Source organism: Psychrobacter sp. NG254 (genome assembly GCF_015277735.1).
Lineage (GTDB): Bacteria > Pseudomonadota > Gammaproteobacteria > Pseudomonadales > Moraxellaceae > Psychrobacter.
The window spans coordinates 173,015-230,685 of sequence record NZ_JADHDA010000002.1 but is presented as its reverse complement, the minus strand read 5'-3'; the positions used below and the strand labels follow the sequence as shown (position 1 = coordinate 230,685).

The 57,671-nt window shown below is 41.8% G+C and carries 44 protein-coding genes and 1 riboswitch (2 of these 45 running past the window's edge); of the genes, 12 read left to right on the top strand and 32 right to left on the bottom strand.

The genetic code is table 11. The features are described 5' to 3' along the window. Nucleotides 1-718, bottom strand: the 5' portion of a protein-coding gene (gene galE / locus IP510_RS03630; RefSeq protein ID WP_194363434.1) for a UDP-glucose 4-epimerase GalE. 371 nt of this gene lie to the left of the window's left edge; the window shows 718 of its 1,089 coding nt (coding positions 1-718); the start codon lies at nt 716-718; its stop codon lies beyond the left edge, outside the window. A gap of 180 nt (nt 719-898) precedes the next feature. Here galE and IP510_RS03625 point away from each other — a divergent pair, with 180 nt between their 5' ends. Genes IP510_RS03625 through IP510_RS03615 form a run of 3 tightly spaced genes read left to right on the top strand, consistent with a single transcriptional unit; the run spans nt 899 to nt 4,287 of the window. Beyond that, nucleotides 899-1,885, top strand: a complete 987-nt coding sequence (locus IP510_RS03625) for a hypothetical protein (RefSeq protein ID WP_194363433.1) — start codon at nt 899-901, stop codon at nt 1,883-1,885. Nucleotides 1,886-1,932: 47 nt separating this feature from the next. Then, nucleotides 1,933-3,192 (top strand): nucleotide sugar dehydrogenase, encoded by a 1,260-nt coding sequence (locus tag IP510_RS03620; protein ID WP_194363432.1) that lies wholly within the window; start codon nt 1,933-1,935, stop codon nt 3,190-3,192. A 3-nt stretch (nt 3,193-3,195) separates the two neighbouring features. Further along, entirely contained in the window at nt 3,196-4,287 is a 1,092-nt protein-coding gene (locus tag IP510_RS03615) for a glycosyltransferase family 2 protein (protein WP_194363431.1), read from the top strand. A gap of 5 nt (nt 4,288-4,292) precedes the next feature. Here IP510_RS03615 and IP510_RS03610 read toward each other — a convergent pair whose 3' ends face one another. The 12 genes from IP510_RS03610 to sdhC all read right to left on the bottom strand — a co-directional run bounded on the left by IP510_RS03610 (nt 4,293) and on the right by sdhC (nt 23,541). Beyond that, nucleotides 4,293-6,074 (bottom strand): glycosyltransferase family 4 protein, encoded by a 1,782-nt coding sequence (locus tag IP510_RS03610; RefSeq protein ID WP_194363430.1) that lies wholly within the window; start codon nt 6,072-6,074, stop codon nt 4,293-4,295. A 21-nt stretch (nt 6,075-6,095) separates the two neighbouring features. After that, nucleotides 6,096-7,370: a hypothetical protein gene (locus IP510_RS03605; protein WP_194363429.1), complete on the bottom strand. Its 1,275-nt coding sequence runs from the start codon at nt 7,368-7,370 to the stop codon at nt 6,096-6,098. Nucleotides 7,371-7,373: 3 nt separating this feature from the next. After that, on the bottom strand, nt 7,374-10,373 hold the full coding sequence (locus tag IP510_RS03600; protein WP_194363428.1) for a hypothetical protein: 3,000 nt from the start codon (nt 10,371-10,373) through the stop codon (nt 7,374-7,376). A gap of 110 nt (nt 10,374-10,483) precedes the next feature. Beyond that, on the bottom strand, nt 10,484-11,359 hold the full coding sequence (gene sucD, locus IP510_RS03595; protein ID WP_110922029.1) for a succinate--CoA ligase subunit alpha: 876 nt from the start codon (nt 11,357-11,359) through the stop codon (nt 10,484-10,486). Nucleotides 11,360-11,508: 149 nt separating this feature from the next. Beyond that, nucleotides 11,509-12,675, bottom strand: coding sequence for an ADP-forming succinate--CoA ligase subunit beta (gene sucC / locus IP510_RS03590; protein WP_194363427.1), 1,167 nt, complete (start codon nt 12,673-12,675; stop codon nt 11,509-11,511). Between the two features lie 141 nt (nt 12,676-12,816). Further along, nucleotides 12,817-14,271 (bottom strand): dihydrolipoyl dehydrogenase, encoded by a 1,455-nt coding sequence (gene lpdA, locus IP510_RS03585; RefSeq protein WP_194363426.1) that lies wholly within the window; start codon nt 14,269-14,271, stop codon nt 12,817-12,819. Nucleotides 14,272-14,524: 253 nt separating this feature from the next. Continuing rightward, on the bottom strand, nt 14,525-15,757 hold the full coding sequence (gene odhB / locus IP510_RS03580; RefSeq protein WP_194363425.1) for a 2-oxoglutarate dehydrogenase complex dihydrolipoyllysine-residue succinyltransferase: 1,233 nt from the start codon (nt 15,755-15,757) through the stop codon (nt 14,525-14,527). A 156-nt stretch (nt 15,758-15,913) separates the two neighbouring features. Next, nucleotides 15,914-18,793, bottom strand: coding sequence for a 2-oxoglutarate dehydrogenase E1 component (locus IP510_RS03575; protein ID WP_194363424.1), 2,880 nt, complete (start codon nt 18,791-18,793; stop codon nt 15,914-15,916). A gap of 831 nt (nt 18,794-19,624) precedes the next feature. Next, nucleotides 19,625-20,335, bottom strand: a complete 711-nt coding sequence (locus IP510_RS03570; protein WP_194196177.1) for a succinate dehydrogenase iron-sulfur subunit — start codon at nt 20,333-20,335, stop codon at nt 19,625-19,627. Between the two features lie 209 nt (nt 20,336-20,544). Continuing rightward, on the bottom strand, nt 20,545-22,395 hold the full coding sequence (gene sdhA, locus IP510_RS03565; RefSeq protein ID WP_194363423.1) for a succinate dehydrogenase flavoprotein subunit: 1,851 nt from the start codon (nt 22,393-22,395) through the stop codon (nt 20,545-20,547). A 352-nt stretch (nt 22,396-22,747) separates the two neighbouring features. Continuing rightward, nucleotides 22,748-23,134: a succinate dehydrogenase, hydrophobic membrane anchor protein gene (gene sdhD / locus IP510_RS03560; protein ID WP_320154174.1), complete on the bottom strand. Its 387-nt coding sequence runs from the start codon at nt 23,132-23,134 to the stop codon at nt 22,748-22,750. Nucleotides 23,135-23,154: 20 nt separating this feature from the next. Beyond that, nucleotides 23,155-23,541: a succinate dehydrogenase, cytochrome b556 subunit gene (gene sdhC / locus IP510_RS03555; RefSeq protein WP_082624524.1), complete on the bottom strand. Its 387-nt coding sequence runs from the start codon at nt 23,539-23,541 to the stop codon at nt 23,155-23,157. Nucleotides 23,542-24,561: 1,020 nt separating this feature from the next. Between sdhC and gltA the strand changes: the two genes are divergently transcribed. Next, nucleotides 24,562-25,842: a citrate synthase gene (gene gltA, locus IP510_RS03550; RefSeq protein WP_194363421.1), complete on the top strand. Its 1,281-nt coding sequence runs from the start codon at nt 24,562-24,564 to the stop codon at nt 25,840-25,842. Nucleotides 25,843-25,966: 124 nt separating this feature from the next. Here gltA and IP510_RS03545 read toward each other — a convergent pair whose 3' ends face one another. Then, nucleotides 25,967-26,920: a hypothetical protein gene (locus IP510_RS03545; RefSeq protein ID WP_194363420.1), complete on the bottom strand. Its 954-nt coding sequence runs from the start codon at nt 26,918-26,920 to the stop codon at nt 25,967-25,969. Between the two features lie 127 nt (nt 26,921-27,047). Next, a complete protein-coding gene (locus IP510_RS03540; RefSeq protein ID WP_194363419.1) occupies nt 27,048-27,560 on the bottom strand; it encodes a type IV secretion protein Rhs in 513 nt (170 codons plus the stop codon). Between the two features lie 456 nt (nt 27,561-28,016). On the opposite strand from IP510_RS03540, the gene IP510_RS03535 reads away from it, so the two are divergent. Both IP510_RS03535 and ribBA read left to right on the top strand, forming a co-directional pair. Further along, the gene (locus tag IP510_RS03535; RefSeq protein ID WP_194363418.1) at nt 28,017-29,306 is read left to right on the top strand and encodes a replication-associated recombination protein A; all 1,290 of its coding nucleotides are present in this window, start codon (nt 28,017-28,019) and stop codon (nt 29,304-29,306) included. A gap of 328 nt (nt 29,307-29,634) precedes the next feature. After that, the gene (gene ribBA, locus IP510_RS03530; protein WP_194363417.1) at nt 29,635-30,747 is read left to right on the top strand and encodes a bifunctional 3,4-dihydroxy-2-butanone-4-phosphate synthase/GTP cyclohydrolase II; all 1,113 of its coding nucleotides are present in this window, start codon (nt 29,635-29,637) and stop codon (nt 30,745-30,747) included. A 168-nt stretch (nt 30,748-30,915) separates the two neighbouring features. Here ribBA and IP510_RS03525 read toward each other — a convergent pair whose 3' ends face one another. The 6 genes from IP510_RS03525 to IP510_RS03500 form a co-directional block, all read right to left on the bottom strand. Continuing rightward, complete coding sequence (locus IP510_RS03525; protein WP_194363416.1) at nt 30,916-31,407, bottom strand: acyl-CoA thioesterase; 492 nt, start codon at nt 31,405-31,407, stop codon at nt 30,916-30,918. A gap of 50 nt (nt 31,408-31,457) precedes the next feature. Beyond that, nucleotides 31,458-32,483, bottom strand: a complete 1,026-nt coding sequence (locus IP510_RS03520; RefSeq protein ID WP_194363415.1) for a hypothetical protein — start codon at nt 32,481-32,483, stop codon at nt 31,458-31,460. Nucleotides 32,484-32,557: 74 nt separating this feature from the next. Next, a complete protein-coding gene (locus IP510_RS03515; protein WP_194363414.1) occupies nt 32,558-33,583 on the bottom strand; it encodes a uroporphyrinogen-III synthase in 1,026 nt (341 codons plus the stop codon). A 221-nt stretch (nt 33,584-33,804) separates the two neighbouring features. Next, the gene (gene hemC / locus IP510_RS03510) at nt 33,805-34,839 is read right to left on the bottom strand and encodes a hydroxymethylbilane synthase (protein WP_194363413.1); all 1,035 of its coding nucleotides are present in this window, start codon (nt 34,837-34,839) and stop codon (nt 33,805-33,807) included. 343 nt (nt 34,840-35,182) lie between these two features. Next, nucleotides 35,183-35,920, bottom strand: a complete 738-nt coding sequence (locus IP510_RS03505; protein WP_194363412.1) for a LytR/AlgR family response regulator transcription factor — start codon at nt 35,918-35,920, stop codon at nt 35,183-35,185. 365 nt (nt 35,921-36,285) lie between these two features. Continuing rightward, nucleotides 36,286-37,311 carry a histidine kinase gene (locus IP510_RS03500; protein WP_227669450.1) on the bottom strand — a complete coding sequence of 342 codons (1,026 nt, stop codon included), beginning with the start codon at nt 37,309-37,311 and terminating at the stop codon, nt 36,286-36,288. A gap of 239 nt (nt 37,312-37,550) precedes the next feature. On the opposite strand from IP510_RS03500, the gene argH reads away from it, so the two are divergent. Both argH and IP510_RS03490 read left to right on the top strand, forming a co-directional pair. Further along, entirely contained in the window at nt 37,551-38,924 is a 1,374-nt protein-coding gene (argH, locus tag IP510_RS03495) for an argininosuccinate lyase (RefSeq protein WP_194363737.1), read from the top strand. A 201-nt stretch (nt 38,925-39,125) separates the two neighbouring features. Continuing rightward, on the top strand, nt 39,126-39,416 hold the full coding sequence (locus IP510_RS03490) for an oxidative damage protection protein (RefSeq protein ID WP_194363410.1): 291 nt from the start codon (nt 39,126-39,128) through the stop codon (nt 39,414-39,416). A gap of 81 nt (nt 39,417-39,497) precedes the next feature. Here the strand turns inward: IP510_RS03490 and phoU are convergent, their stop codons facing one another. The 5 genes from phoU to pstS all read right to left on the bottom strand — a co-directional run bounded on the left by phoU (nt 39,498) and on the right by pstS (nt 44,704). Then, the gene (gene phoU, locus IP510_RS03485; RefSeq protein WP_194363409.1) at nt 39,498-40,280 is read right to left on the bottom strand and encodes a phosphate signaling complex protein PhoU; all 783 of its coding nucleotides are present in this window, start codon (nt 40,278-40,280) and stop codon (nt 39,498-39,500) included. A gap of 121 nt (nt 40,281-40,401) precedes the next feature. Further along, nucleotides 40,402-41,322 carry a phosphate ABC transporter ATP-binding protein PstB gene (gene pstB / locus IP510_RS03480; protein WP_194363408.1) on the bottom strand — a complete coding sequence of 307 codons (921 nt, stop codon included), beginning with the start codon at nt 41,320-41,322 and terminating at the stop codon, nt 40,402-40,404. 78 nt (nt 41,323-41,400) lie between these two features. Next, nucleotides 41,401-42,306, bottom strand: a complete 906-nt coding sequence (gene pstA, locus IP510_RS03475; protein ID WP_413786447.1) for a phosphate ABC transporter permease PstA — start codon at nt 42,304-42,306, stop codon at nt 41,401-41,403. Between the two features lie 64 nt (nt 42,307-42,370). Then, a complete protein-coding gene (gene pstC / locus IP510_RS03470) occupies nt 42,371-43,321 on the bottom strand; it encodes a phosphate ABC transporter permease subunit PstC (RefSeq protein WP_194363407.1) in 951 nt (316 codons plus the stop codon). Nucleotides 43,322-43,549: 228 nt separating this feature from the next. Next, nucleotides 43,550-44,704 carry a phosphate ABC transporter substrate-binding protein PstS gene (gene pstS / locus IP510_RS03465; protein ID WP_194363406.1) on the bottom strand — a complete coding sequence of 385 codons (1,155 nt, stop codon included), beginning with the start codon at nt 44,702-44,704 and terminating at the stop codon, nt 43,550-43,552. Nucleotides 44,705-45,007: 303 nt separating this feature from the next. After that, nucleotides 45,008-45,132, top strand: a riboswitch (TPP riboswitch). A gap of 246 nt (nt 45,133-45,378) precedes the next feature. On the opposite strand from pstS, the gene thiC reads away from it, so the two are divergent. Beyond that, nucleotides 45,379-47,328: a phosphomethylpyrimidine synthase ThiC gene (gene thiC, locus IP510_RS03460; RefSeq protein ID WP_227669449.1), complete on the top strand. Its 1,950-nt coding sequence runs from the start codon at nt 45,379-45,381 to the stop codon at nt 47,326-47,328. 179 nt (nt 47,329-47,507) lie between these two features. Here the strand turns inward: thiC and IP510_RS03455 are convergent, their stop codons facing one another. The 3 genes from IP510_RS03455 to IP510_RS03445 form a co-directional block, all read right to left on the bottom strand. Continuing rightward, nucleotides 47,508-48,836 carry a hypothetical protein gene (locus IP510_RS03455; RefSeq protein WP_194363405.1) on the bottom strand — a complete coding sequence of 443 codons (1,329 nt, stop codon included), beginning with the start codon at nt 48,834-48,836 and terminating at the stop codon, nt 47,508-47,510. 187 nt (nt 48,837-49,023) lie between these two features. Then, entirely contained in the window at nt 49,024-49,914 is an 891-nt protein-coding gene (locus tag IP510_RS03450) for a fructose bisphosphate aldolase (protein ID WP_194363404.1), read from the bottom strand. Between the two features lie 194 nt (nt 49,915-50,108). Beyond that, complete coding sequence (locus IP510_RS03445) at nt 50,109-50,957, bottom strand: DMT family transporter (RefSeq protein ID WP_194363403.1); 849 nt, start codon at nt 50,955-50,957, stop codon at nt 50,109-50,111. Between the two features lie 306 nt (nt 50,958-51,263). Between IP510_RS03445 and IP510_RS03440 the strand changes: the two genes are divergently transcribed. From IP510_RS03440 to IP510_RS03430, 3 genes are all read left to right on the top strand, one after another. Continuing rightward, on the top strand, nt 51,264-53,168 hold the full coding sequence (locus IP510_RS03440; RefSeq protein ID WP_194363402.1) for an ABC transporter ATP-binding protein: 1,905 nt from the start codon (nt 51,264-51,266) through the stop codon (nt 53,166-53,168). 80 nt (nt 53,169-53,248) lie between these two features. Beyond that, nucleotides 53,249-54,139, top strand: a complete 891-nt coding sequence (locus IP510_RS03435; protein ID WP_194363401.1) for an alpha/beta fold hydrolase — start codon at nt 53,249-53,251, stop codon at nt 54,137-54,139. 20 nt (nt 54,140-54,159) lie between these two features. Then, a complete protein-coding gene (locus tag IP510_RS03430; RefSeq protein WP_194363400.1) occupies nt 54,160-54,777 on the top strand; it encodes an alpha-ketoglutarate-dependent dioxygenase AlkB family protein in 618 nt (205 codons plus the stop codon). On the opposite strand, the gene IP510_RS03425 is transcribed toward IP510_RS03430, so the two are convergent. From IP510_RS03425 to IP510_RS03415, 3 genes are all read right to left on the bottom strand, one after another. Further along, complete coding sequence (locus tag IP510_RS03425) at nt 54,774-55,772, bottom strand: NADP-dependent oxidoreductase (protein WP_194363399.1); 999 nt, start codon at nt 55,770-55,772, stop codon at nt 54,774-54,776. The genes IP510_RS03430 and IP510_RS03425 overlap by 4 nt on opposite strands. 137 nt (nt 55,773-55,909) lie before the next feature. Continuing rightward, on the bottom strand, nt 55,910-56,665 hold the full coding sequence (locus IP510_RS03420) for an endonuclease/exonuclease/phosphatase family protein (RefSeq protein WP_194363398.1): 756 nt from the start codon (nt 56,663-56,665) through the stop codon (nt 55,910-55,912). 234 nt (nt 56,666-56,899) lie between these two features. Then, a protein-coding gene (locus IP510_RS03415) for a hypothetical protein (RefSeq protein WP_194363397.1) crosses the window boundary here: on the bottom strand, nt 56,900-57,671 show its 3' portion. It continues 341 nt past the right edge of the window; 772 of the gene's 1,113 nt are visible here — the last part of the coding sequence; its start codon lies beyond the right edge, outside the window; its stop codon occupies nt 56,900-56,902.

Here is a 57,671-nt window from a genome sequence, read left to right as displayed (position 1 = left end):
AATCAGTCACATGAATAAAGTCACGTACACCCGTACCATCTACGGTAGGATAATCATTGCCAAATATGCTGAGCTGTTTAAGTTTACCAACGGCTACTTGCGAGATATAAGGCATCAAATTATTAGGAATATCATTTGGGTCTTCACCAATTTGTCCTGACGGATGTGCCCCTACTGGATTAAAGTATCTCAGAGCAATCAGATTCCAACGGTCATCCGATTTTGCTAAATCTTCTAAGATATGTTCAACGGCTAGCTTGCTCTGACCATAGGGATTGGTGCAGGAGCGTGGTGATTCTTCATTGATAGGTAGGTTTTCAGGATCACCATAAACAGTAGCAGAGGATGAGAAAACTAAATTTTTGACATCATACTCTGACATGACTTCTAATAAGGTAATGGTGCCACTGACATTATTATTATAATACATGAGTGGTTTGGCAACAGATTCGCCAACGGCTTTTAAACCCGCGAAATGAATCACGCCAAAAAAATGGTGCGCGGTAAATACTTGTTTGAGTGATTCAGCATCTCTTATATCCCCTTCGATAAACTCAATAGGCTGATCAATAAGCGTAGATACTCGCTTGATCGCTTCAGGGCTACTATTAGATAAATTATCGTATACGACAATATCATAGCCTGCTTCATGCAATGCGATACAGGTGTGAGAGCCTATATATCCAGCACCGCCAGTGACTAGTATCTTATTTTTCATAACATTGACCCATTATTTTTCGAAGTCCACAGCTATTTTTTCTCGAACTCATTTTTGAGATAGCTATTCGTTTTTAATCGTAAATGCCACTATACTGGGAACCATAAAACATTACCAACATAAATACCTTAATAGTGTTTACTTACTCGCACTCTATCAACTTAAGCTATGCATCATATTATGAAATTTAACGCATACATTCAGCCACTTTTATCAGGCTATTATAAACATAATCGTAATTCAAAACAGCGTTTAGCGTTAGTCGTTGGTATGCTGCCATGGCAAGATTTGGTCGGTGAGTGGGTATTAGAGTCAGAGCATATACAGATACAGAGACACTTTGATAAGCGTTATTTTAATCGATGGCTCAAACCCTTTATAAAGCGTGTAAACCCTGTTATCTATATTTGGGGTTATAAAGCTCCTGATTACTTTATCGAGTATGTACGAGAGCAAAATTTAGATATTTTCTTCTTAGAAGATGGTTTTATTCGTTCAAGCCCTGATGACGATAGCAGTGCGCCACCGCTGTCTATCGTGATGGACAGTCAAGCACCCTACTTCGACACGACTCGTCCAAACGACTTGACTGACTTAATTGCTAACTGCGACTTTAAACAGAACGGCTATGATGATGAGCTGGCACAAGAGATGCTTGATTATTATGTGTCGCATAGAGTGAGCAAATACAACCATCAGCCATATGTCGACGTTGTACCTATATATGGCACCAAGAATAAAAAACGTATTTTGGTATTAGGGCAAGTACTCCATGATGATTCATTAAAATATGGTGGCGGCATTGGTATTACACTGCTTGATGTGGTCAATAGAGCCATTGAAGAAAACCCTGATGCACAAATTATTGTGAAACCACATCCAATGACACTCGATGATTCATCCATTATTATCACACTTACTAAGCTAGATTGTATGATCCTGACCCAACCTATTCATCTGGTCGACGCATTAGAGACAATTGATCATGTCTACACGATTACATCATTAGGCGGGTTTGAAGCATTATTAAGAGGAAACCAGGTCACCGTATTAGGGCGACCTTTTTATGAAGATCTTTGTACTAGTAATGCAAAATCAAACACACCTTCACTTTCTCAGATATTATATATCTGTTATTATGCCTACCATCTTATAGTTGCTACTTGAGCAAACAAACGTTGTTATATAACTAATTTATATCAAAAGGTTCTTCAATGAATTCTAAAAAAATCGCGATTATAGGCTTAGGTTACGTAGGTTTGCCATTGGCCTGTGCATTTGCAAAAAAATACGATGTTATAGGCTTTGATATAAATAAAACACGTATTGACGAATTAATTAATGGAGTTGATAAAACTAGAGAAGTAACTAGTGATTACTTAAAAAATACTTCTCGGCTTACTTTTACTTCTAGCAATGACAAATTGTCTGAAGCAAATGTCTTTGTGATCACTGTGCCAACACCGATTGATGATAATAACCTACCTGATTTAACACCTTTGATCAAAGCCTCACAAATGTTAAGTAAAATCATTAAGAGAGATGATATTATTATTTATGAGTCAACAGTATACCCAGGTGCTACAGAAGAGGTTTGTATTCCCGAATTAGAGAAATCTGGTTTAGCATTAAACGACGACTTTGGTGTAGGTTATTCTCCGGAACGTATCAATCCTGGTGATAAATTACGTACAGTAGAGAATATACTAAAAGTCACTTCAGGTTCAAACCCTTATTATACAGATATAGTAGATGAGCTATATAGCTCAGTAATAACTGCTGGTACGTTTAAAGCATCATCTATAAAAGTTGCTGAGGCGTCTAAAGTTATTGAAAATACTCAACGCGATGTCAATATTGCCTTGATAAATGAGCTAGCTCTTATCTTCAATGAGATTGGCATTGATACTCATGAAGTAATAGAAGCTGCTGCCACTAAATGGAACTTTATTAAGCTTATGCCAGGCTTGGTAGGCGGTCACTGTATTGGTGTAGATCCTTATTATCTCGCTCATAAAGCGTCATCTTTGGGTTTAAACCCTAATTTAATATTGACCTCACGTGCGATAAATAATTCTATGAGTAAGTTTGTTGCTGAACAAACTATTAAAAAGCTTATTTCATACGGTAAGAACATCAAGGATGCACGTATTCTACTTTTAGGCGTCACTTTCAAAGAAAACTGCCCAGATGTTAGAAATACTAAAGTCACAGATATTGGTGTTGAGCTTGAAAAGTACGGTGTGAAAATGACTTATTCTGACCCTTGGGTCACTGTAGAGGATTGGAATAGTCTAAAGGTTGACCATGTAAATTATGAAAATATTGAAAAAGATAGTTTTGATGCTGTTATTGTAGCTGTGAATCATTCAGAGTTCGTTGGTGAAGATGATAAAATCAATAGTTTCTGCACTGAACCTAAAGTAGTTATTGACGTTAAAGGCGCATTAGTAAATCCAGATTGGCGTCTATAATATATGGGTAAATTGTTAGAAGAGTTTGAGTATTATGTCCAAACTCAAAATTACTCTAGGGCAGACTCTCTCATAGAAGGTCTGCTAGACACTAATATTGTTAGTAGGTTAGAAAGAAAGGAAGCTCTTTCACTTCTATATAGAGTAGGCTATGTTTATCCTGATTTAACTTTGAAACTATGTAATCAACGAAATGATGTTCCAAGGCCGTTTATAGATACACTACAAATGACATTAGGGTATACACCTAGTCTTCGCTTTTACAACCACGCGGACAGTCTTATTTCTATAAAAATTGCAATAATGAGAAATAAACCTCTACTTGCAAAACTACTCTGTTATAGATTCTATCGTCAATATAATTTGCAACCAATAAATTTAGTGCAAAATAACAAACTTACTATTGGTAACAATCGCAAAAAAGTTAAAAAGAATCATAACAAACAAAAAGTTAGTATTATAGTTACCACTTATAACTCTGGGGAATTCGTAGAGAACTGTATAAACTCTTTATTAAACCAATCAATTAGCAATATTGAAATTATTGTCGTGGATGATGCCAGCACTGATGATACTGTAGAAATTCTCAAAAAATACCCATCCATCAAGGTCATTAAACTTAGTAACAATCGAGGAACATACCATGCTAGAAATATTGGTATAGAACAATCTTCTGGTGTATTTTTAACCTTTCAAGATTCGGATGATTGGTCACATCCAGAACGTGTAGAACGTCAGCTATTACAGCTAACTAAAAACCCTGATAATATAGCTAATTTTTCTAATTTTTTTAGGGTAGATGAAAATACAGGACTACCAAGCTGTCGACAAAACTACCCACTTTTAAGACTTAACATCTCTTCTATGATGATTCGTAAAGTCACGTTAGAAGAACTAGGCGGATTCAATGATAAACGTAGAATTGAATCGGATAAAGCTTTACTCAATACTATTATCTCTACGTACGGGCCATGTTCTGTTGAATATATAAAAATTCCTTTAGCCATTGGTTTGTTACGAGGAAATTCGTTAACAACTTCGGAAAACTCGGGGTTTGATCGCTATGGATACTCTAAAAATAGAACCCTAACTTAATTTAGTTACTCATATGTGGTCCATACATGTAGTTTATCTATATTAATATTTAAGCCTGTTTTAAGAGATGATATTTTAATTGACGTTATGGCAATATTTGATGGTAATATTAATTTAATACCATCACGCAAATTATCATAATCAAAATACAAAATTCTATGAAATCCTAATTTTTGGTTGTGTGAAATATAATTTACTTCTGAAGAAGGAATTACTTTAGAGCAACTTAATAAATTATGAAGAGTTAATTGAATCAGAACACCATATTTTTCTTTTTCTTTTTCTATAAGATTTTTGTGATGAAAATGTAAAAATACTATATAGCTTTTATTTGAGTTTATATCGTGATTATAGTTAGATATTTTAAATATAGTGCCTTCCTTTCGAAACTCTAAATTATTACACAATAGGAGGTTGTCACCCTTTAAGACAGGTCTATTTATTTTTAGATGATATTTCTTTTGATGATTACTATTAGGATACATAAATTTATTTTCTAGACGAGACTTCATCAAGATAAAAGCTCTTTCTAGATTAGTAGTATAGAAATCACTACATACTAAATTCTCTAAAAGACTGATAAAACTATTTCTCAAATAAAATGGAGTTGAGACAGCACCCCTGAAATGGCTTATAGAAGAATATAAGTCGGCTATCAAAGGATTGTCTTGGAACTCCACATCTCCTATATAGTTTACATATTCTTCCAATAAGTACGTACTGGAGTGATTATCCACTACAAACTGTCTAAGCTTTTCTACCTTTATTTTTCCAACTAATCCTAATTGTTGTTGGAAACCTTCATAATCTAAAGACTTTAAGTTCCTTCCAGTAAAATTCTCGTAAGCCAACTCAGATATATTTTCTTCGTTAACAAAGCCTGACATAAACTCATTACCACCAGTACCGATTACAAAAGCTAAATTCTGGTTAGCTATTGCTTCCAAAATTACACGGCCTACACCGACTACTACCGCATACTGGTTGAGTAATTCACTAGTGACATTTCTTTCACCCAAAAAAGTAACATAACTATCTAGACCACATTCCATGACTTCAGACTTAATAAAATCTGTTAAAGTACCATCTCCAACTATATCTATTCCCTTTATTCCACTTAAATAAGCATATTCGATAAATTTCAATATACCTACATACTTTTCAATTGATAGCCTACTAACAATGACCCACTTCTCAATACTTATATCAACATCTCTGTTTACCTTACAATTAAAATACTCTGTGTCAACTAAATTTGGTAACACCTGAACTTTGGAAAAAGGATATTTAATTATTACATCTTTTAAGCTATAAGACATAGTTATTAGTAGACTGAGTGAAGGTGCTATCAGATAATAAAAAATAAAATGTAATACTGGATTAAGCCTATTGCTAAACACCATTCCTTTACCATGCAAAGTACAAAATATTGGGATCTTTAGCTGCTGAGCGACAAAAGAACCTATCAGAGCTTCTATATCAGAATTATGAATATATAGCGCTTGTATATTATGCAAATGACAATAACTGACTATTCGGGCTACTGTATCTATAACGAAGTCTATAGATATATCTGAAACTTCTGAAGATAAATTATAGTCAGTAATCAAAGCATATTCAGATAATAGCTCAGTTGCCCGTTTACTTTTGTTATTAAACATATTAATCAAATGTAAACTTATTTTGCTTTTAGAAGTGAGGACTTTCATTTCTTCTAAAAGCCTAGTTTCTCTACCACCCATATCAATAGAGTTTGTGAGTATTAATACTGTATTAATATCAGACATAATTAAGCCTAACTAAATTTATCATAGCTCAAAAAAATCCTTCATCATTTGTATTGTAGAATATTTATTTAATGGAAAATGTCCACCTTTAGTAAGATGCCATTGGTCATAAGTTATGAATTTTAGATTTGTTCTTTTATTTTTTCCATATCTAGATACTAACTCCAACCATCTACTTGTAAACTCCTTAACCTGATTTTCATGTAGAGTATCATGAATATTATGCAAATATAGAAGGTTAGGAACATTCTCGTTAGCTTTCAACCTATCTATGACATTAAAGCGATAAAGATATTTCGAACTTTGAATTTGCGATAGGTTCATATTGAAACAGTGTATAGCTAGTGGTTCAATTTCCTTAGAAGCATGATAAGTAAGTAAATTTATTTGTGGTATATCAACAATGACTTTTGATTCCTCAAAAAAACTAGATATCGATAATACACTAAAGCCTCCAGCAGAGGCTCCGTAAAAATTAACAATATTAGAGATATTTCTACTCTTGATGATAGTCTTTAATATCTTTGAAAACTCAGAAACATAATCTCTCTTCTCATCACCTACAAACCAACCCCCATTTATTTTTTCATCTTTATACAATGTAGGATCATTTAAAATAATAATATTAGCATCAATATCATCCATCCACTTCCATCTAAAGAAATAAGGTAAACTTACTTTCGAACGAGTTAGAGCATCTTGTCCAAAAATTATAATCTTATCAGTTGTATCCGTAAACTTACATAGCATTTCATAATTTACATTTCCTAAATTCACTTCTAACATAAAGCTAGCGTTTGATACATCTTTAATTTTATTACTCAATTCTGAATAAATGGTAGATATCTTATCTTTTGGAAAACTAATATCAGTATTATCTTGAGTAGTTGCTTCATACAAGCGTTTAATATGCGAAGCTATTTTTCTCTCATACTCTTGATGCGTTGACGAAGGAACATGAACAAAATGCACTCTAAAATCATTTTCGTATTTTATGAACTTACTTGAAAAAATAAATAATTTAACATTTAAGGAGTTATCTAGTTTTTTGAAAAAATTCAGGAGAATTTCTACCTCTTCAAAACAATCATAACATTCTGCTAAAAATACCAATTTTTTATCAGAAGTAGTAAAGTTTTTGATCCAAACCTCGGTTAAAAACTCTATAGAAACTGGTTGATTTAAATCTAAAAAATCTAAAGCTAAGGTTTGTAAAACTTTTTTCAAAGTGAGTTTTTTGTCTACGATCCTACAAACATTATCCCAAGGAAGATTAGTAATAGTTTCTTGATTCAAAATCTATACCTCGTAATTAATTGCAATTACTTTACGCAGTGACGTTTCTAAACCTATACGGCTAGAACTGATGTGATTTCTTTTAAAGTTTAACAAACTTAATCTCGAGTACTCTTTCCATGCATTCTCATCATTGTACAACCACTGACACATTTCACCAAATATACTCGGCTCAGTAACAGGTACTCCAGTTAAACCAATCGCTTCATTCAATGATTGAAGCATAGATCTGTATACTACAGGAGTTCCTACAGATTGAGACTCTACAGGTACCATCTCATAAGTAGTAAACTGGTTAAGACAGATAGATAACCTTTTTTTAGATATCCAACGCATTAATTCTGCGCTTTCCATAAAAGGGGCAAACTCGAAATTAGGTATCTCAAATTTCCCGCTATAATGTTTAATCACGTAAAAATTAGTCTTCGGCATCCTTTTTCTAGCTTCAGAAACCCAATTTATCACTTTGCCATCGGTTATCTCTGGATTGTTTAACTTCGTCGCATCTCCGAAAAATATTCCTTCCCTATCGTTAAAACTTGGTAACTCCTCTCTCAAATTATCAACATCAATAGTTTTAGGAAAACTGACAATGTATTTTTTTATAGAGTTTAAATGCGCGTCAAACTTCATGCTTTCACTAAAGGCCATCAAGCACACTTTAGATTTGGATTTTTCCAAATTATATAAGTTTATAGTTTTAGAAATAAACTTTGAACGAACTGGGTTTGAGTTATATGACATATTTAATAATATTGGAATACCCATTCCTCTTAATATATCCATTTTCTGAAGAGACTCAGAGTAGTCTGGTCTATTTGGATCTCCAGGATAAATCATCGCCACATCAATTCTGTTATCAAAAATTTCAAAGTTAGTTGATTGACTATCTATTGTATAAACTTCGTGTCCTAATTCTTTTAAATATTTTTTAATTAGTAAATTTGACTTATGTATCCCACCTTTTTTAAAATTATCAAAACGACCAATTAGAAGTACTTTTAATGCTTGAGAGTTGTTTAGACGCCAATTTAAATTTGTTGAAATATCATTTTTATATTTTCGAACATTTTTTGCAGATTCAACTTGCTTTTGTCCATGCTTATTAATAGAGTCTTCTTGGAACTCTTCTATAGTTTCTATTTCTTTAGGTTTGTGCTCCATGACGACGAATTTAACTTTCTGTTGCTGTCCCAATCTTGCGAAGAAAATATCAGCCATATTAGGTCTTTCAAAGTCTTGCAAGCTGACTTTCATAGTTGAAGAGTGAAAACCTAATACTCCAGTGCCAAGAATATGAACATCTAAGTCAAATGGTCGGCCAGCAGAGTAAGAAAAAACTCTACGGTCTTTAGGATCATAGTAATCCTTAAAGAAGTCTGACACGACTGATCCATGCCAACCAACTACCGCTCTATAATTGTAATATTTAATCTTATTTATAATTCTCTCAACATAGTCGTTTGGATAGACCAGATCATCATCACAACTGAAGTAGTATCCTTCAAAATCATTTACCCAGAAGAATTTTCCTGCATCACCTAAATCTCCATGGTCTTGACTCGTAGCAACAATTATTTTTGGATGATTTAAAAAGTCTGGAATATGGTTCCAACCATTTAAATATACTCCTAACTGATCAACCTGATGCACTAACGAGTTAACCACTCTCTTAAGAGCTAGCTCTCTCGAAGGAAGTGCGGCCAATCCAGCAAACTTTTTTTCATGAAAAATATTTTTCACTATTTTGTTAAAACGATTAGTATTTTCTTCAACATCAAGAGATATCAATTTTCTTCTATGTTCAGGTGGTTCTGTACTCTCAATTAAGTTACGAGATAAATGTATAGGAGAATAACTTAAATTTTCATGTGTTTCTGGGTTCTTATTTATGACATCGATAAGAGTAGTATTTATTTCATTTTGCTTATTAGTAATTTTTAAAATTTCTGAACGTAACTTACCAATTTTTTCTTGGTTAAAGCTTTCTTGATGTTTATTTTTTTCTATATAGTCATCAAAAGACACTTTATCAAATCCAAGACGGTTTCTTGCAAATTGTGTATATTTCCAGGTATTAGAATTAAGTAACGCTCTTATTTTTTTATCACGCTTAGTTACTGTTTTATTAAGGTTGTATATTTCCTTTTCATAGACATTTATAATATCGTCTATAATTCTTTCAAGAATTAATAAGTCACCTCTTTCTAAATTAGGACGCAAATTATTAATTGTATTGAAGAAGTTTAACTGAACAGAGTGTCCTACTTTTATTTCGTTAACTTCCTCTTTTAAATTTTTAATACTTTTAAGTATTTCGCTGATACCAGTCTCCATTTTTTCTTCGACAATGAAGTTGTTGTTAGAGTAACTCTCTTTCGTAATCTTACTATAAAACAAGTAACCAGCGTAATCATCAATTATTTTTAATTTATCAAGATTTTCTTCATTTTTAATACAACTTTTTTTTATAATTATAAGCTGTTTATTATTTTTATTATCGTTATCTATATGATTCAATAAAGATTCAACATTCTTTAGTGTGCAGTCATTTATAAGTATAAGACCCGTACCTTCCTCTATATCTTTAAATAGAAAAGAACTTACGCTTCCACTAATGGACTCAGCCAATATTGATGTTAACGGCTTTGAAGAGTTAGTATAAGCATCGAATTTTTTTGCAACAGAATTTATGACTTTCGAATCATAAGTAACATGCTTACAATCATTAGATAATAGATTTTTCTTCGATATTTTTGAAATATATGGATCCACCTCCAATATTTTGACATCTCTTTTAAACTCTTTTTCAAAAAAAATACCATAAATACCGTAACAGCCTCCTTGAATCAACACTTTATTTGAGATAGATGAATAATGATGTTTGAGATGAGCTAATAACTTATCATTTGATATTTCACTAACTTTTATATTCGTTGGTACTTCTAAAATGTAATGATTATTTAAAATCTTAACTTTTCTCTTAGCAAGCATATCATTCATAATTTTCACTCTATACCGTTGTCAAATCAATAAAAAACACCCCATTGTAGGGGTGTCTTTTCACTTTTTCAAGATAGTTTTGGTAGCTATACAACAGACATATGTCTGTATTACCAACCAGTAACTTCTTTTAGCTTCTCGCCAAGCTTAGATGGGTCACGTGTATACGCGATACCAGCATCTTCAAACGCTTTGAATTTCTCTTCAGCAGTACCTTGACCACCAGAGATAATAGCGCCAGCATGACCCATACGCTTGCCTTCTGGAGCCGTAACACCAGCAATATAACCAACAACCGGCTTAGTCACATGGTCTTTGATATAAGCAGCAGCTTCTTCTTCAGCAGTACCACCGATCTCACCGATTAGGATGATAGCTTCAGTTTGTGGATCTGCTTCGAACAATTTCAATGCGTCAATCTGGTTCATACCAGGGATAGGATCACCACCGATACCGATACAAGTTGACTGACCAAAACCAAGCTTAGTTGTCTGGGCAACCGCTTCATAAGTCAACGTACCAGAGCGTGAGATGATACCTACTTTACCTGGCTGATGGATATGGCCTGGCATGATGCCGATTTTGCACTGACCTGGAGTGATAACGCCTGGGCAGTTAGGACCAACTAAACGCACGTCGCCAGCTTCTTCAAGATAGCGTTTGGCTTTTAGCATATCGATAGTCGGTACGCCTTCAGTGATCACAACGATCAACTTAACGCCAGCATCGATTGCCTCAACGATAGAATCTAGTACAAATGGTGCTGGTACGTAGATAACAGAAGCGTCAGCTTGAGTCGCTTCCATGGCTTCTGCCATAGTGTTAAATACTGGTAGGCCTAGATGCGTTTGACCGCCTTTACCTGGTGTTACGCCGCCGACTACTTTAGTACCGTATTCGATCGCTTGCTCAGAGTGGAACGTACCATTTTTACCAGTGAAACCTTGTACCAATACTTTGGTATCTTTATCGATTAATACACTCATTATTTATTCCTTGTATTCGGTTGTCTTGTGATAGCGACTCTTAACACCATTTTTATTCAATATTAATGGTCAATTTTTATATCCAAACCACTATCACGCGTTGACTACTATGCTTCAGTATTTATTGCTAAATACCAATCATTAAAGACTTAGGCTTTAACCGCATCGACAATTTTCTGAGCGGCATCAGCTAGGCCTTGAGCTGTAGTCAGCTTAAGACCAGACTCTTCTAGAATTTGTAAGCCTTTTTCAGCATTATTACCTTCTAGACGTACAACCACAGGTACTTGTACATCGACTTCTTTAACAGCAGCGATAATGGCTTCTGCAATCATGTCACAACGTACGATACCACCGAAGATGTTGATTAGAACACCTTCAACGCTGCTGTCTTCAAGAATGATCTTGAATGCTTCAACAACGCGATCTTTAGTTGCACCGCCGCCAACGTCCAAGAAGTTAGCAGGCTTGCCGCCATACAATTTGATAATGTCCATCGTTGCCATTGCAAGACCAGCACCGTTAACCATACAACCGATGTTACCTTCTAGGGCAACGTAGTTTAGATCAAACTCAGCAGCTTTAAGCTCACGTTCGTTTTCTTGAGTTTTGTCTTGTAGTGCTGCAATTTTAGGCAGACGATATAGTGCGTTTGAATCGATACCAATTTTGCCATCAACACAAACGATTTCGCCATTTTCACGAACAGCCAATGGGTTAATTTCCATTAGAGCAAAGTCGTTTTCAACAAATGCTTTATAAGCACCAGTCATCAATTTAACGAACTGGTTGATTTGCTTACCTTCTAGGCCAAGTTTGAACGCAACATCGCGTGCTTGGAAAGGCATTAGACCAACTAAAGGATCAACATGTACTTTAAAGATTTTTTCTGGGGTGCTGTGTGCAACTTCTTCGATATCTACACCACCTTCGGTAGATGCCATGAAAGTCACGCGACGAGTCGCACGGTCAACTACTGCGCCAAGATATAGCTCAGTTTGTACTGGATACATGTCTTCTGCAACCAATACGAAGTTAACTGGCTGACCATCAGCATCAGTCTGGAACGTTACTAGGTTAGTACCGATCAGCTCTTCAGCAACTTGCTTAGCTTCTTCACGAGTTTTAACTAGCTTAACACCACCCGCTTTACCACGGCCACCAGCATGTACTTGCGCTTTAATTACCGCAATGTCAGTTGGGGTTTTATCAAAAGCAGCAGCAGCTTCGTCGCCATTATAGGCAATGATGCCTTCTTGAATTGGCAAACCGTAGCTTTTTAATAGCTCTTTTGCTTGATACTCATGTAAATTCATTGATTGTATCCTTTATTTTTTACAATTAATAAAAAGTGAAATCAAGTGCGCGGCAACTTACGTCTAACGCACTCATGACTGTGGATATCGCCACAATAGCGATACCACAATCAGGTTGTAAATCGATAATAATAAAACTCGTTATTTCTTACGCTTTTTACGCTGGATAGCATGAATAGCACGGCCATCAGCAGATAACGCTGCTTCATGCACTGCTTCTGAAATCGTTGGATGAGCAAATGTCATTAACTGTAGATCTTCGATACTAGAGACAAACTCCATCGCGATCATACCTTGATGGACGATATCACCAGCACCAGCAGCGATAGCATGCATACCTAACAGACGATCTGTCTTAGCATCAGCAACTACTTTGACAGAGCCTTCCGCTTCGCTTTGAGCCAATGCACGGCCGTTAGCCGCTAGATTGAAAGAACCCGTTTTAACTTCGTAGCCTGCAGCTTCAGCTTCTTGCTCAGTCAGACCTACCCATGCGATTTCTGGGTGAGTATAAATGACATTGATGATAGTGTCATAGTTTACTTGAGGTTTTTCGCCATGAATACGCTCAACAGCCATCATGCCCTCTTCCATTGCTTTATGCGCAAGCATAGGACCACGGACTAAGTCACCGATAGCATACACGCCATCAAGATTGGTTTTGCACTGATCGTTAACGTCAATAAGACCACGTTCAGTCAAGGTGATACCACTGTCATCACCAAGCAATTTTTCAGAGTAAGCACGGCGGCCAACACAAACGATTAGCTTATCAAAGCTCTCTTCAGATAACTCGCCTTTGCTCTCGCTAGTAACAACTACTTGATCGCCTTTAACTTCAGCATTGGTCACTTTGGTATCGACACGGATATCAAGACCTTGCTTTTTCAGCATTTTACCGGCTTCTTTCGCGATATCTTTGTCAGCAGCAGCTAGGAAACTAGGAAGTGCTTCATACACAACCACTTCTGCACCTAAACGACGCCATACTGAACCAAGCTCAAGACCGATAACACCAGCACCGATAACGCCTAGACGCTTAGGAACTTCAGTGAAATCAAGTGCGCCAGTAGAGTCAACGATACGATCGCCGTCAGTTTTGGCCACAGGGATGTCGATAGGCACAGAACCTGCCGCTAAGATAACGTTTTTTGCAGTGATAGTGGTTTCGCTTTCATCTGCAAGCGCAGTAAATTTGATTTGCTTATCAGTACCTTTACCATCAACTAGAGTACCCCAGCCTTGCAGCCAATCAACGCCGTTGCCTTTTAATAGTGCAGCAACACCACCAGTCAATTGCTTAACGATACCTTCTTTACGAGCAATCATTTGCTCGATATCGATGGTTACATCGCTAGTGCTGATACCATGCTCAGCAAGATCGTGCTTAGTCGCTTCATAGCGATGTGAGCTATCAAGCAATGCTTTTGATGGGATACAACCAACGTTTAGACAAGTCCCGCCAAGTGCTGGCTCACCTTTATAAACACGCTTTTCGATACAAGCAACGCTCATACCCAATTGGCCTGCACGGATAGCGGCTTCGTAACCACCAGGACCGCCGCCGATGACGACTAAATCATAATTGTCTTTCATAGTACGTTCCTATTTTTAATTGTATGTGTCATTTAAACTGGTTATTTTCTCGCTGATAAATCAGCGTTATCTACACTTAATAGTTAATACACTACGTCAGTGAGAAGACTCACTCATCGATAGCAAGTCACCATTATTAAATTCATTTAAATACAGTTATCAGCGAATCAGGTAATCGCTGATTAATAAAAATCATTATCTATACCAAAGTTAAAAAGCTTGTATCAGCGGTTGCCAATACAAGCTTAAAAGCTTACAGGTCTAGGAGTAGCATGGCTGGATCTTCAACCAATTCTTTGATGGTTACTAAGAACTGTACTGCTTCTTTACCATCGATCATACGATGGTCATAAGATAACGCTAGATACATCATTGGTAAGATTTCAACTTTGCCATCGACTGCCATTGGGCGGTCGTTGATAGCATGCATACCTAAGATAGCGGTTTGTGGTGGGTTCAAAATAGGCGTTGACATCAATGAGCCAAATACACCACCGTTTGAGATAGTGAAAGTACCGCCAGTCATATCATTTAGACCAAGCTTGCCTTTTTGGGCAAGGCCACCAAGCTCACGAATACGGCTTTCTACATCAGCCATGCTCATACGATCGGTATCACGTAATACTGGTACAACCAGACCACGGTCTGAAGATACAGCAACACCGATATCATAATAACCATGATAAACGATATCATCGCCGTCTAATGACGCATTAACTGCTGGGAAGCGTTTGAGTGCTTCTGTTGCTGCTTTTACGAACAATGACATAAAGCCCAAACGTACGCCATGACGTTTTTCGAACTGGTCTTTATACTTAGCACGCATATCCATCAACGGCTTCATATTCACTTCGTTGAACGTCGTTAGCATCGCAGTATCTTGTGACGCTGACAATAGACGATTCGCTACTGTTTTACGTAGACGCGTCATTGGCACACGTTTTTCAGTACGCTCACCTGTTGATTCAGCAACTGGACGACCGCTGTCAGATTTAATGCTGCTGTCTGATTTTAGTGTTGGGTTAGTCATGTCAGTTTTGGTCACACGACCACCGCGGCCGCTGCCTTCAACTTCTTTAGGATCGACGCCAGACTCTTTTGCTGCTTTACGCACTGCTGGGCTTTGATCTTTATGATCAGCTTCGTCTTTTTTGTCTGTTACTTGTACTGGCTCGCCGCCGTCTGCTGCTTGGTTTTCTTGTGCTGGTGCAGCTGACTGCTCTGCTGCAGCTGGTGCGTCGCCTGCAGTTGCGCCCGCTTCAAACTGTGCGATTAGCTCGTCAGACAAAACAGTATCATCTACTTGCTTGACGATTTTAGTCAATACACCGTTATCAGGTGCCACAACTTCTAATACTACTTTATCAGTTTCGATTTCAGCTAGTAGGTCATCACGATTGACTTGTTGACCTTCAGTGACGTGCCATTCAACGATTGTGCCATCGGCAACCGATTCTGGAAAAACGGGGGCTTTGATGTCAGCCATCGATATACTCCTTAGATTTGGATATTCATACTTATTGTTAAGTCGTGATAGGCAGCCAGTATCAATTTAACGTGTGTCGATTAGAGCATATTAAAAAGTACTGACTGTTATCGCCTGATTCATTTATTTTCTATAATCTTTCGGTCAAACAGCCTATTACTTAGCCAACTCGTCAACACTGATACCGAGACCACCAGCAATTAGTGCTTGCTGCTGCTGAGTATGCAGTTTGGGTGAGCCCGTTGCAGGTGCAGCACTGGCAGGGCGTGCCACTGGTTCCATGACTTTCGCCTTGGTTGGATGTGGTACGACAATACGGAACATACTCGGTGCCAAATAGTACCAAGCGCCTTGATTCAATGGCTCTTCTTGCGTCCATACGATCTCTGTTAGATTGCTGTATTTCTCAATCTCTTCAACCAGACGCTTCTCAGGAAGCGGATACAGCTGCTCGATACGAACGATAGCAACATGATCAAGTCCCAATGCACGGCGTTGTTCTAACAGATCATAATAAACCTTGCCACCACATAGCACCATACGAGTCACGCTGTCTGCATTGTGATTGTCTAGCTCTGGCAATACTGTCTCAAACTTACCATTAGCCAGCTCTTCTAATTGAGACGTTGCCAGCTTATGACGTAACAAGCTCTTTGGTGACATAACAATCAATGGCTTACGAATTGGACGCACCGCTTGGCGACGTAATGCATGATATATTTGCGCTGGCGTCGTTGGCGTAATAACTTGCATATTGTCTTCAGCACACAGCTGTAAGAAACGCTCAAGACGAGCTGATGAATGCTCAGGACCTTGACCTTCAAAGCCATGTGGCAACAGCATAGTCAAACCACAAACACGCTGCCATTTGGTTTCGCCACTTGAGATAAACTGATCAATAACAACCTGAGCACCGTTGACGAAATCGCCAAACTGAGCTTCCCAAACGACCAATGCATTTGGTACTGTCGTTGCATAGCCATACTCAAATGCCAATACTGCTTCTTCTGATAGCAATGAGTTATAGGTTGCAAAGCGCGCTTGGGTTTCACTCATGTGAGCCAGTGGCACATACATGCTGCCGTCATTCACATTGTAAATTTCACTGTGACGATGTGAGAAAGTACCACGGCCAACATCTTCACCAGTGATACGTACTAGGACGTCATCGTTATCGACTAATGAGGCATAAGCCAATGTTTCAGCCGCACCCCAGTTAAGTGGCTCTTCGCCAGTCTGCATAGCTAGACGCTGCTCGACTAATTTTTGAACTTGGCGCTGTAGTTTGTAACCCTCTGGCATCTCAGCCATACGGCGTCCATAACCTTTAAGTTTTTCGATATCAACACTGGTGTCCCACTCATCAACCAATTCATGGCCGAGATATGGTGTCCAATCTACAAATAGTTGTTCGTTAGGCTCTTGAACCAAAGAGCTGACAACATAATCACCACGATCTAAAGACTCGCGATAATCATCTTCATACTGCTTTTCTCTGTCCGCAGTCAAGATGCCATCTGCGATAAGCTTCTGTGCATAAAGCGTGCGAGTCGTTGGCAATTGCTTAATCACAGCATACATCAATGGCTGAGTTGCTGAAGGCTCATCAGCTTCGTTATGGCCGTTACGACGATAACAGAACAAATCAATGATGATGTCTTTGTCAAATTGATGACGGTAGTCCAATGCCAATTGAGCCGCAAATACCACTGACTCAGGGTCATCGCCATTCACATGCAAGATAGGTGCATGTACCATCTTGGCAACGTCAGTACAATATTCGGTTGAACGAACATCTTCTTGACGGCTGGTGGTAAAACCAACTTGGTTATTGATAACGATATGTACAGTACCACCAGTGGTATAAGCACGGGTTTGTGACATCTGGAAGGTTTCTTGAACCACGCCCTGACCAGCAAAGGCCGCATCACCATGAATGACGATTGGCAATACTGAGTTACCACCTGTGTTATCCAATAGTGGCTGATCGTTGCGACGTACTTGACGGGCACGTACTGACCCTTGTAGTACTGGTGCGACAATCTCAAGATGCGATGGGTTAAACGCTAACGCTAGATGCGCTTCACCACCCGGTGTCATCACATTAGATGAAAAACCGTTGTGGTATTTTACATCGCCTGAGCCTTTTTCTGGCTGTACTTTACCATCAAACTCATCAAACAAGTCCGCAGGGTTTTTACCCAAGATGTTGACCAATAGATTTAGGCGGCCACGGTGAGCCATGCCAATAACCATCTCTTTGGTGCCATAACCGCCCGCACGTTGGATGATTTCATTGATCGCAGGAATGAAGCTTTCGCCCCCTTCCAAACCAAAACGCTTAACACCTGTGTATTTACGCGCTAGATATTTTTCTAGACCTTCAGCCGCCGTCAGACGCTCAAGAATAGACAGACGCTTTTCTTCATCAAATTTGATGTAACCTAAGTTGGTTTCTACATACTCTTCCATCCAGCGTTTTTCGGTGCTGGTGGTCACGTGCATGTATTCGATACCGATATGGCGGCAGTAGACACGTTCCATGATCTCAATGATTTCACGCAATGGCGCTTCATCTTTGCCAATGACTAAATCATTGGTAGGAAATACAGTATCAAGGTCAGCTTCTGAAAGGTTGTGATAGGCGAGTGTTAGATCTTCCACTTCTGCACGTGGATGTAAATCTAAAGGGTCTAGCTTGGCACGGCGGTGACCACGGCGACGGTATGCTGAGATAAGCTGCTGCACACCCATTTGCTTGGGATCGCCATTATCTGACTTGCTGTCTGACTCAGTGCTATCGCTGCTGCTCTTATTCGCAGTCTGATTGCGTGCTAAGAGTAAAAACTGATCTTTGATAGCATTGTGCTGAGCATCGTTTTGCGATTTATATTGCGCAAAGTACGTCTGCCACTCTTCATCAACACTACTCGGGTCAGTTAGGTACTGCTCATAAAGAGCTTCTATATAGTTGGCGTTGTCTGCGGCCAGCTCAGTATGCCCTGAGCCTGCTTTTTCTTTGGTTATACTATTCATAATAATCGTCTATTTGATAGATAAATGAATGGAATCGTGCTTATGATTGTGTCAATCGTCATATATTAGATGGTTGGACAATTTGTCTCATCTCATCTCATCTAATAGTGGTCGATAAAACACTTTTACCCTCAAGTATTGCCACTACTCTAAACCGGTGTCATTGTCTAAATAAGCAAGTGATGCTACATAGTGATGACAACGCCTATTGCAATACCTATATCAAAAATAAAATTATTTGTGAACGTACAGTTTTCTGATCTGTCTCGATTCACAACATTAATTTATATATACTTCTTTTAGTCATAACCAATTTATTAATAACCGTCTATCAATAAACTGTCGATTTATTTGGCTGGCCTATTAAACTGGCTTTTTTTGCCAAAGCGTTCCTGAAATGACGATACATCAAGTCTTACCAGACAAACATACACTGCTGTATAGAATAACATGTTTGTTTTTTATCACATAGTTTGTTTGCTCAATAATAGTTATTTACATAATGAATAACTATTATCAATCCTAGATGTATCACTATAGTATTCAAAATAAACATCAAACTTATACAAACACATTCTATCAATCATCTGCTTAAACTTGTGGCGTGATTATACCAAAATTTGCTCGCGTCCATATCTGAATTATATCGTCTGCCTATTTATATATCAGATATTCTTACATATGACCAACGCATTACTTGTACAGTTTTACTGTCGTATCACCTGCCAATTATATATCAATTGTCATATCGTATTTAAAAGTCTATTAAATAAACAAAAACACCACCCAATAAAATAGGTGGTGTTTTTGTGTTGCATCTATCTAGAGCGATTAACCAGCTTGATCAATCAACATATTACGCAGATGACCAATGGCTTTGGTTGGATTCAAGCCTTTTGGACAAACGGATACACAGTTCATGATACCGCGGCAACGGAACAAGCTAAATGGATCGTCTAGACGAGCCAAACGCGCTTGAGTGTCACCATCACGGCTATCAGCAACAAAGCGATAAGCATGCAATAGTGCTGATGGGCCTAGGAACTTATCAGGGTTCCACCAGAATGATGGGCAGCTGGTTGAACAGCAAGCACATAGGATACATTCATATAGACCATTCAGTTTTTCACGCTGTTCAGGCGACTGTAGACGCTCTGTTGGCGGTGCTGGCTGGTCGTTGATTAAGTACGGATGCACTTTTTCATATTGCTCGTAGAATTGGTTCATATCGACGACCAAATCACGAACAACTGGAAGACCAGGTAACGGACGAACGGTTACTTTTTCTGGCAAAGTATTCATGTTGATTAGACATGCTAGACCATTTTTGCCATTGATGTTCATGCCATCAGAGCCACAGATGCCTTCACGGCAAGAGCGACGGAAGGTCAGTGTTTCATCTTCCTTTTTTAGGCGTAATAACACGTCAAGCAACATACGATCTGAGTCTAACAACTCAACCGTATACGTTTGCATGCGTGGCGCTGCGTCCAGATCAGGATCGTAGCGATAGATTTCGATGGTGCGAGTACCTCGGCTCATAATGCTAAACTCCACACGTAGGTGATGGCGGGCATACAAAGATTGCAACAGGATGGCGCTCACTATTAATCCGTACTGGTAATAGATACCAAATACTGATTAATAGCGTGCTAGCGCTGGCATGTGCATGTAGCTGGCGGTCACCTTTTTAATAAATTAATAAAGGATAAAACATTAACGCTGCTGTATATCAGGCGCAACATCTAAGATTAATAGACGCGGACTTTTGGCTCGATATAATCAACCGTCAATGGAACTTTGCGAACTGGCTTATAAATAATGCGATTGCCTTCAGAATACCATAAGGTATGCTTCATCCAATCGTGGTCATTACGGCCGTTTGGTGCATAGTCATCATCTTCTGGACGATCGTAGTCAGACACACTGTGAGCGCCGCGGCTTTCATGACGCATCGCTGCTGATATCATTGTTGCTTTAGCCACTTCATACAAGTTGGCAACTTCGAAAGCTTCGATACGCGCAGTGTTAAAGACTTGTGATTTATCAGCCAAATGAATCTGGTCGATTTTGTCGCCTAGCGCTAGAATTTTCTCAACGCCTTCGTCCATCATTGCTTGGGTACGGAATACGCTAGCATGCATCTGCATCGCTGCACGAATCTCATCAGCGACATCTTGAGCATTGTAACCTTCAGTAGACTGTTGCAGCTTGTCCAAACGACGCATAGTGTAGTCAAGCACACGAGGATCAAGTGGCTTGTAGTTATGGTCAGCATGATGGAATTCATCAACGATATGCTTACCAGCAGCACGGCCAAACACCAATAGATCAAGTAGTGAGTTCGTACCTAGACGGTTGGCACCATGAACACTGACACAAGCACATTCGCCGATAGCGTAAAGACCTTTAACGACAGTGCCGTTAGCATACAAACCGTCTTCATCCGTGCCCGCTTCTAGGTCAGGCGTGATTACTTGACCATGAATCGTCGTTGGAATACCGCCCATCATATAGTGAATGGTTGGGATAACTGGAATAGGCTCTTTAGTGATGTCTACGTTGGCGAAGTTTTTGCCAATCTCGAACACTGATGGTAGACGCTTCATGATGGTTTCAACACCCAAATGCGTCATATCCATCACGATATGGTCAGCATTAGGACCACAACCACGGCCTTCTTTGATTTCTTGGTCCATAGAGCGTGATACTAGATCACGTGGTGCCAAGTCTTTTACGGTTGGCGCGTAACGCTCCATGAATGCTTCGCCATCTTTATTACGTAGGATAGCGCCTTCACCGCGGCAACCTTCGGTCAATAGTACGCCTGCACCATGAACGCCCGTTGGGTGGAACTGCCAGAATTCCATATCTTGTAATGGAATACCTGCACGGACCGCCATGCCAATACCGTCACCAGTATTGATATAAGCATTGGTAGAAGCCGCAAAGATACGACCAGCACCACCGGTCGCTAGGACAGTAATTGGTGACTGGAATACAGCAATAGTGCCGGTCTCTTGCTCAAGTGCGATGACGCCGTTGATGTTACCAGCTTCATCTTTGATCAAATCAAGCGCAATCCACTCGATAAAAAACTCAGTACCTTGCTCTAGGTTTTTCTGATACAGCGTATGTAGCAGTGCATGACCTGTACGGTCAGCAGCAGCACAAGCACGTTGAACGGCTTTTTCACCATAGTTAGAGGTATGACCACCAAACGGACGCTGATAGATCGTGCCATCTTCGTTACGGTCAAACGGCATGCCCATGTGCTCAAGCTCATAGACGACTTTTGGCGCTTCACGGCACATGTATTCGATAGCGTCTTGATCGCCTAACCAATCTGACCCTTTAACGGTGTCATAAAAGTGAAAGTGCCAGTTATCGTTACTCATGTTACCCAAGCTTGCACCGATACCGCCCTGAGCCGCTACCGTGTGCGAACGCGTTGGGAATACTTTGGTCAGGACTGCAACCTTCATACCCGCTTCAGCCAAATGTAGTGAAGCACGCATACCTGAGCCGCCACCACCAACGATGACTGCATCGTAGTTGAGGGTCTTAATATTACTAATGGTATTATCTTGTCTAGTTGCCATTACGGTTTTCCTGATGCCTGTTAATGCTTAGAATTAAATAAAAAAGCTGTATTAAGCGTCATCTCATTGCAGGACTAAATGTCATATTTATTCGGCCATTAAACGCAATTATTTAAGATGAGGACGCAAACAACCTTTGGCCACTTAATTTGCATATCTATCTTTATATTGAGCCAATTTCACTTACTTTCAAATTGACTCAGCTGTCTTTAAGTGACTGCTCAAGTCAGAAATTGCCCAATGCTATGACTATTATCGGCTATAACGGATGGCTTTGGAGTCATTCAGCAGTTAGTAACGCTACTGAGTACATCCGCTATTATTTATAGAGAGTAAAGGTATGAATTAATGGTTAAACAGCAGCGATACCGAAGCCGTTACCCCAAAAAATCATAATGCCCCAAAATAGAAAGACTAAAATAGCGATAATCATCAATGACTGTAATACCAAACGTAGACCTGCTGCGCTTGAGCCCAACTTGCCTGTTGTAATATAGTCAGTAAATACTGTCCACATGCCAACCCAAGCATGGCCAGCTAGTGCAAGTACTGCAACCAAACTGAACAAACGCATTGGTAGGCTGGTCATGAATGATGACCATTCAACGAAAGTAACATTGCCATGGGTCAAAAAGAAGCCTAGCAATACCACACTATAAACGGCTAAAACGACAGCACTAATACGCTGAATAATCCAATCACGTGAGCCTGAACCTGTCAGACCAGTCGCGCTTTTGATTCCTGAATCATTTTTTATCATTAGAACATCACCCATACAAATGACGCGACAACTAAAATCGCTGCAATCACAAAACTGACCATAGAGGCAGTGCGGCCAGATTTTAGCTCTTCATTCATGCCCATATCAGCAAATAAATGTTTGATACCCATCACAAAATGATATGCGATGGCTGCAACAAATATCCATGCCAAAAAGCGCACAAGTACATTGTCAAATACAGTTGCAAAACTCTCAGGCGATGCCAGTGAGTTCTGTAGTATCCACAGCATGACAGGAATCAATAAAAATAAAATAATGCCAGAGATACGATGCAAGATAGAGGCGATCGCGATCGGTGAGCGATTAACGCTAATCACTTGGCTTAGAGGCAGATCAATAGGTCGGTTGCTTTTCACAGCGGGCATCCTTTTGCGGTTATACTCCTGTATCTGCTATCAATGCTAGACATAAATAGTGTCAATTAAGCATCGAGCAACACACGAGACGAATAAAGTAAGGAAGAGCTAGCTGACTTCGTTTAGTTTGCGCTAAATATGAAGAAAGGATCATGTATATAAAGGTATGGATAGACGGCTCAATATCGTTTGTCGAACTGACAGGCCTATCAAACAACCTATCTATTATACAACAAAGAGAATAAACATGAGTAAGATCGACTAACCAGTCTATTTTTATAGGTCGTATGAAGAACAAGACAGCGTTACTATGTCTTCTATATCAGAGCAGACCTTATGCTGAGCACTCAAAACACTGTGCCAAACAAATAGAAAAGATTGGTTAAGAAGAAAATTCAAACCATAGAATGCGGTTTGGCCTATCGTAATACCAGACAATCGTAAATAAGCATGAATAGAATACGCTCTGAGCGACACTATAGCATGATCATTTGTTCATTCGCGCAAAGCTAGTGCTAGTTAATGGCTACAATTATAAAATGACTGAGCGATAATTACAAACTTATCCCTCTAGTAAGAATATATACATACTTGATCGATAAATTCTTGAAAAAAGACAATGCTGATTTCTAATAGCAATTATTATCAAAAACTGTCACTCGCTTGCTAGGTATACTCTGCCAGTTTTTGCTGTGATTGTTTGTGAGATTTGTCTCTGAATTATATTGAAAAACCGAAAATATTAGACTTGTAATGCTGCTGTAAACTTTCTCATGAAGAGATGTATTTTAAGTAAAATAACCTGACAGACATATTTTGATACAAAGTTTACAGCCGATAAGCACTATTAGCGCACGTCTATTGGTGGTCTAGCGAGTAAAAGTCTTTTCAAAACTTAAGTAATAACTGCTAATATAGCCTGCATATTAAATGGGTCACATTCATTTTGGCCATTTGACTATTTATGACGCGAGGGTGTGCGTCACTATTATTTTTGTTCTAACAAGTTAAAACAATGGAGATTAAATTATGGCTGACAATCAAGCCACATTGACCGTAGATGGTAAGGACTACCAACTTCCTATTACTGAAGGTACTTTGGGACCGTCAGTAATCGAAGTTGCTGCTTTCCAACAAGCTGGCTACTGGACCTATGATCCGGGTTTCATGGCAACCGCTCCTGTCGAATCAAAAATCACCTTCATTGATGGTGGTAAAGGCGAGCTATTGCATCGCGGTTACCCTATTGACGAGTTAGCAAACAATGCTGAATACCTAGAAGTCGCTTATGCGCTGATTCATGGTGATCTACCTAACGCTGAGCAAAAAGCTGTTTTCTTTGAAAAAATCCGCGAGCATACTGCTGTTCATGATCAATTGCGTAAGTTCTTTGAAGGCTTCCGCCGTGACGCTCATCCAATGGCTATTATGGTTGGTGTCGTTGGTGCCTTATCAGCGTTCTATCATGAAGACCTAGACGTGAGCAATGAAGAACATCGCGAAATCACAGCTATTCGCCTGATTGCTAAGATGCCTACGCTTGCTGCGATGAGTTATAAATACTCTCAGGGCGAACCATTCATGTATCCGCGTAATGACTTTAACTACGCAGAGAACTTCTTATACATGATGTTTGCAACGCCTGCTGATGTAGACTATGAGAAAAACGATGTTATCACTCGCGCAATGGACAAAATCTTTACATTGCACGCTGACCATGAGCAAAATGCTTCTACCTCAACGGTACGTTTAGCAGGCTCTACGGGTGCTAACCCTTATGCGTGTATCGCTGCTGGTATCGCTGCGTTATGGGGTCCATCACATGGCGGCGCCAACGAAGCCGTTCTTGAGATGCTCGATGAAATCGGTACGGTTGAAAACGTGCCTGAATTCATGGAAAAAGTGAAGAGCCGTGAAGTGAAGCTAATGGGCTTTGGTCACCGTGTCTACAAAAACTTTGATCCACGCGCTCAAGTAATGAAAGAGACTTGTGATGAAGTACTAGAAGCACTCGGCATCAATGATCCTAAGCTTGAGTTGGCGATGGCATTAGAGAAAATCGCTTTAGAAGACCCGTTTTTCATCGAGCGTAACCTATATCCAAACGTTGATTTTTACTCTGGTATCATCTTAAAAGCCATCGGTATCCCAACGTCAATGTTTACCGTAATCTTTGCATTGGCTCGTACTTCTGGTTGGATCAGCCATTGGTTAGAGATGCACAGTGCACCATTCAAAATCGGTCGCCCACGTCAGTTATATACTGGTGAAACGCGCCGTGATTTTGTAAAGGTCGAAGATCGCAAGTAAGCTAAATAGTATTTGAGCAATAAAAATCCCGCCATCGTGCGGGATTTTTATTGCTTTATTTTTAGATAAACGTATTAACTTTAACAGATACAATTGATAGTTCAATCGTGCTCAATATCGTGAGTTATTGAAACTCTTTCAAAGTCTGCTCGTACTTGGCAATCTGTTCATCATATCCTTCGATGGTGTCATTAAATTTGGTCATCAAGGTCTCAAATTCTTTTTGTTGATCAAGCTTCATCTGCTGCATATCGATGACTTGCTGAGCTTCTATTTGCTCCCATACCTGATGCTGAATGATCAAACGTGCCAGTGCTGGGCTTTTTGCACTGACCCGTCCAGCAATCTCTGCGTGTTCAAATAACTGCGGCACCAAAGTTGCTATATCGATTAGCGTGTCAGAATCTTCTGCACTGAGTGGTGTGGTCACAGGCTGATACAGTGCATCCATCGCTTGTTGATAACGTTCTATTATTTGATCTTCAGTTAACATAACAGGTTTACGGGGCTCAAGACTGATACGCTTTAATACAGTCAAATCACGTTCACCCACCTCAGTACTTGTATTGATATCGGCATCTACGTCCGTTTCGCCATCTACAGCAGTAGGTACTGGGCCAGTCGCAGTGGCACCCTGTCCAGTATTGGTTTTCGGATTATCCGCTCCACTAGCATCTACTGTAGAAGCTGCTTGAGATGAAGGCTCACCTGTTGTTGTCTCATTGACGTTGTTACTGGTGCCCGTATTATTATCTAAAAGCAAGGCTTCGCTGTCTGAGGCATCAGCAGCTTCCAACGATTCATACTCTGCCTGCAAACGACGTTGCAATCCCAATGCTTGGGTAACATATATCGGCTGAAACTGTTTTATACGTGCTTTGGCCGAATCACTTTGCGGCATCGTTTGACTGTCTTCTTCACTTGTTTTTTCACTGGTCTGGCTGTTGTCTGTCGCAGGCTGTGTCTCTGATTGCTGTTGGCAACCCGTCAAAAACAATGTGCCTGCCAGCGCACTGGCCAGTAAGGTTGACTTGTAATAGGTGTCACTATTTGGTGTCACTAACAAAAGTCTAAACATGAGCGTACACATCCTTTGATAAAGCAAAGCAATTAGGGGTTAAATGGTAACCGTCTTTCATTATTAACGTGTTTCTGAGCACATGATTGCATTAGCTGTGACAGAGACGATCAATTACTGACTGTCCTTATAGTTGACGACGGCGGATATTTTCAGTTATCAAAAATGGAATGCAATCTTCTAAATCTTGGCAGTTTTGGCCTCGCTGATGACGCAAGAAATAATCTTGAACCATGCGAGCCTGCTGCTCGATACCATACTTAAAAAACGACTTTCCAGTCTCTAGTACATAATTGTAGCGCCTATCCATCAGCGCCCCACGCACGACTTTCAGGCCTTGTTGCAACTGCCACACATGCGTGAGCTCATGTATGAGCCAACTTTGCTTACTTAGTGAAGCCTCGCTAAAATCTGCAATCCAATCGGCTGGATTAAAATAAATATTGCCATTTGGGCTTACAGCATAGTTTTTTAGTACCCACCAAGCAGTCTTTAGTTGCACTCCATCCAGTCTGATACTGTCACCAAAGACCGATTGCGCCAGTACAATTTCGCCAGCTGTCAAAAGACGTGATTGTTGTTTATACGCAGCACGGCATAGGTAACGATTGAAAAAGCCTTTACGAGTCGGTTCAGTCATCTTCAATGTCATCCCTTATATTTAACAGGCTATTTCTAATAGCCATACTTAACGAACAGTACTTAATGAATAGTTCTTGTCATTACATTAGAACTATTAATAGTAGAGCCGTTAATATAGGTGAATGATAAAAAATAAAGCATCAAGGACATAAGCTATACGCTTAGTTAGCTTTCATTAACATATTTTTGCGTTAGCCTAGGGCATGTATGTATTACCTATAAATACCTACAACAAATACTACCTTATAAACTAGCCTATTTTCGCTATTAATGTCTAATAGTCATTGCTATTATAAAATTGCTGCGAGAATCATGCCAGAAAATGAGGATTCCAAATCAATGACAGTAACTTGAGTAGCATAGTACATTGCTATATAGATTTTGCTATCAAAGCCCTTCAATGACTACCGTTGTAGCCAACAGATAGATTTTTAATTTTCCAATAGAGAGTCTTATGCCACCTAACTTCCATGCTGACACCCCACTTGCTCAGCGCATGCGCCCCACTACGTTGGCTGATATCATAGGTCAAGAGCATCTTTTGGCAGCTGGCGCACCTTTGCGACGTTTGGTCGAACAAGGACATTTGCCATCAATTATTTTGCATGGGGAAGCAGGTATCGGTAAAACGACTATTGCCATGCTGCTAGCAGATGCCGTTGGTCGACCCTTTCATGCGCTCTCCGCGTTGAATACCGGGGTTAAACAGTTACGCGAAGTATTAGACAATAAAGACTCATTAGCATTTGAATCACCTGTGGTGTTCATCGACGAGATTCATCGTTTTAATAAAGCGCAGCAAGACGCACTATTGGGCGCGGTAGAGTCTGGCGATATCACTTTGATTGGTGCTACAACTGAAAACCCCTCATTTAGTGTCAACAATGCCCTGCTATCACGTTGCCAAGTGTATCGCCTAGAGCCGTTAACACCAGAGCAAATCAGCGCAGTATTGCAGCGAGCACTGTTGGAAGACAACGTGCTAAAAGAACTGACTGTCGATTTGCAAGCAAAAGACACTATCAGCCAACTGGCACATGGTGATGCTAGAAAGGCGCTGAACTTATTAGAGCTTGCTTTTCAAACAGCTGATACTAAGCAATCACCGATTATCGTCGATGATGCATTGGTCGGTCGGGTAGCACAGACTGCACTGGTACGCTACGATAAAAACGGTGAGCAGCATTACGATATCGTCTCAGCAATGATAAAGTCTGTACGTGGCTCTGACCCTGATGCTGCACTATATTGGATGGCACGGATGCTGGTGGGCGGTGAGCCTGCTGACTTTATCGCGCGGCGCTTGGTCATCTTAGCCAGCGAAGATATCGGCAATGCCAATCCTAATGCCTTACTTCTTGCTGATGCCGCGTTGCGCAGTGTGCAGTCCATTGGTATGCCTGAGGCACGTCTAATTTTAGGGCAAGTGGTGGTTTATCTGGCGACCAGTGCCAAAAGTAATAGCACCTATAAAGCGATCAATGCTGCGATGGCATTGGCAGAAAAGGATGCCTCTCCTGTACCGCTACATCTGCGCAATGGCGTGACCAAACTGATGCGACATCAAGGTTATGGTCAGGACTATGTCTATCCTCACGAGTATCCCAACCATTATTATCCTCAGTCTTATTTACCAGACAACTTAATCGGCACACGCTTTTATGAGTTTGCAGACAATCAGCGCGAACAACACAGTAAGCAATTTATGGATTGGCTGAAAACCCAAGCAGCAAGTAATGACTAACCATGCATGACACGGCTCGGTTCATTATCTAATGTCCGCTTTAATGCATAAATAGTAGCAGTCATTGATAATACTTATGACGATTTTTGACATACTGAACGATATAGTGGGAAGATGGCACAGCACGTTGCGCTGAAAAGCGTTAAAATAACCTCATAATGATATTTACAAGCCATTAAGTGCGTCACTTTTTATTGAACGACATTACTGATAGCGCGCTTTGCTTGACCGTAACAGCGCTTTGTATCATCTGCTGCTACAATAGGCAGATAATGCTCTATATTCCAAATCACACCTATCTATAAATAATAAGACATTGAGATTTACTATGAGTTTAAATACGATCCCTGAGATTATCGAAGACATTCGTGCTGGTAAAATGGTTGTCTTGATGGATGATGAAGACCGCGAAAATGAAGGTGATATCATCATGGCAGCGACCCATGTGCGTCCTGAAGATATTAACTTTATGATTACCCATGCGCGCGGCTTAGTCTGTCTGACCATCTCACAAGCGCGTGCGCATCAGCTGTCTTTACCGCTGATGTCTGAACGCAACGAAGCTAAATTCAGCACTAACTTTACTGTATCAATTGAAGCAGCTGAAGGCGTTACCACTGGTATTTCTGCTGCAGACCGTGCACGTACGATTCAAGCAGCGGTATCTGCTACTGCTAAAGCTGAAGATATTGTACAGCCTGGCCATATCTTCCCTATCATTGCGCAAGATGGTGGCGTATTGCATCGCGCTGGCCACACAGAAGCAGGTTGTGACTTATCACGCTTAGCCGGTCTTGAGCCAGCATCTGTACTGGTCGAAATCATCAATGCTGATGGTACGATGGCACGTCGTGATGATCTAGAAATATTTGCCAAAGAGCATGATCTAAAAATAGGTACGATCGCTGATCTTATCAACTATCGTATTGCAAATGAGCAAACAGTAGAAGAAGTAGAATCACATCCTTTTGAGACTGAACATGGTACGTTCACCTTGCATCGCTTCCGTGAATTTGGTGCTGATGAGACCCATTTAGCATTAGTCAAAGGCGATGTCAGCGAAGGGATCAGCACAGTACGTGTTCATGGCTTCCATCCATTACGTGATTTGTTTGCGGCTAAAAATGACATGACTGGCCGTAGTGGCTGGAGCGTACAAGCGGCCTTAAAAGAAATTAGCGCCTCAGATCGCGGTGTATTGGTTTGGATTGGTAGTAACCAACCTGTTGATTTAGGGGATGCATTAGATAAAGCCGCAGACAATGAATCGCAATCAACGCTTACTCAACAGCCGTATCGTAGCGTTGGTGTTGGCGCACAGATATTACGTCACTTAGGTGTCCGTGATATGCGCCTATTGTCATCACCAATGAAGTTTTATGCGTTATCAGGTTTTGAATTAAACGTGGTCGATTTCGTTCAAGCACCGCAACAAGACTAATATTTGTTTGTGTTATTGAGTCGAAAAATTAAAACTAAAAAAGGCACGCTAGCGTAATATTAGCGTGCCTTTTTGATTTTAACTGCTGGGGTCATCATTATTCAGAGGTTAACGATTCATCCAGACAGGCCCTAATATAGACAGTGATTGGTATAGATAGACCTTACGCTAAAGCTTAGGTACGTGACCAAACTCTGCCTCTAATGCCAACAGTTTTTCGCGCTCCTCGGTCGTCCACGGCAATTTATTTACCCCATCACTGTCAAGACGCACCACAACTGCTGATGCTGTGGCGACAACTATATTCTGCGCGGTACTGTAGTAGCTATACTCCATTGCCATACTGGTATTACCCAAACGCTGACAGCGAACCCCTAATAGTAAGGTGTCAGGATACGTCACTGGGCGTAAATACTGGCAACTCGACTGCGCCAATACGGTCACCATACTGCCATCAAACATGTCTAGCGCATGTAAATAACCAATGCGTGCTGACTCTGAGTAACGATAATAAACCACGTTATTTAAGTGATTAAAGGCATCCATTTCACCCCAATGAATAGGCTGGTGATGAATCACTGCATAATGTGCCAGTGCTTCAGGACGAGGATAATACTCTGGTGCAGACACCAAACCTGATTGCTTATCAAAACTGCTCATAACTTACCTTATTGCTTGTATTGTCTGTGTCTCAATTTTTGAGAATTCGCCTAATTTTGGGGTTTTTCCAAAATTTGCGTGGTCAATAACGGAGTGGGTTTGGGTGCATTAGCGATCAGTTGATCGAGCCAAGTGATCACTTCTGACACATCGCTAGGTGATGTCATCGTCTCTACGTTATTCTGTCCACTGACTGGTTTTTTATTGGATTGTACGATGCCGATCGCATTTTCTTGTGAGCGCTTTTTATTATTACTGGCAGGGACTTTAGGTACCAAGGTTTTAAGCTGTTTGCGGGCTTGGGTCAAATACCCAATCAGCTGATCTTGCTTACGCATATTGCTCGATTGACTGGCTAAATTCAATGTCATGATGACTTCATGAATCGTCAGCTGTCTGCGTGTCAGCGTCGAGTCATTGCTAATAGACGTCTTGTTTGCGACACGATTGGTCTCGTCCTCAGTCACTGTATCTACTAGCTCACGTCGCTGGATATCGGCGCCCTCATAGCTGCCAAGGCGCTCGTGACTGTGCAAAAAATCTTGGATGTTTTGAATCGCAAGATTTTGTATTTGCCAAGGGCTCGGTTGCGAGCTTTGTGCCTGCAAGCGTTCAATATCCTTCATAAGGCTTTGTTTAATCACAATGGTCAACGCTGGCGCAATCTCATTGCTCTTTTGTGCAAGCTGCCAATGCAGACCTCGTAACAGCTCTATGGCTGCGCCATCATCGCTGTCCGCCAACAATCTATCAGCCGCTTTTATCTGGAGTCGCAATAGATCGAGCTGATTTTGTGCTTGGCTACTGGCTTTGATGCTAGGTGTTGGCAAAGTCTGTTGGCTCACGGCAAACAAACGATCGTCCATCTCATTTAAACGACTGACTACTTGTTCGTTGCTTTGCAAGCGTTCATTGACACTATGTTGAAAGCGCTGCTGACTGATATACAGCCATAATAATGCAGCGATAAGCAATAGGATAACGAACCACTGCATGCGCAATAACAGAATATTTGCTTGACGGCGCTGTTGAACCGTAGAAGGATCTTTAGGTAAAGATTCAGAATTCATTGACATAGGGCAGTACCGTTATGGATAGGTATAAACGTGTTTAGAGCAAATAATAAATTTGAGATACTATATTTGACATATCATGTTTCAGAAGTAATGGCACAAAGAATCGTATCTGGTGCCAAATCTTCTACGCGCCAGTGATTTAAGTGCTGAGCGGCGACTATATTGGCCAAACGCTCACCCAGTACTACATAAGAGAAATCTGATAATGTGAGCTGGGTACTATGCTGCGTATCAGTTACTGTATAAATGCCATTTTCTGTATAACTGTCCATTGCTAGAGACGTAGCTGGTGCAGGTTCGATAGCCTGTGTTTGTGCTTCTTTGACAGTAGTTGTCCAGTGTTCAAAGGCTACTCCACTGCTCACGATTACGATTGGCTTTGGTCGCTGTGGTGCTGCGACACCTGATGCGGCATCATCTGCCAAAAACTGCTGTTGCCACTGCTGATATCGGGTTGCCGCATCGCTAGGCATGGTGCGTTCATACCATGCAATACTATCGATATGAACCCCTCGCGCCTCTAAGGTATCGACCAATAGTCGTCGCCCACCCAACCCGCGCCATATCAGTAGTTTATCCCCTGCGTGCAAATCCTCAATTTCGGGCATCGCCAGCATACCTTCATTATTGGCCACTGTAGGCTGCAATATCTGGTAGCTTGCCATGTCTATATCTGATATGTCTGACTGGCTGAGTACTACAGCAGTTGCTGTGCCAACCGCAATGAGAGGGCTTGGCGGCTGCAACATCTGACAGTTTATCTCTACTCGCTCATCATTATTAGCCTGAGCGTGATGTTTAAGTGACTGCCAAGCCGCCAATCCGGCAGCGGCAGCCGTCGGACTAATAATGACCAACGCTTTGTACTCACCGGCCAGCCATTGTCGCATCATTGCCATGTCACTATCAGTCGTAGGACGGGACTGTAGCGCCAGCATTGGTATCTCAACCACTGTCATTCCGGCTGCTTGTAGATACTCAGTCAATGCTGCTGCACGCACCGTCGGTCGTGTGTTGATGACAATTTTTGGCACTGATGAAGGCGTGTCAGTGGATGCGTCACTATGAATCGAGGTCGTATGAGTTGACATTGATGACATAAAAGTACCACAGTGCAATGATGAATAACTGACGATTAATAACACTAAATAGGCTCAATCGCAGACTATAGTCAATCCTTTATAAAAGAGTTACGGCGTTAACCTCGCTTGAGGTATCACATATACATCTGTACTCGGTTGCCTTGTACCTCTTTTAAACTGAATCAACTATAACCTATTCTATGGCTGGTCTATTAATTGAGCATCCTATAACCAATGCATTATTCAGGATGATAAATCGCTGATAAAATAGCGCCAGCACCCTCAGCAAGTAGCATTTCTGCAACATCAATACCCAGCTGATTGGCCTGTATTTCCTGCTCATCTTGATTGCCAACTAAGGTGACTCTTTTATCTGATTTTAGCAGTTGACTGCCATCCGCTTGCCCGACTCGGCCACGCAGCCACAAAACATTGCCTTGGTCATTATTGCCACTTTCACCATTATCATCGTTGTTAGCGCTCGTCTCTTCTGCCATTTGTAAAACAGCATAAGCGGCAATCGGTACTTGACAGCCACCCTCTAAATGACGGTTCAGCGCACGTTCAGCGATGAGGCGAATACGGGCCTTGGCATCATTCAGCGGAGCAAGTAGTCTTAATACCTCGTCATCGCCCTCACGGCACTCAATGGCTAAGGCACCTTGACCAACAGCAGGTAAGCAGGCATCGATATCGAGCTCACCACGAATTCGTTCATCAAGCTCAATGCGTTGCAGCCCACTGGTCGCCAAAATAATGGCGTCATATTCACCAGCATCGAGCTTGCCCAACCGTGTACCCACATTGCCGCGTAGGGTCTTGATTTGTAGGTCAGGTCGATAGGCTTTGATCTGACATTGACGACGCAAACTTGAGGTGCCAACGACGGCTCCCTGTGGCAGCTCATCGATACTATTATAAGTGTTTGAGACAAAGGCATCTGTTGGGGAAGCGCGTTTACAGTAGACGCCTAACATCAAACCTTCAGGCAGCTCCATCGGTACGTCTTTTAACGAATGGACTGCAATATCTGCTTGGTTCTCATACAAGGCTTGCTCGAGCTCTTTCACGAACAATCCTTTGCCACCGATTTTGGCTAAAGGTGTATCCAAAATCTTGTCACCTTTAGTGACAATTTTTAGCAGGTTAATGGTCAAATCAGGATATAACGCCAATAAACGATCGCGAATATGCTCAGCTTGCCATAGCGCCAAAGGACTCTGACGTGTCGCGATATTTAGAGTAGTCAAAGCAGATGATTTTGGATTGCTCATAAAAGGCCTCAATAAGTTCAATACGATCGTCAGTGCTAATCATATCCATGGTCATCATGTCATTACCAAGCGATACTATAAGGCAGTATCAAGCAATAGGTATGTTTGTCATAAATAGCAGGTGATATGGATCAGTGATAGTCAATACTGACGCAAAAAAATCCCCCTATTTAAGCATAAATAAGGGTTCGATGATATGGGATGATTATGTCGCTCTTACCACAGCAGTATAAACGCACAACAATACGATCGGCCGTGTCACACTCATCTAGTCTACTATGCATCGTATGAGTACGGTATGGCTATTGGCTTCCTCGCTGTTCTTATTTTGCGAATGGTTCAGCTACATGCTTTGAATTTTATCACGCAATGCGGGCAAGTGACGACGGCTAACGGCTAATGTCTCATCAATGCCTTTAAAACGTATCTGATACTGTCCTGCATCTAGCGTCTCTAAAAAATCCAAAAAACTCAAATTGATAATGGCATTGCGGTGCACTCGAAACAGGCGATCATCGAACTCTAGTTCAAGTTCTTTTAGTGTCTCATCAATCAATACAATGCCATCTTTATGACGCACTTTGACGTACTTTTGATCTGCTGCAAAATAATAAATGTCTTTTAGCTTAATCAATTCCACACCTCGATGAGTGCGAGCAGCAATATGTTCACGTATTGGCCTAGCAGTAGGATCTTCGAGTTTACGGATCTCATTTAACTGTGCAGCATTCAAGTTTTTGGCTTTATTCAGTGCTTCTAGTAACTCGTCTTTATTTGCAGGTTTTAATAAATAGCCAATGGCATTGGCTTTTAATGCGGCTATTGCATAATGATCATAAGCTGTGACAAATATGATTGCTGGTGGATGGTCCAGCTTTGCAAGCTCTTGAGCACAGCGTACCCCATCCATCTCAGGCATGCGAATATCTAATAATATGATATCTGGTTGCTGAGTCTTGACGGCGACAATGGCTTCTGACCCTGTGGTCGCCTGAGCAACCACGTCATGTCCTGACTCTTGTACGATTCTGACCAAACGCTCTCGCGCTAGTGGCTCATCATCACAAACTACGATACGCATGTAAACTCCTATCCAAGGACGTACTTAATTTTTTGCTAAATAATATGATCATAATATTCATACTCATTATCAGTCACTTAGTATAAAAAATCTCAATTATTTTCTATCAATTTTTTAATAGTATTCTGACAAAATACGTCAGTTTTGTAGCGGTCAATATACGCGTGATATCGGTACGTTTACCACGGTGCAATTGTGTTGTATCGTATGTTGACCCTACTTTTTGTTAATCGATATTTAACAAATAATAAGCAGTGCTGTTCTTCGAACATTTAAGACTTTAATATATTTAAGATTCTGCAATAAGCATGCCATATAAATATTTACAGCCAGAACGCTCAAGGAAATCATTTAAAGATATAACGTTATAGACCGACGTCTTGGAGGGGATAATCAATAACCGTCACGATTTGAGTGCTGGCCACTGTGCTATGAATATCGGCACTTTGGCCAAAATAGGCACGCAGACGATCTGCTTGAATATAAAAATTCATGTGCTGACGCAAATCGTGATTGATGATGAGTGTTTTTTTGGGAAGGGCGACATTGATTGTGATCGTGACTCGGTGCTGATGCCAAGTGACTTGAATGTCGATATAAATCGTTTCAGTGGTCATCTCCACCACGTTGAGCAGTATTTTTTCTAGTACGCTTTGTAGCGTCAGTGCTGTGATAACCATATCATACATCACATCCTCATCAGGTAGTTGCCAACTAACTTTGAGCTTATCGGCTAGCCGGCTCGACTCGATGGCCAAATAGTGCTCACACAAATTGATCTCTTCTTCAAAGCTGATTTCACGCGCGCCACTAAAACTGGCACGAAACAATGCAGAGACGTGTTGTAATAAGGCCGCCGCTCTTGCCGGATTAGATTCGATCAAAGAGATCAGGGTATTAATGGTATTGAAAAAGAAATGCGGGGCAGTACGCGTTTTGATCAAGTCGTTCTGAGCGGTTAGCTTATATTCAAATGACAATTTTAGTGCATTGAGCTCACGATGACTGCGCAAAAAATACAATAAAAACACCAGCGTGAAACCACCTGTGAGTACCGTATTAAATAATAAGTTTAGCGCAAACAATTGAAAGTTGTATTCTATCCAGCCTGCATTGATCATGATCAACTCTACTAATGTATTAGCAATAATAGAGGCTGTCATGAGTAGTAAGACAATACGTATACTGACGCTAGGAATACTGCCTTGCTTAAAGATAGGCCGCAAATAATCAACCAAGTATAACGATGGCATAATGATTAGGGTATTTTGTACCCAGCTACGCGTGAATTGCATGATAAATGCAGACCACGTGGCCAGACCATGACGCTCAATCACTGTTAAACATATAGACCAGAAAAAGATATACGTCAGCCACTGCCAAGGTCTCATAACCTCCATGAGTTTGGGAATAAAAAACTCTAAGCGCGTGGCTAGTAAGGCCACCTCATCATTTGCTATACTCGAGTTCTTATTCTGCTGACTTGTCTTGTACCGATATGAACGCCAATTCTTCAAAACCTAGTAATCCTGAATCAAGTAAAAGTTCATCTGTCTCTGATTTTAGCACAGATGGTTCTACAACAAACGCTCCAACACAAAACAGCGCTGCAAGTGGTCAAGGTCAGCAAATGTGGGGTGGGCGCTTTAGTGAAGCTACCGATAGCTTTGTTGCTGCTTTCACAGCTTCTGTGGGCTTTGACCAACGCTTTGCGCGTCACGATATCCAAGGCTCGATTGCTCATGCAACGATGCTCAAAGAATGCGATATTTTGACCGCTGACGAAGTGGCCACTATCATTGATGGTCTTCATCAAGTGCTGCGTGAAATTGAGGCTGGAGAATTCAACTGGTCAATCGCCCTCGAAGACGTCCATATGAATGTCGAATCACGCCTCACTGACATAATCGGTGCGGTTGGTAAAAAACTACATACTGGCCGTAGCCGTAATGATCAAGTGGCCACTGATATTCGCTTGTGGCTGCGTGAAGAGACAGACAATATCATCGCGCTACTAGTGCGTCTGCAAAGCGGTTTGCTTGATTTGGCTGAGCAACATACTGATACCATCATGCCAGGCTTTACGCATTTGCAAACGGCACAGCCCGTCAGTTTTGGTCATCATGTGATGGCATGGTTTGAGATGTTGTATCGTGATACCGAACGTTTGGTCGACGCGCGTCGCCGCATCAATCAGATGCCGCTTGGTAGCGCAGCACTCGCTGGCACGACGTTCCCAATTGACCGTACCATTACCGCTGAGTTGCTTGGCTTTGAAGGTATTTGCCAAAACTCACTCGATGCTGTCTCAGACCGTGATTTTGCCATTGAGTTCACCTCTGCCGCATCTATCCTTATGATGCATATGTCACGCATGAGCGAAGAGATTATCCTGTGGATGTCCGCGCAGTTTAACTTTGTACAGATTCCAGATCGCTTCTGTACTGGCTCATCTATCATGCCGCAAAAGAAAAACCCTGATGTGCCAGAACTGGTCCGCGGTAAGGCAGCCCGTGTCTTTGGTCAACTAATGACCCTGCTTAGTCTGATGAAAAGCCAGCCCCTCGCCTATAACAAAGACAACCAAGAAGACAAAGAACCTCTCTTTGATTGTGTTGATACCCTTACCGGCTGTTTATTGGCATTTGGTGACATGCTACCAAACATCACACCAAATAAAGAAAACATGCGCGCCGCCACCATGAAAGGCTATGCAACAGCGACCGACCTTGCAGATTATTTGGTACGCCAAGGAGTGGCGTTCCGTGATGCCCATGAAGTGGTGGGTAATGCCGTTGCTTTGGGTATCAAAGAAGGCGTTGATTTGAGCGATTTGTCATTGGCACAGTTACAGCAGTTTAGCGATGCTATCGGTGAAGATGTCTTCGATTATCTCACGCTAGAAGGCTCATTGGCCGCTCGTGACCACTTGGGTGGCACTGCGCCGAATCAAGTGAAACAAGCTGTTAGCCGTGGCCGTAACCGCTTAGAAGTATTTGCTTAACAGCTACTTTACGATTAAGTAGTGTATTAACCCAAAACTGCAAACACCCGCATCAGTAGCGGGTGTTTTTTATTGATGACGCTATGCTAGCACTTGCAAACAATACACCAGATACCCTTTGCTAAATGGTCTAAGACCGTTATCATAGAATCATATGACCATTTGGTTTCACCACTTACTATCACGAATAAGGAATGCCTGATGACTGAGACTTTTAATCCTCAAGCCAACACTGTATTTTGCCGTAAGTACAAACAAGACCTACCAAAGATGCCGCATCCACCTTTTCCTAATAAAAAAGGTCAAGAGCTCCAAGAAACCGTCTCTGAAAAAGCGTGGAAAGAATGGCTTGAGCATCAAACGATGCTTATCAATGAAAACCACTTGAGCATGCTAGATCCAGCAGCTAAAAAGTTTCTGACAGAGCAACGTGATAAGTTCTTAGATAATGAAGACTATGAGCGTGCACAAGGCTGGACGCCAGAAAGCTAATCAATCTAGACTTTGTCATCACCAATAAAAAACGCGCTATATTCAGCGCGTTTTTTATTGATCATAAGATAGTAGCTGTTATTAATCGTCGTCATTGTTTAATAAGTCAAAGTCTGCAACTGAGATGTTACTGACTTGGCGGGCAGCCAAGCGATCATTGGCTTCTTGCACGGCTTTTTCGACCATTGCATAATCTGAATGGCGTACATCTTGGCCACTAATATAGTTAATCACCAGCTCTGCTACGTTTTGAGCATGGTCACCGATACGCTCAAGCGAGCGAAGTATCCACATGATATTGATGACTTTTGAGACTTGTCTTGAGTCTTCCATAATATAAGTCATCAAAGCACGAATAGCAGATTGATATTCGTTATTGACCACGCTGTCGTTGCGCATGACTTCAAATGCTTGCTCAGCATTCGATTGGCTAAAGGCTTCTAATGCGTTGTTGAGCATCAATCTTACCTGATTGCTCAAGTGTTGCACCTCGGCATAGCCGTATGCCGATTTGCCTTGTGCCGCGAGCTTGCTTGCCATTTTCGCGATTTTCACCGCCTCATCACCGACACGCTCTAAATCTACCACCCCTTTACTGATCGACATGACCAATCGCAAATCACTGGCGGCTGGCTGACGCTTTGCCACCAATAATAAAATATGTTCATCAAGCTCAACTTCCATCCGATTGATATCAAAATCCATATCAATGACTTCTTGTGCCAATGTCTCGTCTTTGTCAATGAGCGCACGAATGGCTTTGGCTACTTGGTTGGCAGCACTATCACCCATGTACAAAAATAAACGGATGGCTTCATCAAGATCTTGGTCAAAACTTTTGGAGATATGCTTGTCACTTTGCATGAGAGGTATTCCCTAAAATCCATATTTTGGTAGCACAGTTACTTGCTGAATCGTACGAGCTGGCTTGTGAATGAAGTCTGCTTAGACGGATGAACCATGCCGTATTTATTGGCTCATAATATTAGCCATAGCGACCTGTAATATAGTCTTCTGTCGCCTTTTGCACAGGCTTAGTAAATACCTGATCGGTCTCACCCATCTCAATCATATCGCCTAAATACATATAAACCGTATAATCAGACACACGCGCGGCTTGCTGCATGTTGTGAGTGACAATAGCAATGGTGTAGTCGTTTTTGAGATCTTCAATCAAATCTTCAATCGCGCCAGTCGAGATAGGATCAAGCGCTGACGTCGGCTCATCAAGCAGTAAAACTTCAGGCTTGGTCGCGACACTTCGAGCGATACATAGACGCTGCTGCTGACCACCTGATAGCGACAGTCCTGATGCTTTGAGCTTGTCTTTCACCTCTGGCCACAATGCTGATTTTTTTAGCGCCCACTCTACGCGGTTGTCCAGCTCAGCTTTGCTGAGTTTTTCATACAGTCGTACCCCAAAAGCAACATTGTCATAAATAGACATGGGGAACGGTGTTGGCTTCTGAAAAACCATGCCGACTTGGGCGCGCAGCAAGTTTACATCGATGTCTTTACCTAGGATATTATTACCATCAAGGTTGATGATGCCTTCTGCTCGCATCCCTGGATATAAATCATACATACGGTTAAATGTACGTAACAGCGTAGACTTACCGCAACCTGACGGACCAATAAAGGCGGTGACTTTTTTATCAGGGATATCGATATTGATGTTTTTTAATGCTTGGAAATCACCGTAATAGAAGTTTAGGTCTCGCACTTCCATTTTTGCAGGAGGCATATTTTTGGGCAAATCATGCAGCGTTTGTTTGGTCAGGCTGGCAGTATCTGGTTGCTGCATTTGCGTGCTCGTAGACATGGATCGATTCAATAAATTGCCAGTTGTCGTATTGAATGTATCAACCGTGCTTTTGGTGCGTGTTTTGCTTGCGACGTCATTCATAATATTATCCAACCTAGCTTAATTGATTTCGTATAAGTGTGAGTAAATGCTTGGTGTTATGTCATCTAGCTTCAGGCTTTATTTGACCTGACCTCGATTGCCTATAAATCTTGCCAAAACATTTAATACCAAGACAGATGCTGTAATCAGAAGCGCCGCGGCCCACGCCAATGTGTGCCAATTATCATAAGGACTCATCGCAAACTGATAGATGGTATTGGGTAAGTTGGCAATTGGCTGACCCATATCGGTACTGAAGTACTGGTTGTTAAGCGCCGTAAATAGTAACGGTGCTGTCTCACCAGTGATTCGGGCAAAGGCCAATAACACCCCTGTCGTCAGACCCGCTTTGGCAGCCTTGATCGTCACTTGCGTTACCAATTTCCACTTAGGTGTGCCAAGTGCATAAGCGGCTTCACGCAAGCTGTTAGGCACCAAATTCAGCATGTTTTCAGTCGTACGTACAACAACAGGGATGACAATCAATGCCAATGCCAACGCGCCTGCCCAACCAGAAAAACTCTGACCTTTTACCATTAAAGCATATATGAATAGACCAATGACAATTGATGGTGCTGATAACAAGATATCATTTAAAAAACGGGTGACCTTGCCAAGCATACTGCCTTTAGAAAACTCAGATAAATAGATACCTGTCATTAGACCAATGGGCGCACCGATGAACAATCCTGAAAACGCTAGCATGACTGAACCAACAATCGCATTGCGTAGACCGCCTGGGCTCATCGGTGGCGGTGTGTCAGCCGTAAATATCGGCAGCTGCACTATGCCCTGAAAGCCTTCAACAAATAAAGTCACCAAAATCCATGACAACCAAAACAACCCAAAGATCATCGCCGACATGGCAAAGCCTAAACCCAACTTGTTAGTCCAGCGGCGCTTGTTGTATAGGCTTTGGTTATAACGTCCAGCGCTACGTGGCTTATTAGGCATTGGAGCATTGATCACATTGTTAGCAGGCATAATATTTAGTTCCCATATCTTTTATCAATATCTATCAAGGTCTAATGACTCCGTTTGGATCTGATCAATTGCCTGCTTTGTGGTCCATGCGCATGAGCATTAATTTGGCTAAAGACAGCACGATGAAGGTGATAACAAACAAGATTAAGCCTAAATGTAATAAAGATGCCAGATGTAGCTCGCTCGACGCTTCAGCAAACTCGTTGGCTAAGGCTGAGGTAATCGTCACGCCTGAGGTAAACAGGCTTGGGCTGATGTTAAAGGCATTACCAATCAAGAAGGTCACTGCCATGGTCTCACCCAATGCACGGCCAAGCCCCAAGATAACGCCGCCAACGACACCGGCTTTGGTATAAGGCAAGATAATCTTGAACATCACTTCCCACGTCGTCGCGCCCATACCGTAGGCTGACTCTTTGAGCAGATCTGGCACGACAGAGAAAACGTCACGCATGGTGGCGGCGATAAATGGGATAATCATAATGGCAAGTACAAGAGATGCGGTAAACATCCCTAGCCCCATGGGTGCACCTTCAAACAGTTTACCGATGATAGGCAATGGACCAATGTGCTCGATGAACCATGGCTGAATGTGATCGCCAAAGAATGGCGCAAAGACAAACAATCCCCACATACCATAAATGATAGAAGGGATACCAGCCAATAGCTCGATGGCGATACCAAGTGGTTTTTTGAGGAACTTAGGACACATCTCGGTCAAAAATATGGCAATCCCAAAACTGACAGGAACGGCGATCGCAATGGCGATAAATGACGTCACCAAGGTGCCATAAATAGGTGCAAGTGCACCGTACTCATTGGCGACCGTGTCCCAATTGTTACTGGTATAAAATCCAAGGCCAAAAGTTTGAATACTTGGCCAAGCACCAATAATGAGAGACACCAAAATGCCCCCTAAAGATAGGAGCACCAGTATGGCAAACGCTTTAGTAGAATTGACAAATAAAGCGTCGTAACGTTTTTGTTTAGCCAGTTGGGACCTTAAGTCTGTCATAAGTGTCTCAGCATTGAATGGGTGAATTCAAAAAACCAGTATTTTCGTTTAGTCTTATGACAGCAAACTCAACCCATATAATCATTGATGGTGGTTCTCAATATACCCATCAGTACTATCAATATTATGGTCAAATTTGCTGTGATAAAACCTCTCAAACCACTACCGGAGAATAGTGATTTAAGAGGAGATTTATAAAGTTATAAAACAATGACTAGCGTAGGAATATTACTGTGCAGGCTTATAAACAGGCTGACCATCGCTACCTTTGACGTCGTTCCATTTCGCTTTGAATAAAGCCACTGCTGTATCAGAGAATGGTACATAGTCTAGTGACATGGCGCTGTCATCACCTTGGGTGTAGGCCCAATCAAAGAAGTTCAATACACCAGCTACTTGCTGAGGATTCTCTGGTTGCTTATGTACCAAGATAAAGGTCGCAGCAGCGATAGGCCATGCTTGCGCAGTCTCAGAGTTAGTGATGACTTTATAAAAGCCTTCTTGTTGCGACCAGTCAATGTCACCTGCAGCAGCAAAGGTCTCAGCAGATGGCTGAACGATGTTGCCAGCGGCATTTTTCAGTGCCGTATGTGACATTTTGTTTTGCTTAGCGTAGGCATATTCCACATAACCAATAGAGTTTTTCATACGGTTTACGTAGCTTGAAACCCCTTCGTTACCTTTACCACCTGCACCAGTTGCAGACGTTGGCCATTTGACTGTTTTATCAACACCAACTGTGTCTTTCCAGTCTGGTGAGACTTTGGCTAGATAGTCAGTAAAGTTAAAAGTGGTGCCAGAACCATCTGAGCGGAATACTGTGGTAATAGCAGCATCAGGTAGCGTTAAATCTGGATTCATAGCAGTGATAGCAGGATCGTTCCACTTGCTAATTTTACCTAAATAAATATTGGCTAAAGTTTCACCATCTAACTTCAATGCACCAGGCTCAATGCCATCGATATTGACGATTGGCACAACACCACCGATAACTGTCGGGAACTGGATAAGGCCAGATTCTTCTAGCTCTTCAGGTGTCAATGGCGCATCAGAGGCACCAAAATCGACCGTTTTTGATTGAATTTGCTTGATACCACCAGATGAACCAATCGACTGATAGTTGACTTGGCCGCCGGTAGCAGCATTGTAGTCATAAGACCATTTGGCATAGATAGGTTGCGGAAATGATGCACCTGCACCCGTGATATTCATGGCGATATTTTCAGCAGATTTAAAACCTGAAGTAGTAGAAGGTGTCGTTTCAGTTGTCGTGACAGCGCTACTGCTCGTGTCAGCAGGGGTCTCTGCCGTCTCTGTTGATTTATTACACGCCGTGAGCATCAATGTGCAACTAACAGCCACTGCCAATAACGAATAACGCATGTAGAGCTCCTAAAGTTTAACAACGGTATGAAAAAGCATCGTTTGTGATATGCATGCTATCTTGCCAAATCTTTATGACAGTTTCATGACAGTTGTCACAATCTTTCATTCGCTTTACATAATATTTAGGTAGCACTGAGATATTTTCAATAAACATAAATAATATCAATACCTTATACTTAACGCGCTGATACAGCCGTACTCATATGAACAATCAGATGTCACCTTAAGTTGTCATATACTTAGTCAAATACTATTGGCCGTTGGTGCAGAATTTTGTTAGTATGAGTAAGATTCACAACACTGACAGACTCGGGGTGCGGTGTGTTATTGACTGACTGATCGTTGGTTCTAATACATTCGCTGAGAGATCACCCGCCGAACCTGATGCGGTTAGTACCGACGCAGGGAAGTCTTAAGCACTTTGTTATTTATGACAATGGACGCGTAGAAATACCTTTTTATCATCACTACTGTCTTAATATGCGTAATGCATGACCAGATAGCGACGATCGATATAAAGCTGCGTCTGATATTTGATGACCGATACCTGCGATGATGTTTTTAGTTGTAGGCTTGTACTCACAATATGAACTTGTCTAGATGATGGATGCTACCTCCGCAGATACTGGCGGTGTTGATTTTATTCAAAAACCAACACGCTAGGACAGCATATGACTATTTCAAGCACCACCTCGAATACCCATGCCGCTCAAACCCATATCCCAGCCAGTGCCTCACTCAATGCCACTGACAGCAAAGCGGATAAAAAGGCAAACGCCCTAAAAACACCTGCTCACCGTGATCAAACAGACGTGCGCTTTGAAGAGGATGCGCGCGACTTACACCGTATTTTGCCTGCGTCCCGTAAAGTGTATATCGAAGGCTCACGCCCTGATATTCAAGTACCTATGCGCGAGATCACGCTTGACCCTACCCCTGTGCAAGGCGTTTCTGAAAACGAATGGGAACAGAACCCACCCTTTTATGTTTATGACACCTCTGGCGTTTATACCGATCCCAATGTCGAGATTGATTTGACCAAAGGCTTGCCAAAGCTGCGTGAAGGCTGGATAAACGAGCGCGGTGATACCGAACAATTAAGTGGATTGTCTAGTGCTTATGGTCTGGCGCGCGCTCGTGACATTAGTACTGCTAACCTTAGATTTGCTCACATTGATAAACCGCGCCGCGCCAAAGATGTTGATGGCAAAGCTGGAAACGTCACGCAAATGTACTACGCACGTCGCGGTATTATCACTCCTGAGATGGAATATATCGCCATTCGTGAAACGCAAAAGCAGCATGAGCTGACCGATATGCGTCAGCACGACGGTGAGAACTTTGGTGCCAACACGCCGACGGTTATTACCCCTGAGTTTGTGCGTAGTGAAGTGGCGGCTGGACGTGCCATTATTCCAAATAACATTAACCATCCAGAATCTGAGCCGATGATTATTGGGCGTAATTTCTTAGTTAAAATCAACGCCAATATCGGTAACTCAGCGCTCGGCTCTTCTATTGATGAAGAAGTGTCTAAAATGACATGGGCCACGCGTTGGGGCGCTGACAACATCATGGATTTATCGACTGGTAATCATATTCACGAAACCCGCGAATGGCTGATTCGTAACTCGCCCGTGCCGATTGGTACTGTCCCTATTTATCAAGCACTAGAAAAAGTCGATGGCGTGGCTGAAGACCTAACGTGGGAGATATTCCGCGATACGCTCATTGAACAAGCCGAGCAAGGGGTGGATTACTTCACCATTCACGCAGGTGTGCTGTTGGATTATGTGCCGATGACTGCCGGACGCCTAACAGGTATTGTGTCGCGTGGCGGCTCTATCATGGCGCAGTGGTGCATGGTGCATCAACAAGAAAGCTTTTTGTACACGCACTTTGAAGATATCTGTGAGATTATGAAAGCCTACGATGTCGCCTTTAGCTTAGGTGATGGCCTGCGCCCTGGGTGTTTACAAGATGCCAATGACGAAGCGCAGTTTAGCGAACTCAAAACCTTGGGCGAGCTGACCAAAATGGCATGGAAGCACGATGTGCAAGTCATGGTTGAAGGGCCTGGGCATGTCGCCATGAACCGTATTAAAGAAAATATGGATTTGCAGCTTGAGCTATGTGCTGATGCACCATTTTATACATTAGGGCCTTTGACGACTGACATCGCACCCGGCTACGACCATATCACCAGTGCCATAGGGGCTGCGATGATTGGTTGGTTTGGTACAGCGATGCTGTGCTATGTGACGCCAAAAGAACACTTGGGTCTGCCCAATAAAAAAGACGTCAAAGACGGCATCATCACTTATAAGATCGCTGCTCACGCAGCCGACTTGGCCAAAGGTCATCCTGGGGCACAGGCGCGTGACAATGCGTTATCAAAAGCCCGTTTTGAATTCCGCTGGGACGATCAATTTAATCTGGCGCTTGACCCTGACACGGCACGTGAGTTCCATGATGAGACCCTCCCAAAAGACGCGCACAAAGTTGCCCATTTTTGCTCGATGTGTGGTCCTAAATTTTGCTCAATGAAGATCACTCAAAACGTACGGGATTATGCGGCGGGGCTGAATAAAGATGCCGCTAACCAAAAAGCTGCATCATAAATAGACGACTTAACGGATATGAATCATTTGATTGAACTGCTAAATATAATAGCGAAGGACGTCAGTGACATAAAGAGCTGTAGGCAAACTATATAGCAGCGCGTCAAAAAAGCTCGAACCTGATAATCAGGTTCGAGCTTTTTTTAAAATAACTCTCAATATCTTTAAAAATTGAATACTCAATTCAGTGGATATTTTTTCTCGATTTTTCGAATTTCCTCAATACCTGTAGATTCTAGCTTGGAGACAATATAAAACTCTTTGTCACTGCCAAAATTATCCAAGGCATTGTTAAGCCCTTTTATGTACTCATGAAACTCTGAGTAAGAATAAACTTCCTCATTGTAGCGAGTATCAGGTTTATCTATATAGAGGTATACCGAACCTTCGCACTGTGTTACTTCACCTTTGATATTTGTCTCAGCCTCATAGGAGCTTGACGTCAATATTTTGTTGCTGTTATAACTCATACAGACTTTCTGTCCACCCCTGTTCATCGTTTCAAATTTATAACTATCCAATTTTTGATTTAAGTTGGTCTTCAGTTCTGAAAAATCTGTCTCGTTTGCTGAAGTATCTAAATTACCCAAAACAACATCTACTTCTGTCAGAGAATTCAGCATAACTTTGTCGTTAGTGCCTCCCATTGCACTGAGCAAACCAATATGATGAATACCTTTGCGAGATAGCTCATCAATAATTTGCTGTACTGAGTTAGTAGTACCAAGGACGTCGTCACTATAGGCCACGCCAATCCATGCCATTGTCTTCCCCCACGCTATTTCTTGAGTGAGATAGGGTTCAATAGTTACACCCAGAGCTTTTAGAGCTTTGCTTTTATCCTCAGGTAAGTTAGCTGCCAGTACTGCCGTATCCTCTTTACACAAAGGATTGTTGTTTAAATGATTGATAAAATTTGATAAATCCTGAGACTGCATTGATAGCTCTTGCTCACCAAGCGTTAACGCTCGAGAACATGTATAGCGAAGAAATTCAGCTTCACGTTTACCTTTATAGAGTTTGTAGCTATTGCTACTGGTATCTACAAGATTTCCAGATAACATGTTAAAAATATCAGGTAGACTTGGGTTTTTATCTTGTAGCAAATCTTCAAAAGATGCCATGGTAGCAAGATTGCCTTTGTTGACCGTTACATAGCTATCGCTCTCAGGATAAAAAACCCTAGTGGTTTCAACACTGTCAGCGTTATATAGGTTTCCAAGATGTGTTCCAGAAATTGGCAAAACCTTATACATTTTCCCAGTTTCGTTATCGAACCTAGCAGGTGCGCGAATGTACTGATCGACGTCCTCGTCATCTTCAGCTGCCATTTCGTTAGAAAAAGTGACATCTGGAACCTGTGGTTCAACCTTATCTGGTTTAGTAGTTGGTATGACTGGTGTCTCTGGCGTAACACTACTATTTTTATTACCGCCATCACTACCACCACCGCAGCCATAAAGTGCCAACATAGAAGCCAAAGCCAAACTTAGATAGCGTTTATTCATCAATACATATCCATTTAGGTTAACGGTCAATCAACATAGAAGTGAACTTAATTTCGCTAATGATAGATTGAAACTGATACTAAATCAATACAAATAAACTAAAAAATCCCAACAGATATTTTGTCTGTTGGGATTTTGGTGAGCACCAAATTATAGCTTTTAAACTCTATTTGTTAAAATGCAATTGTTAAACCTTCGACGCCTGATAAATCTCTTCGATAGAGGTGCTGATAGTGTCAGCAAACTCGCTATCGCTTTGCTGTTTACTCAATCCTTCGGTAAAGGCACGCGAGAAGCTGGCAATCATACCGGGGTTTTTCTTGAGCTTAGCGCATGCGTCACTACGGCTATAACCACCCGATAGCGCCACTACTTTTAATACATTGGGATGCTCAATCAATTCTTGATAAAACCCTGCTTCCTCTGGCAATGTCAGCTTGAGCATCACTTGTACGCCGTCACCCAAACGCTCAAGATTGCGCAAAATATTGGTCTTCAATATAACTTCGCATTCGTGCTTACTGCTACTATTGATATCCACTTCTGGCTCAACGATTGGCATTAGACCTTTCGAGATGATTTGTTTTGCCACATCGAACTGCTGCTGTACGACTAGCTCGATACCATCTACATTTGGCTCGTAGATGACTGAGCGCATCTTAGTACCAAATACGGGATAATTTTTTGCTTTGTCTAATAATAGGTCTAAGTTCGGCATTGGCTTCATAACTTGCACGCCACTCATTTGCTCAGCCAATCCTTTATCCACCTTCAAAAACGGCACGATATTTTTATCTTCCCACAGATAATTGGCGGTTGGCTTACCGTTGATTTCACGCTCCATGGTGTCTTCGAACAAAATCGCGCCAAGGACACGCTCATTATCAAAAGCCTTGCACGTTATGATACGAGCACGCATGTCATGCACCATATCAAACATGGCCTCGTCATTATCGTAATCATCACTACCCACGCCATAAGTTTCTAGCGCCTTGGGTGTACTGCCCCCACTTTGATCGAGCGCCGCGATAAAGCCTGAACTGTTTTTTATGCGCTGTAATTGCTTGTCATATTCCATTGAGAGTGCATCCTGTTTTTATTAATTAAAGTTAAACGTTATAGATTGAGTTTTTGTTAGCTTATACAGATCATGCCATTTTTAGATAACCTTACCATAGGATGCTTTGTCTGCCTATATGGGATACGTGAGCATGGCCTAGATATTTCGATGTGTTAATTTATTAGATATCCATTAACGATATCCTAAATCTATCACGCCAAAAATAGTACCGCCACACAACAAACAGCCAGCCCTAACCCCAGCATATTGATACGATTAAGCGTCTCTTTGAACACCCCAACCCCTATCAAGGTTGCCACGGCGATGACCCCAACATTCATACCCGTAAAGACGATACTAGGCGATTCGTGCAACACTTGGTGAGCGCGTACATAAGCATAGATATTTCCCATATTTAGCGTACCCAGTAGTACCCCGGCTGCTAGCGCATTGCCTTGCCAGCGCACCCGCGTCACGAGTAAATAAATAAAGAGCAGCAAACCGGCCAGACCAAAACTGAGGAACAATGTCAGTGGGAACGCCGTGCCATGTTTGGCGACCTGCTTGAACAAGATGTCAATGATTCCGTAGCCTGCCCACACACCAAAGAGCCACAATGGCGTCTGTTTTGCTTGGGCAGTAATATTATGCTGCTGCGGACGATAGATCAATGCGCCCAATGCCAAAAATCCCAGTACCAACCCAAACACACGCGTGCCCGTCAGCATCTCACCAAAAAACAAAAAAGCGGCCACAATCGGAATAATGAGAGACAAACGCTGCGCGGCATCAGTTGCGACCATACCCACTGACTCAATAGCACGTCCAAGAATAATGAACACCGTTGGCAGCAGGATGCCAAGTGCAATGACAATGCCCCAAGCACTTTCAAGCGCATTGATACTACTCAGATCAGGCTTTAACAAAAACCAAGTGAGTAAAAAGGCGACTGGGTAACCGGCAACGATGGTCTGGCGGATGTCTATGTTTTTCTGTCGTAATATTTTTAGAAGTACTGAAACGGCGACACTACAGAGCACCGCAATGGTTAAATACATCATACTTTTTTGCCTTATTACGCTTTGATATTTTATGCCAATTGATGTGAATACCAAATCTGCTATCACAGCTAAATTGAATAAAATTTGAAATGTAGCAATATATTCATCATAGAGCCAGACATTTATCAGCGCTCAAAAGATAAAGTACCAGATAATGTCTGCTGCGTTCAAATTACAATTAGCCTGCAGGTCTACTGGGTAATTTTGCTAAAATAGCGGATAACCCCAATCACAAAAGTAAAGATTTGAGATAGCGAGTTTACTCGTTCATCTTGACGTACTGCTATTGATGTTTTATTACTGCCTATGAATGCTCTATTTCGCTTTTTCGAAAACCGTTTGCCCGCGTTTCCTGACACCCCTATGCCATTGCCGTCACCTCGTGATGGTATGCTCAAGTTTTTGTGGGCATGTACCACTGGACTGCGCGGCTGGCTGCTGATTTTCATGATTTTGTCCGCTGGTATCGGTATTTATGAGGCCATGCTATTTGCTTGGATTGGCAATATCGTTGACTGGCTGGGCGTATATACGCCGCAGAATCTATGGCTAGAAAAAGGCGATATGCTGCTCCTGATGCTCGCGGTCATGATAGTCAGTCCGATATGGATTGCCTTATCGTCTTTTATCCATTTTCAGACCTTGCAAGGCGTGTTCCCCATGCAGATGCGCTGGCGTTTTCATCAGCGGATGCTGGGTCAGTCCATGCAGTTTTATCAAGATGAGTTTTCGGGTCGAGTCTCAGCCAAAGTCATGCAGACGGCTCTAGCCGTACGTGATACCGTCATGACCGTTACTGACATGTTTATGTATGTCTCTGTATACTTTATCACCTCAGGCGTGATTTTATTCAATTTAGACAGCCTGTTACTCATCCCTTTTATGATTTGGCTGGTCTTGGTTGCGATTACTATTTGGTACTTTATCCCTAAACTTAAGGAGACGGCCATTGTCCAAGCAGATGCGCGCGCCTTGATGACGGGGCGCATCACTGATGCATATGCCAATATCATGACTGTTAAGCTGTTTAGCCATTCGCGTCGTGAGCTCGGTTATGCCAAAAATGCCATGGGACAATTCCTAGGCACTGTCCATGCACAAATGCGCTGGGTCAGCTATTTGGAAGTGTCCACACATATGATTAGTGTGATTTTGGTCAGTAGTACTGCCGGTATTGGGCTGTATTTATGGCAACAAGGCGCCGTCGGTGTCGGCGCGATTGCCGCTGCGACTGCCATGGCATTACGCTTAAATGGTTTGACACGTTGGATCATGTGGCAGACCGCCAGTTTGTTTGAAAGCATTGGTACAGTACAAGACGGCATGCGTACCTTATCAGCACCGCAAACGATTGTGGACAAACCTAATGCGCCGGCACTTGCAGTTACGGACGGTCGCATCGTATTTGACCATGTTGATTTTAGCTATGAAGGTGATGAGGACGAGAGTATAGAAGGCGCATCTCTTGACGCTACTAAGCATTCGCCAACCGCATATACCAAGTTATTAGACGATTTTCACCTCGACATCAAACCCGGTGAAAAGATTGGTTTGGTTGGGCGCTCAGGTGCTGGTAAATCAACGCTCGTTAATTTATTGCTGCGCTTCTTTGATGTCGATAGCGGTAAAATCCTGATTGATGGTCAAGCCATCGATGAAGTCACGCAAGAGTCGTTACGCAGGCAAATCGGTATGGTGACTCAAGATACGTCATTGCTACATCGTACTGTGCGTGAAAACATTGCCTATGGTCGTCCTGATGCGACGGATGCAGAAATTATGACAGCGGCTAAGCAAGCACAAGCATGGGATTTCATCAAAGATTTATATGATGACAAAGGCAACGTCGGCCTTGATACCCAAGTGGGTGAACGCGGCGTCAAACTATCTGGCGGTCAACGTCAGCGCATTGCCATCTCACGTGTTATGCTAAAAAATGCGCCCATTCTATTGCTAGATGAGGCGACTAGTGCGCTAGATTCTGAGATCGAATATGCCATTACCGAGAGCTTGAACGATATCATGACGGGCAAAACCGTCATCGCTATTGCACATCGCCTCTCTACTATTGCCGCACTGGATAGACTGGTTGTCATGCATCAAGGACGTATCATCGAGCAAGGCAGCCATGATGAGCTGTTGGCATTAAATGGCGTCTATGCCCGACTGTGGCAGCGTCAAAGTGGTGGTTTCTTAGGCGAAGACAATTAAGGCCTATTAGAAAAAATCACACGCAAACAAATCATCAATAATAGATCATAAAAGATAAGTCACAAGGAAGTGTTTATTTTATGGAAGCATTCACAAATAGTATCAGTCTTAATGCCAAGCAAGCACGCTACTATAACCTTAGCCAGTTTAATCAACCGTTAGATTCAAGCTCTACTCCACGCGCGACGGCGCACTTCTATGGTGGTAACAGCTTTACGGTTGGTACTTATACGCCATTGTTAAGTGCATTGACAAATAATTTTGAGGTCTGCTCCCTCGCCCTGCGTGGTTATTGGTACGATAAGCCGCAAAGCCGTCGCCTAACGCGCGAACAAGATGCCGACGTGCTGATTGAATTTTTGGAAAAAACCCAAGACAACCCTGTTGTTGGCATTGGTCATTCACAAGGCGCAACGGCTACCGCCATAGCAGCAGCCAAACGTCCAGAGCTATTTTCGCAGCTGTATCTCATAGAGCCTGTGACCTTTACTAAAAACCAAGCCACCTTATATAACTTATTACCGCGTAAGCTTTTGCTAAACCGTGAGCCTTTTAAAAGCACGTTAATCAAGCAAACTACTTGGCCAAGCGTCCATAATTATTATGAGAGCCTACGGGCGCAGCGTGCCTATAAACGTATCAGCGATGAGCATTTGCAAGTGTTTGCCGAGCAAAGCTTGAGCAAAAATAAAGATGGTCGCTATACGTTGATATTCGCGCCCGAGCAAGAGCTCGCCAACTATTTTGGTGCCCCTCATATTGATAGTGCGCTCAAGCAACTTAAATGTCCTTATACGCTGATTACAGGCAAGCCTACTTTGTTTATCAATGACAAAGTGCGCAATCAATGGCGCAAATTTGTCCCAGATAGCAGTCTTATTTCGCTGTCAGATTACGGTCATCTTTTGCCAATGGAGGCGCCTGAACTGTGCGCTAAGATCATCAATGAACATTATCAAAGCAGCCAATAAGGATGTAGGAGCACTAACCTATGACTGATCTCTTTGCCCCTGCGCCCACCGATAATTTACTACCCTATGATGGTAATGTGAACGATTTAGGAGTAATTATCGATGACGCCAACACCCTTTATAACACCTTACTCACCGACCTCCCTTGGCAATCGGACATCGTAACGTTATTTGGACAGACTCACGTGACGACTCGACAAATCGTCTGGATGGGAGATACAGAGGCAGACTATCAATACTCAGGGCATGTACGGCAAACAGTGCCATGGTCAAGCGCGGTGTTTCACGTGAAACAGTATATTGAGCAAGCTTTAGCAAAAATTGGTGTTATTGCTCATTTTAATACTTGCTTGCTTAACTATTACCCTTCTGGCTCTGACGGTATGGGCTATCACGCGGATGATGAGAAAGAGCTGGGTGCTCAGCCAGTTATCGCCTCGCTATCTCTTGGTGCCACGCGCAAATTTGTTTTTAAACATAAAAAAACCCAAGATAAAGTCGAGCTTTATCTTGAGTCTGGTCAGCTGGTTGTGATGCATGGTGATACACAAACCTTTTGGAAACACACCATTACGAAGACTAAAAAGGTCCCAGAAGGGCGTATTAGCCTGACATTTCGGCAGATGGTCTTGAGCTAGTCAGCCTTCAAAACTATCTTGCCAAAGGCATCGCCTTTTTGCAGCTCATGGTGAGCGACAACGACTTCAGAGAGTGGATAGATTTTTTGAATCTTTAGCGTCAGCGCACCATCTGCGACAAGCTTTAGAACTCGTGCCATGTCGTCACCATTACGCTCCGACTTATAACCCGCCACATTTAAGTTCTTTTGACTGCCCGCTTCTTTGAGCTTATCTACCCAAATGGTGGGTAATACATAGACATGCCCTTCAGGCTTGATCACGCTAAGCGCTCGTATACCTGCATCACCGCCGACCAAATCTAACAGTACATCCGCTTGCAGCTCAGGAAAATCCTCATCCTTAGTATAATCAATCCAATCTGCTAGCTTAGATACGTCTATTAATTCATCGAGCTTGGTATATTTTTCTGGTGAGCAAATTACCGTTACTTTGATATTATCTTGCGCCACTTTATTCATGAGCAGTTGAATCAATAAATGACCGACGCCGCCTGCTGGCGCATTGATTACCACATGCTCGCCTGCTTTTATATCCGCAAAATCCACAAACTGTAACGCCGTCTGGCCGATACAAGGCAACGCCCCTGCTTGCTCTAATGTGACGTTTTCTGGCACTTTTGCGAGTAGCTTGGCATCTACTGCCGCATATTGTGCATAGCCGCAACCACTAAAGCTCAAAGCGGCCACTCTATCGCCAATAGCAAACTCGTCGCTATTACTGCTGACTACTTCGCCTGCTACATCAAAACCTAAAATAGCTGACTCATTATTATCGAACTTTTCTGTTTGGATGGCAGCCGCCCCCCAACCCTTACCTTGCCGTGTTTTATAATCGACAGGGTTGATGCCAGCATAGGCAATTTTTATCAATACTTGGTCTTCCACCAATTCTGGCATCGCTACACCATCTTGATATTGCATCACTTCAGGCTCACCAAACTCGCGTATAAGTACCGCATGCTGAGTGTGTGGTATTTGATGACTAGTAGACATCGTTATATATCCTTATATGTTATCGGGCGATTTATGCTATGCCCATTTTTTGATTGATATTTTATAAAAGCTTTATTTTATAGCAGCTTAATTTTATAGAACTTTTCTCATTATTTTTTTAGTACTTTATCGCTGTTTTATGGCAAAGCCAATTCTGCGCTAATCGGCAAATGATCCGACAGCGATGACCAAGGCTTACCAGTATGTACCCACGCGTCCTTAACAACCAGATTGCGCACATAAATGCGATCTAGACTGAGTACGGGTAACTTGGCTGGGAATGTCGGTAACAGCTTACCATGACAGTGTTTGAACGCTTCTGTCATACCCAAATCATGAGCCAGTTTATCGCAAGACATTTTCTTCCAATCATTAAAATCACCTGCCAAAATCAATGGTTGATCATCAGAAATCTCATGACATATATAGTTAGTAATGGCCTCATACTGCTTAATACGATCACGCTCAAACAGATTTAAATGCGCACATAATATAACGACTGGCCTATCCCAACCGATAGGCTGCACTTCACAATGCAACACGCCGCGCTGCTCTAGCTTATTGACGGTTATATTGACATTGTGTTTTGGATCTAACGGGAATCGGCTTAATACGGCATTACCATGATGGCCGTTCTCGTACTCTGAGTTTTTACCATAGCTGTTTTCTAGATCTAAAAACTCGCCAAACCATTCGTGCTGCGATTGATCTGGGTATTCATTATATTGTATGTTGCGCTTGAGGTTTTGTCCTTGCACTTCTTGCAAGCACAGTATATCTGCACCCGCAGCTTCTAGTGCTTTGGCAATACCTTGCATTTTTACTTGGCGGTTCAGTGGTGACATGCCTTTGTGAATATTGTAGCTGGTCAGCACAAAAGAGGTGGTGGTCATATTTTTAATCATACGCTCGATATTTACGGAGTAAAGGTTGCTGGCTCAACTGTCATCGCATTTATTATCATAATGTCAGTTGTGCTAATCATGATAGATAACAAAAAGCATTGGCTCACACTGAACCAATGCTCTCATACTACACCTATGTGTTATTGATGGCTAATTTACGGAAGACTGTCACTCATCGTTGCCACCACTATATTAGTCACCACCATAGCAATAGTATAAAAACTAATAGCGTGTTACCAAGGCAATCGGTTGATCTTCACCCATAATATCTTGCGGCATAAATACAGCGTCGCCACCATTATGGATGACGTGCTCGATAATTTCACCAATGGCATCATCGGTTACACCTTCTACAGTGACGTCATCTGCAAGACTTAATGTTTGTGCTTTCTCATCAATTATGGCAGATTGTATATAGCCACGGCGTACATAAAGGGTCTCGCCAGCACCTTGGAACGCGCTGCGATATACTTCTTGTAGATCTGTCTGCAACATATTGGCACCGCGGGCTTTGTCAATCTCACCCAAAGCAGCATGATGTAATGACGTACGATATCCTTCTACAGATTCTTGTACACTATCGACGATATGCTGTGCACTACCATCCTCTAGATTGGTGGCGTTTGATACCGTGGCGATGATGTTGTCTGGACGATCACAGACTTCTTTATAGTAACCGATATTCTTTGCATCACCCACAATCACAAGTGGCATTTTATGCTCGCCCCACAGCTCTTGTACGCTTTTATCGACTTGGTTAAAGTATTCTTTTAGATGGCTGCTCTCATTATTTGATGAGCGATCTGAACCGCCGTCACCTGTTGTATATAATCCATTGTTCTCAACAGGGAACTGAATATTTTCCATGTTGTTTTGTGCATCGTCATCTTTATCAAACTCTCTGATGACACGATCATTTGATGCTTCAATCAAGCGAGCCTTATCACGGGTCAGCACGACTGTATAGTAATGAACGGCACTTGCCATATCACGA

Coding starts and splice junctions, on each gene's coding strand:
- pstS (WP_194363406.1), bottom strand. CDS start 44,704: ATGCGTTATTCGTTATTGGCAGTGGCTGTTAGTTGCACATTGATGCTC.
- IP510_RS03600 (WP_194363428.1), bottom strand. CDS start 10,373: ATGAATGATATGCTTGCTAAGAGAAAAGTTAAGATTTTAAATAATCAT.
- ribBA (WP_194363417.1), top strand. CDS start 29,635: ATGAGTTTAAATACGATCCCTGAGATTATCGAAGACATTCGTGCTGGT.
- IP510_RS03515 (WP_194363414.1), bottom strand. CDS start 33,583: ATGTCATCAATGTCAACTCATACGACCTCGATTCATAGTGACGCATCC.
- IP510_RS03425 (WP_194363399.1), bottom strand. CDS start 55,772: ATGTCTACTAGTCATCAAATACCACACACTCAGCATGCGGTACTTATA.
- odhB (WP_194363425.1), bottom strand. CDS start 15,757: ATGGCTGACATCAAAGCCCCCGTTTTTCCAGAATCGGTTGCCGATGGC.
- gltA (WP_194363421.1), top strand. CDS start 24,562: ATGGCTGACAATCAAGCCACATTGACCGTAGATGGTAAGGACTACCAA.
- thiC (WP_227669449.1), top strand. CDS start 45,379: ATGACTATTTCAAGCACCACCTCGAATACCCATGCCGCTCAAACCCAT.
- sdhC (WP_082624524.1), bottom strand. CDS start 23,541: ATGCCCGCTGTGAAAAGCAACCGACCTATTGATCTGCCTCTAAGCCAA.
- IP510_RS03575 (WP_194363424.1), bottom strand. CDS start 18,793: ATGAATAGTATAACCAAAGAAAAAGCAGGCTCAGGGCATACTGAGCTG.
- IP510_RS03505 (WP_194363412.1), bottom strand. CDS start 35,920: ATGCGTATCGTAGTTTGTGATGATGAGCCACTAGCGCGAGAGCGTTTG.
- IP510_RS03500 (WP_227669450.1), bottom strand. CDS start 37,311: ATGAGACCTTGGCAGTGGCTGACGTATATCTTTTTCTGGTCTATATGT.
- IP510_RS03445 (WP_194363403.1), bottom strand. CDS start 50,957: ATGATGTATTTAACCATTGCGGTGCTCTGTAGTGTCGCCGTTTCAGTA.
- phoU (WP_194363409.1), bottom strand. CDS start 40,280: ATGCAAAGTGACAAGCATATCTCCAAAAGTTTTGACCAAGATCTTGAT.
- IP510_RS03455 (WP_194363405.1), bottom strand. CDS start 48,836: ATGAATAAACGCTATCTAAGTTTGGCTTTGGCTTCTATGTTGGCACTT.
- IP510_RS03420 (WP_194363398.1), bottom strand. CDS start 56,665: ATGACCACCACCTCTTTTGTGCTGACCAGCTACAATATTCACAAAGGC.
- sdhA (WP_194363423.1), bottom strand. CDS start 22,395: ATGGCAACTAGACAAGATAATACCATTAGTAATATTAAGACCCTCAAC.
- pstB (WP_194363408.1), bottom strand. CDS start 41,322: ATGAATGACGTCGCAAGCAAAACACGCACCAAAAGCACGGTTGATACA.
- IP510_RS03535 (WP_194363418.1), top strand. CDS start 28,017: ATGCCACCTAACTTCCATGCTGACACCCCACTTGCTCAGCGCATGCGC.
- IP510_RS03610 (WP_194363430.1), bottom strand. CDS start 6,074: ATGTCTGATATTAATACAGTATTAATACTCACAAACTCTATTGATATG.
- argH (WP_194363737.1), top strand. CDS start 37,551: ATGTGGGGTGGGCGCTTTAGTGAAGCTACCGATAGCTTTGTTGCTGCT.
- IP510_RS03625 (WP_194363433.1), top strand. CDS start 899: ATGAAATTTAACGCATACATTCAGCCACTTTTATCAGGCTATTATAAA.
- lpdA (WP_194363426.1), bottom strand. CDS start 14,271: ATGAAAGACAATTATGATTTAGTCGTCATCGGCGGCGGTCCTGGTGGT.
- IP510_RS03490 (WP_194363410.1), top strand. CDS start 39,126: ATGACTGAGACTTTTAATCCTCAAGCCAACACTGTATTTTGCCGTAAG.
- IP510_RS03520 (WP_194363415.1), bottom strand. CDS start 32,483: ATGTCAATGAATTCTGAATCTTTACCTAAAGATCCTTCTACGGTTCAA.
- IP510_RS03440 (WP_194363402.1), top strand. CDS start 51,264: ATGAATGCTCTATTTCGCTTTTTCGAAAACCGTTTGCCCGCGTTTCCT.
- IP510_RS03620 (WP_194363432.1), top strand. CDS start 1,933: ATGAATTCTAAAAAAATCGCGATTATAGGCTTAGGTTACGTAGGTTTG.
- IP510_RS03435 (WP_194363401.1), top strand. CDS start 53,249: ATGGAAGCATTCACAAATAGTATCAGTCTTAATGCCAAGCAAGCACGC.
- IP510_RS03450 (WP_194363404.1), bottom strand. CDS start 49,914: ATGGAATATGACAAGCAATTACAGCGCATAAAAAACAGTTCAGGCTTT.
- IP510_RS03525 (WP_194363416.1), bottom strand. CDS start 31,407: ATGAGCAGTTTTGATAAGCAATCAGGTTTGGTGTCTGCACCAGAGTAT.
- IP510_RS03430 (WP_194363400.1), top strand. CDS start 54,160: ATGACTGATCTCTTTGCCCCTGCGCCCACCGATAATTTACTACCCTAT.
- IP510_RS03545 (WP_194363420.1), bottom strand. CDS start 26,920: ATGTTTAGACTTTTGTTAGTGACACCAAATAGTGACACCTATTACAAG.
- sucC (WP_194363427.1), bottom strand. CDS start 12,675: ATGAATTTACATGAGTATCAAGCAAAAGAGCTATTAAAAAGCTACGGT.
- IP510_RS03540 (WP_194363419.1), bottom strand. CDS start 27,560: ATGACTGAACCGACTCGTAAAGGCTTTTTCAATCGTTACCTATGCCGT.
- IP510_RS03570 (WP_194196177.1), bottom strand. CDS start 20,335: ATGAGCCGAGGTACTCGCACCATCGAAATCTATCGCTACGATCCTGAT.
- hemC (WP_194363413.1), bottom strand. CDS start 34,839: ATGAGCAATCCAAAATCATCTGCTTTGACTACTCTAAATATCGCGACA.
- pstC (WP_194363407.1), bottom strand. CDS start 43,321: ATGACAGACTTAAGGTCCCAACTGGCTAAACAAAAACGTTACGACGCT.
- pstA (WP_413786447.1), bottom strand. CDS start 42,306: ATGCCTGCTAACAATGTGATCAATGCTCCAATGCCTAATAAGCCACGT.
- sucD (WP_110922029.1), bottom strand. CDS start 11,359: ATGAGTGTATTAATCGATAAAGATACCAAAGTATTGGTACAAGGTTTC.
- IP510_RS03615 (WP_194363431.1), top strand. CDS start 3,196: ATGGGTAAATTGTTAGAAGAGTTTGAGTATTATGTCCAAACTCAAAAT.